At 40.9% G+C, this 40,965-nt stretch carries 38 protein-coding genes and 1 tRNA gene (1 of these 39 cut by a window edge); 16 read left to right on the forward strand and 23 right to left on the reverse strand.

What is annotated here, in order from left to right; translation table 11 throughout:
• The 12 genes from hrpA to HHA42_RS03340 all read left to right on the forward strand — a co-directional run.
• Positions 1 to 661, forward strand: partial view of an ATP-dependent RNA helicase HrpA gene (gene hrpA, locus HHA42_RS03285; protein ID WP_168525429.1) — the 3' end only. Its footprint begins 3,221 nt before the window's first position; only the last 661 of its 3,882 coding nucleotides appear in the window; the start codon falls outside the window, past its left edge; the stop codon is at positions 659 to 661.
• Between the two features lie 30 nt (positions 662 to 691).
• On the forward strand, positions 692 to 1,804 hold the full coding sequence (locus HHA42_RS03290; protein WP_168461715.1) for a beta-ketoacyl-ACP synthase III: 1,113 nt from the start codon (positions 692 to 694) through the stop codon (positions 1,802 to 1,804).
• 197 nt (positions 1,805 to 2,001) lie between these two features.
• Complete coding sequence (cysS, locus tag HHA42_RS03295; RefSeq protein WP_168417945.1) at positions 2,002 to 3,423, forward strand: cysteine--tRNA ligase; 1,422 nt, start codon at positions 2,002 to 2,004, stop codon at positions 3,421 to 3,423.
• 65 nt (positions 3,424 to 3,488) lie between these two features.
• A tRNA-Gly gene (locus HHA42_RS03300) sits at positions 3,489 to 3,564 on the forward strand.
• A gap of 356 nt (positions 3,565 to 3,920) precedes the next feature.
• Positions 3,921 to 4,898, forward strand: a complete 978-nt coding sequence (locus HHA42_RS03305; protein ID WP_168417944.1) for a KpsF/GutQ family sugar-phosphate isomerase — start codon at positions 3,921 to 3,923, stop codon at positions 4,896 to 4,898.
• 3 nt (positions 4,899 to 4,901) lie between these two features.
• Positions 4,902 to 5,441 carry an HAD-IIIA family hydrolase gene (locus tag HHA42_RS03310; RefSeq protein ID WP_168417943.1) on the forward strand — a complete coding sequence of 180 codons (540 nt, stop codon included), beginning with the start codon at positions 4,902 to 4,904 and terminating at the stop codon, positions 5,439 to 5,441.
• A 39-nt stretch (positions 5,442 to 5,480) separates the two neighbouring features.
• The gene (gene lptC / locus HHA42_RS03315) at positions 5,481 to 6,023 is read left to right on the forward strand and encodes an LPS export ABC transporter periplasmic protein LptC (protein WP_168417942.1); all 543 of its coding nucleotides are present in this window, start codon (positions 5,481 to 5,483) and stop codon (positions 6,021 to 6,023) included.
• Complete coding sequence (gene lptA, locus HHA42_RS03320) at positions 6,013 to 6,579, forward strand: lipopolysaccharide transport periplasmic protein LptA (protein WP_104852159.1); 567 nt, start codon at positions 6,013 to 6,015, stop codon at positions 6,577 to 6,579. Before lptC ends, lptA begins: the two co-directional genes overlap by 11 nt.
• On the forward strand, positions 6,579 to 7,346 hold the full coding sequence (gene lptB, locus HHA42_RS03325) for an LPS export ABC transporter ATP-binding protein (RefSeq protein WP_168417940.1): 768 nt from the start codon (positions 6,579 to 6,581) through the stop codon (positions 7,344 to 7,346). The genes lptA and lptB overlap by 1 nt, the downstream gene beginning before the upstream one ends.
• 167 nt (positions 7,347 to 7,513) lie before the next feature.
• Positions 7,514 to 8,113 carry a YigZ family protein gene (locus HHA42_RS03330; protein ID WP_168461716.1) on the forward strand — a complete coding sequence of 200 codons (600 nt, stop codon included), beginning with the start codon at positions 7,514 to 7,516 and terminating at the stop codon, positions 8,111 to 8,113.
• Complete coding sequence (locus HHA42_RS03335) at positions 8,106 to 8,732, forward strand: acyltransferase (RefSeq protein WP_168461717.1); 627 nt, start codon at positions 8,106 to 8,108, stop codon at positions 8,730 to 8,732. The genes HHA42_RS03330 and HHA42_RS03335 overlap by 8 nt, the downstream gene beginning before the upstream one ends.
• A gap of 125 nt (positions 8,733 to 8,857) precedes the next feature.
• A complete protein-coding gene (locus HHA42_RS03340) occupies positions 8,858 to 9,700 on the forward strand; it encodes a universal stress protein (RefSeq protein WP_168461718.1) in 843 nt (280 codons plus the stop codon).
• 170 nt (positions 9,701 to 9,870) lie between these two features.
• Here HHA42_RS03340 and HHA42_RS03345 read toward each other — a convergent pair whose 3' ends face one another.
• From HHA42_RS03345 to HHA42_RS03375, 7 genes are all read right to left on the reverse strand, one after another.
• A complete protein-coding gene (locus HHA42_RS03345) occupies positions 9,871 to 10,536 on the reverse strand; it encodes an O-methyltransferase (RefSeq protein WP_168461720.1) in 666 nt (221 codons plus the stop codon).
• 163 nt (positions 10,537 to 10,699) lie between these two features.
• The gene (locus HHA42_RS03350; RefSeq protein ID WP_168525430.1) at positions 10,700 to 11,419 is read right to left on the reverse strand and encodes a D-Ala-D-Ala carboxypeptidase family metallohydrolase; all 720 of its coding nucleotides are present in this window, start codon (positions 11,417 to 11,419) and stop codon (positions 10,700 to 10,702) included.
• A gap of 141 nt (positions 11,420 to 11,560) precedes the next feature.
• A complete protein-coding gene (gene fdxA / locus HHA42_RS03355; RefSeq protein WP_004973093.1) occupies positions 11,561 to 11,884 on the reverse strand; it encodes a ferredoxin FdxA in 324 nt (107 codons plus the stop codon).
• A 219-nt stretch (positions 11,885 to 12,103) separates the two neighbouring features.
• Positions 12,104 to 14,743, reverse strand: a complete 2,640-nt coding sequence (gene mutS, locus HHA42_RS03360; protein WP_168417934.1) for a DNA mismatch repair protein MutS — start codon at positions 14,741 to 14,743, stop codon at positions 12,104 to 12,106.
• A gap of 303 nt (positions 14,744 to 15,046) precedes the next feature.
• Positions 15,047 to 15,304 carry a helix-turn-helix domain-containing protein gene (locus tag HHA42_RS03365; protein WP_168417933.1) on the reverse strand — a complete coding sequence of 86 codons (258 nt, stop codon included), beginning with the start codon at positions 15,302 to 15,304 and terminating at the stop codon, positions 15,047 to 15,049.
• A gap of 127 nt (positions 15,305 to 15,431) precedes the next feature.
• Entirely contained in the window at positions 15,432 to 15,890 is a 459-nt protein-coding gene (locus tag HHA42_RS03370; protein ID WP_168417932.1) for a DUF2946 family protein, read from the reverse strand.
• A gap of 203 nt (positions 15,891 to 16,093) precedes the next feature.
• Positions 16,094 to 16,501 carry a rhodanese-like domain-containing protein gene (locus tag HHA42_RS03375; protein WP_168417992.1) on the reverse strand — a complete coding sequence of 136 codons (408 nt, stop codon included), beginning with the start codon at positions 16,499 to 16,501 and terminating at the stop codon, positions 16,094 to 16,096.
• Between the two features lie 188 nt (positions 16,502 to 16,689).
• Here HHA42_RS03375 and HHA42_RS03380 point away from each other — a divergent pair, with 188 nt between their 5' ends.
• The 3 genes from HHA42_RS03380 to HHA42_RS03390 all read left to right on the forward strand — a co-directional run bounded on the left by HHA42_RS03380 (position 16,690) and on the right by HHA42_RS03390 (position 18,683).
• Positions 16,690 to 17,046: a rhodanese-like domain-containing protein gene (locus tag HHA42_RS03380; RefSeq protein ID WP_168417931.1), complete on the forward strand. Its 357-nt coding sequence runs from the start codon at positions 16,690 to 16,692 to the stop codon at positions 17,044 to 17,046.
• A gap of 166 nt (positions 17,047 to 17,212) precedes the next feature.
• Positions 17,213 to 17,389, forward strand: coding sequence for a hypothetical protein (locus tag HHA42_RS03385; RefSeq protein ID WP_168417930.1), 177 nt, complete (start codon positions 17,213 to 17,215; stop codon positions 17,387 to 17,389).
• Between the two features lie 226 nt (positions 17,390 to 17,615).
• On the forward strand, positions 17,616 to 18,683 hold the full coding sequence (locus HHA42_RS03390) for a maleylacetate reductase (RefSeq protein ID WP_168525431.1): 1,068 nt from the start codon (positions 17,616 to 17,618) through the stop codon (positions 18,681 to 18,683).
• Positions 18,684 to 18,764: 81 nt separating this feature from the next.
• Here the strand turns inward: HHA42_RS03390 and HHA42_RS03395 are convergent, their stop codons facing one another.
• The 16 genes from HHA42_RS03395 to HHA42_RS03470 all read right to left on the reverse strand — a co-directional run bounded on the left by HHA42_RS03395 (position 18,765) and on the right by HHA42_RS03470 (position 38,663).
• Positions 18,765 to 20,759: an alpha/beta hydrolase gene (locus HHA42_RS03395; RefSeq protein WP_168525432.1), complete on the reverse strand. Its 1,995-nt coding sequence runs from the start codon at positions 20,757 to 20,759 to the stop codon at positions 18,765 to 18,767.
• A gap of 127 nt (positions 20,760 to 20,886) precedes the next feature.
• Positions 20,887 to 21,789 (reverse strand): ABUW_2363 family tetratricopeptide repeat lipoprotein, encoded by a 903-nt coding sequence (locus HHA42_RS03400; protein WP_168525433.1) that lies wholly within the window; start codon positions 21,787 to 21,789, stop codon positions 20,887 to 20,889.
• A 153-nt stretch (positions 21,790 to 21,942) separates the two neighbouring features.
• Positions 21,943 to 22,740 (reverse strand): serine O-acetyltransferase, encoded by a 798-nt coding sequence (gene cysE, locus HHA42_RS03405; RefSeq protein ID WP_168417494.1) that lies wholly within the window; start codon positions 22,738 to 22,740, stop codon positions 21,943 to 21,945.
• Positions 22,733 to 23,581 (reverse strand): RNA methyltransferase, encoded by an 849-nt coding sequence (locus HHA42_RS03410; protein ID WP_168461383.1) that lies wholly within the window; start codon positions 23,579 to 23,581, stop codon positions 22,733 to 22,735. Before HHA42_RS03410 ends, cysE begins: the two co-directional genes overlap by 8 nt.
• 24 nt (positions 23,582 to 23,605) lie before the next feature.
• The gene (gene dnaE, locus HHA42_RS03415; protein WP_168461384.1) at positions 23,606 to 27,169 is read right to left on the reverse strand and encodes a DNA polymerase III subunit alpha; all 3,564 of its coding nucleotides are present in this window, start codon (positions 27,167 to 27,169) and stop codon (positions 23,606 to 23,608) included.
• Positions 27,170 to 27,357: 188 nt separating this feature from the next.
• On the reverse strand, positions 27,358 to 28,053 hold the full coding sequence (locus HHA42_RS03420; RefSeq protein WP_168417491.1) for a methionine ABC transporter permease: 696 nt from the start codon (positions 28,051 to 28,053) through the stop codon (positions 27,358 to 27,360).
• Positions 28,050 to 29,075 carry a methionine ABC transporter ATP-binding protein gene (locus tag HHA42_RS03425; RefSeq protein WP_168525434.1) on the reverse strand — a complete coding sequence of 342 codons (1,026 nt, stop codon included), beginning with the start codon at positions 29,073 to 29,075 and terminating at the stop codon, positions 28,050 to 28,052. The genes HHA42_RS03420 and HHA42_RS03425 overlap by 4 nt, the downstream gene beginning before the upstream one ends.
• 74 nt (positions 29,076 to 29,149) lie before the next feature.
• The gene (locus tag HHA42_RS03430) at positions 29,150 to 30,022 is read right to left on the reverse strand and encodes a MetQ/NlpA family ABC transporter substrate-binding protein (protein ID WP_168525435.1); all 873 of its coding nucleotides are present in this window, start codon (positions 30,020 to 30,022) and stop codon (positions 29,150 to 29,152) included.
• 514 nt (positions 30,023 to 30,536) lie between these two features.
• Entirely contained in the window at positions 30,537 to 31,820 is a 1,284-nt protein-coding gene (gene purD / locus HHA42_RS03435) for a phosphoribosylamine--glycine ligase (RefSeq protein ID WP_168461388.1), read from the reverse strand.
• A 117-nt stretch (positions 31,821 to 31,937) separates the two neighbouring features.
• A complete protein-coding gene (purH, locus tag HHA42_RS03440) occupies positions 31,938 to 33,512 on the reverse strand; it encodes a bifunctional phosphoribosylaminoimidazolecarboxamide formyltransferase/IMP cyclohydrolase (RefSeq protein WP_168461389.1) in 1,575 nt (524 codons plus the stop codon).
• Between the two features lie 93 nt (positions 33,513 to 33,605).
• On the reverse strand, positions 33,606 to 33,875 hold the full coding sequence (gene fis / locus HHA42_RS03445; RefSeq protein WP_001086304.1) for a DNA-binding transcriptional regulator Fis: 270 nt from the start codon (positions 33,873 to 33,875) through the stop codon (positions 33,606 to 33,608).
• 388 nt (positions 33,876 to 34,263) lie between these two features.
• Positions 34,264 to 35,115: a DUF3426 domain-containing protein gene (locus tag HHA42_RS03450; RefSeq protein WP_168525436.1), complete on the reverse strand. Its 852-nt coding sequence runs from the start codon at positions 35,113 to 35,115 to the stop codon at positions 34,264 to 34,266.
• A gap of 16 nt (positions 35,116 to 35,131) precedes the next feature.
• A complete protein-coding gene (prmA, locus tag HHA42_RS03455) occupies positions 35,132 to 36,034 on the reverse strand; it encodes a 50S ribosomal protein L11 methyltransferase (protein ID WP_168417485.1) in 903 nt (300 codons plus the stop codon).
• Positions 36,035 to 36,258: 224 nt separating this feature from the next.
• Positions 36,259 to 37,140 (reverse strand): bile acid:sodium symporter family protein, encoded by an 882-nt coding sequence (locus tag HHA42_RS03460; protein WP_168417484.1) that lies wholly within the window; start codon positions 37,138 to 37,140, stop codon positions 36,259 to 36,261.
• 72 nt (positions 37,141 to 37,212) lie between these two features.
• Positions 37,213 to 38,124: a bile acid:sodium symporter family protein gene (locus HHA42_RS03465; protein WP_168417483.1), complete on the reverse strand. Its 912-nt coding sequence runs from the start codon at positions 38,122 to 38,124 to the stop codon at positions 37,213 to 37,215.
• Between the two features lie 182 nt (positions 38,125 to 38,306).
• Positions 38,307 to 38,663, reverse strand: coding sequence for a hypothetical protein (locus HHA42_RS03470; RefSeq protein WP_154320682.1), 357 nt, complete (start codon positions 38,661 to 38,663; stop codon positions 38,307 to 38,309).
• Between the two features lie 244 nt (positions 38,664 to 38,907).
• Here HHA42_RS03470 and mnmG point away from each other — a divergent pair, with 244 nt between their 5' ends.
• Positions 38,908 to 40,788: a tRNA uridine-5-carboxymethylaminomethyl(34) synthesis enzyme MnmG gene (gene mnmG, locus HHA42_RS03475; protein ID WP_168417481.1), complete on the forward strand. Its 1,881-nt coding sequence runs from the start codon at positions 38,908 to 38,910 to the stop codon at positions 40,786 to 40,788.
• Positions 40,789 to 40,965: the final 177 nt, after the last annotated feature.

Below are 40,965 nucleotides of genomic sequence, written 5' to 3' on the forward strand. Positions count from 1 at the left end.
GGTGATTCGTTTACTGCATGTGCAATTGGGCGATTTATCGCGCCAACTGAAAAAACAAATTGCTAAACCATTGGCTTTGGCCTACTCACCTTTGGGAGATAAAGCACAACTTGAACAAATGTTGATCTATGCGACCTTGCAAAGCACTATTTGTGACTTGCCAGTCAATTTGGAAGAGTTTCAAAACTTACAGCTTGAGGTAAAAAAGACTTTTCTTAGTCATGGTCAAACCACGCTTCGTATCTTTAATGAAATTTATATTGCTTGGCAAGATATTCGCCGTCAGTTATTGATGCTTGATGAAGCAGTTTTTGCTAAAAATATGGATGATATTGAAGATCAGCTGGATTTAATGCATCTGGCAGACTTTGTGTATAGCAAGCCTGTAGAGGTGTGGAGCGAATATCCGCGCTATTTAAAAGCGTTGTTATTACGTTTAGACCGCTTACCCAACAACTTGCAAAGAGATAATGCTGCCATCGCCCAAATTGACCCTTGGATGGACAAATTGTTCAAACACAAACAAGATGCCCGCCTGAAGGAATTGTACTTTATGGTAGAAGAATTACGCATATCGTTGTTCTCTCAACCCATGAAAACCAAAATGCCAATTTCTGCAACTCGGCTGCAAAAAGTATGGGAAAAGCTCGGAATCAGTTAAGATATAGATAATTTCTAGAAGGAGTTTTACATGGGCATTCGCATTACAGGTACTGGTCTTTATCACCCAGAAGATGTTATTACCAACGAAGAGTTGGTCGAAAGTTTAAATGCTTATGTGGAACAGTATAATCAGCAGAATGCTGACAAAATTGCAGCAGGTGAGCTAGAAGAACGTCGTGGCTCAAGTGCAGACTTTATTGAAAAAGCCTCAGGTGTAAAACGCCGTTATGTAGCAGAAAAGACAGGTATTTTAGACATCAACCGTTTACGTCCTAATTTGCGTGAACGTGGTGATGATGAAATTTCGTTACAAGCTGAATGGGGTGTAATTGCCGCAAAACAAGCGATGCAAAATGCAGGTGTAACTGCAGAAGATATTGATGTGGTCATTTTATCTTGCTCAAACTTGCAGCGTGCTTATCCTGCCGTGGCGATTGAAATTCAAACTGCGCTTGGTATTCAAGGCTATGCCTATGACATGAACGTAGCATGTTCTGCTGCAACTTTCGGTATTAAGCAAGCGCATGATGCGATTAAAGCAGGCGCGCGTCGCGTACTGTTGGTGAATGTCGAAATTACATCAGGGCATAACGATTACCGCTCACGTGACTGCCACTTTATTTTTGGTGATGTGGCAACCGCTTCAATTTTAGAAGAGACAGATACAAAAGCAGGTTTTGAAATTTTAGATATGAACCTGTTCACCCAGTTCTCTAACAATATTCGCAATAACTTCGGTTTCTTAAACCTAAGTGAAAATGCAGATATTGATGATAAACGCTTCCATCAGGATGGCCGTAAAGTCTTTAAAGAAGTCTGTCCGTTAGTGGCTAAAATGATTACTGCGCAATTGGAAAAAAATCAGATTGCACCAACCGATGTGAAGCGTTTCTGGTTGCATCAAGCCAATGCCAGCATGAACGAACTGATTTTAAAATTGGTGGTGGGTAAAGAAGCGGCACAACCTGGTCTAGTACCTATTATTTTAGATGAGTTTGCCAATACCTCTTCAGCGGGGGTAATTATTGCTTTACACCGTACTGCACATGAAGTCGATAATGGTGAATATGGTGTACTGTGTTCATTTGGTGCGGGTTACTCTGTCGGTGCGATTTTGGTACAAAAACGCGACGCGGCATAAGGTTTACTCACTTTATAAGATCAATCCAAGTTTAAGATCAGTATTGAACGTTCCTTCTCCTTCGGGAGAAGGTCTGGTCGAGAGTGTACTCATCACTCGCAATATCCTCATACAGAATAAAAACATCGAAAAACTTTATGAAAAATAATGCTTAGGTTAAGATGGTGCATCTTTTAATAGACCTATTTTGAAAACCTATGCAACCATTTGTTCTATATAACTCAGAGCAACGTAAAAAAGTTGAATTTGTTCCGCGTAAAGAAGGACATATCGACATGTATGTCTGTGGTATGACGGTTTATGATTACTGTCATATTGGACATGCGCGGGTTATGGTTGCATTTGACTACATCATTCGCTTTTTACGTAGTCAGGGTTGGAAGGTGAAATATGTACGCAACATCACCGACATTGACGACAAAATTATTAAACGTGCCAATGAAAATGGCGAGAGTATTCAGGCTTTAACGGATCGTTTTATTCAAGCCATGAATGAAGACGCAGCAAACTTAGGCTGTGCTGAGCCAGATGCAGCACCACGTGCCACTGAATTTATTGACCAAATGCAAAACATGATTGGCAATTTAGTAAATAAAGGCACGGCTTATCCTGCAAGCAATGGCGATGTTTATTTTCAGGTCGAAAAATTTGACAAATATGGCCGTCTTTCAGGCCGTAAGCTGGAAGACATGCAAGCGGGTGCATCTGAACGTGTAGATGTTGAAGTCGATAAAAAGCATCCATTTGACTTTGTTCTTTGGAAACATGCCAAAGAAAATGAACCATCTTGGGCTTCTCCATGGGGCAATGGACGTCCTGGTTGGCATATTGAATGTTCTGCAATGTCGACTTGCTGCTTAGGCAACCATTTCGATATTCATGGCGGTGGTTCAGACTTAATGTTCCCACACCATGAAAATGAAATTGCCCAGTCTGAAGCATCGACAGGTGAGCAGTATGTGAATTACTGGATGCACGTCGGTTTTATTAATGTCGATGGCGAAAAAATGTCAAAGTCATTGGGTAACTTCTTCACTATCCGCGATGTGATGGAAAAGTTCCATCCTGAAGTGATCCGTTACTTTATTGTGTCTTCACATTATCGTAGCCCTGTAAACTTCTCCGATGTTGCCTTGAAAGAAGCGAAAACTGCTTTATCACGTTTCTATCACTCATTTAAAGCTTATCAACAAGCTTATGGTGCGAAAACTGTTGAGCCGTTAGATGAGGCTTTGGTAGAGCGCTTTAATGCTGCAATGCGTGATGACTTTAACACTGCAGAAGCGATAGCAGTTCTGTTTGAAGTCAATAAAGAGCTGAACCGTGCGGTAAAAGAGCAGCAGGCAGAACAGGCGGCTGTGTATTATTCAACCTTGCGTCATTTGACCAATATTTTAGGTTTGTTACAGCATGATGTAGATGAATTCCTGAAGTCTGATATTGGTCAGGATGCTTTAGGTTTGTCTGAACAAGCCATTGCAGAATTGATTCAGCAGCGTCAGGATGCCAAAAAAGCCAAAGACTTTGCCCGTGCCGATGAAATTCGCCAGTCTTTACTTGATCAAGGCGTAGTATTGGAAGATACCCGTCAGGGTACAGTATGGCGTCGTGCTGATTAATTGAGCACTTGGAAGCATAGAGAGTTGACAGTTGTATGAAATTCTCTATAATTCACTTCCATATTGCGGGAATAGCTCAGTTGGTAGAGCACAACCTTGCCAAGGTTGGGGTCGCGAGTTCGAGTCTCGTTTCCCGCTCCAAAATTTTAAAAACGCCTATCGAAAGATAGGCGTTTTTTTATGGAAGTTTTTTTGCAGTATTCATTTAGACACAGCAAAAAGTTCAGGCGTCGTTTACATAGATATTCATTAAATAACCTAAGCAGGAACTTTATTTCTAACTCAGGGCTTGTCAAAAAAGAACAAGTCAAATAGGTGTAGATATTGAAGAGCTTTAAGGAATATCTACAAAACGATAAAAACAAAAAACACACTCAGAATCAAAGCTTAGAATTGCATAGATATGCTAAAATTGCGAAAATCTAAGCGGCTCTAATAAACCTGTTTTATTAGGCTGTGTACCACACTTTATTTAAGTCCAACATTGAATAGAAAACATGCCAAATACCATTGATTTTCAATCTGTAGCCTTAGACACATTAAAAATAGAAGAGCAAGCATTGCAGGTCTTGGCTACGCAAATTGACCATCGCTTTAGCCGTGCTTGCGAAATTATGCTGCATTGCAAAGGTCGGGTGATTGTCACGGGTATGGGGAAGTCTGGGCATATCGGCCGTAAGATGGCAGCAACATTTGCATCTACAGGTACGCCGTCTTTCTTCATGCATCCGGGTGAAGCAGGGCATGGTGACTTGGGTATGCTGGTACGTGGAGATGTTTTAATTGCCATTTCCAACTCAGGCAAAAGTGATGAAATCATGATGTTAATGCCACTCATCAAGCATCTAGAAGTGCCGCTAATCACGATTAGTGGTGATGATCGTGGGCCAATGCCACAAAATGCCGATGTGGCACTGACTTTGGGTAATATTCAGGAAGCCTGTCCGCTTGGTTTGGCACCAACCTCCAGTACTACAGCAACCTTGGCTTTGGGTGATGCTTTGGCGGTCGCCTTGCTTGAAGCACGTGGTTTTACTGCCGATGATTTTGCTCGTTCGCATCCTGCGGGAGCATTAGGTAAACGTCTGTTATTGCATGTGAAGCATTTGATGCACACGGGTACCGAGCTACCAAAAGTTGCACCAGATACACCAATGAACAAGGTGTTATACGAAATTTCAAACAAACGTCTAGGTTTAACCACAATTGTGGATGAGAATGATGTCTTATTAGGCATTTTCACCGATGGTGACTTACGTCGTTTAATTGATAAGCAACAGGGCTTTGATGTGAATTTACAAGTCGGGCAAGTGATGACACAGCACCCTGCAACTATTTCACAAGAAGCGCGTGCAGTTGAAGCTTTAGAACAATTACGTGACCGTAAAATTAATCAGTTTGTGGTGGTGGATGATGCCAATAAGGTCATTGGTGTGATCAGTATGCATGACTTGATTCAAGCAGGGGTGAACTAAACAATGGCATCTTATATTTTATTAGAGCAAGCACGTCATATTGAAGCTTTGGTTTTAGATGTCGATGGAATTTTAAGTGATGGTTTTGTTACCCTGACCAACAGTGGTGATGAAATTAAATCATTCGATATTCGTGATGGTTTAGGCATGAAATTGGTGCAGCAGGCTGGCGTCAAGGTCATTATCATTACAGGGCGTAAAAGCAATATTGTCGAAAAACGCATGTCTGATTTAGGCGTAGACTTGGTCTATCAAGGGCGTGAAGACAAAGGTACAGCGTTACAGGAAGCGTGTGCACAACTGGGTTTATCACCTCAAGATTGTATGTACATGGGTGATGACTGGCCTGATCTGTCGGCATTCTCCATTGCAGGTATGAAAGTGACTGTACCTAATGGACATATTGAGGTGCGTCGCCGTGCAGATTTAGTAACACAAGCCATGGGTGGTCGTGGTGCGGTACGTGAAATCTGCGATATGATTTTAACTGCCAAAGGCGTATACCAAGAGTTACTTGAAAAATATCTCACAATCCCTCATTAATACGTCATGCATTCAAAGATTTGAGTTACAGCCCCACTTATGGATACTAAAGTTTTATACGTTACTGCGATTGCAATTGCAGCTGTAAGTGGTGGTTATTACTATTACAGCGGTAAAGGCAAAAAACTGGAAACTGACGCTGCACGTTCGATGACTTATTCAGCCGAGCAAATTCATCTGACCCAGACCGATGAGCAGGGCAATTTATATGTACGCGCTCAAATTGACCGTTTAGAGCAAGATATGCAGCAAAAGACCTCTAAGCTGGAAAATTTAAATGCTTCGATGTACAAGGCGGGCGAGGTAGATGCCACGTTCTATGCCAAGCAAGCGCAAGGTTTTAATGACAATGAAAAAGTGGTGTTGTCCGATCAGGTTTTAGCAACAAAGTTACTTAATCAAGGCAAGCTTACGCTTGAAACAGCAGAATTAAACGTGCTTCCCAAAACACGTGAAATCAATACTGATAAGCAGGTGGTGGTACAGTCACCACAAGCAGATTTTATCAGTCAGGGTTTAAAAGCCAATTTAAATGACGGCCAATACGAATTTTTTAATATTCGAGGAAAGTATGAACCATAAAACTAAGCTTACCGCGTCTAAAACGTTGATAAAACAAGCAGTACTTGTAGGCTTGGCGGTGCTTTCATCGGCAGGTAGTTGGGCAATTCCTTCTGACCGTAATCAGCCAATTAGCTTGGTGGCAGACCGTGCAACCTTTAGTGAGCGTTCGGGTGTAACGACTTATACTGGCAATGTGATTATTGAACAGGGCACCATGAAGCTACAGGCTGACTCTATTGTTGCTAATTTGAACAGTAAAAAAGAAATTAGTGTAATTACGGCTACAGGTAGACCTGCACAATTTCAGCAAAAAACCGATCCTGCCAAAGGGCTAGCGAAAGGCCAAGCGCAGAAGATTGTTTACAATGCAGAAACAGGCATTATTACCTTATCGGGTGGTGCGCTTTTAGAACAAGATGGTGCCAGTATTCGTGGTAATACCTTGCGCTATAGCATGAACAAAGGTGATGTTGAGGCAATTGGTACACCAAATAAAACAGGTTCAGATGCGGGTCGTGTCAAAATTGTGATTCCACCATCAAGCTCAAAATCATTCCCGGGAGCGCGTGATTAATGGATCAAAGCAGCGCAACACAAGACAGCACACAGCGCGGTCAGCAAACGCTATGTATTAAGCATTTGGCAAAAAACTACAATAAGCGCTGGGTGGTAAAAGACGTTTCATTTGAAATGAAAAGTGGTGAAATTGTAGGTTTGCTAGGGCCAAATGGTGCAGGAAAAACTACCAGTTTCTATATGGTTGTGGGCTTGGTGCGTATGGATAAAGGCGAAATCCATTTAGATCAACTGGATTTGTCTGATCTTGCGATGCATGAACGTGCACGTAAGGGCATTGGTTATTTACCACAGGAAGCTTCGATTTTCAGAAAATTGACCATTGCTGAAAATATTATGGCTATTTTGGAAACACGAAAAGACTTAAATAAACAGCAACGTCAGCAGCGTTTGGCTGAGTTGTTGGCAGATTTTAAAATCACCCATATTAAAGATTCATTAGGGATGAGTGTGTCAGGTGGTGAACGTCGTCGTGCTGAAATTGCACGTGCTTTGGCCGCAGACCCTAAGTTTATGTTGCTAGATGAACCGTTTGCAGGGGTCGATCCCATTTCAGTCGGTGATATTAAAGATATTATCCGTACCTTGAAAGACCGCGACATTGGTGTATTAATCACTGACCATAACGTGCGTGACACTTTAGCTATTTGTGAACGTGCTTATATTGTTAGTGAAGGCTCAGTGATTGCTGAAGGAACTCCACAAGAAATTCTGGAAAATGAAACCGTACGTGAAGTGTATTTGGGTGAAGACTTTTTTGTCTAAAAATTTGAATGGTTTTCTTTGCGTTAAAAGATGACTTTTAATCCAGATGAATACACTACTACTCAACCTTCTATCGAAATTCGCTAGAAGGTTTTTTCATGTCGGTTGTGCTCTAAACACGTTATAATCTTCAGGTTTTATTTATCTGGTTATTTGTCTGGATTGTTATGCCTTTTACCATTGCTGCGCCAATCACTTTTGAAGAAGAAATTAAAAAAAGTCGATTTCAAGCCATCGCAGTGCCTGTAGACAATGAGCAAGCGGTAAAAACTTTTCTAGAACAGCAACGTGATCCATCGACCACACATCAATGCTGGGCATGGAAAATAGGGCATCAATTACGTTTTAATGATGATGGCGAGCCTTCGGGTACGGCTGGTCGCCCAATTTTAGCCACGATTGAGGGCAATGAGCTGACCAATGTTTTGGTATTGGTCAATCGTTGGTATGGTGGTATTAAATTGGGTACAGGCGGTTTAGTGCGTGCCTATGGTGGCTGCGCAGGGCAATGTTTGGCCTTAGCAGAAAAAATAGAACTGATTGAGAAAAAAATGGTGCAATTTGCCTGTCAGTTTAATGAATGGGCAATTTTACAGTACGAGTTGAACAGTCAGCAGATAGAGTATCAGGAAGACTATACTGCAAATGGTGTAGTGGTGCAGGCCTTGCTGCAAGTACATCAAATTGATCCATTAAGATTTAAATTACAAGATATAAGCCGTGGGCGTGAACAACTTAAAATAATTGAAGAAGATCAACATGACTGAATCTAGCAATGCAGATCCGCTCTTGAAATATCGTGAACAGCATAAGCACCGTTTAAATTATATGCCGTGGCTATATTGGTCATTAAAGCCTAAACATCGTATTTGGGCAGAAGCTTGGCAGCAGGAATATCAAGACTATTTAATGGCAATGGAAACAGTTGAAATAGGTCAAAACTGTTTTATCTCACCTTTAGCACACATTTTTGCAGAGCCTGGTCGTCATATAAAAATTGGCGATAACACATTTATTGCAGCAGATTGCACTTTGCATGGCCCTTTAGAGATTGGCAATGAAGTTGCGATAAACCATCACTGTATTTTAGATGGCGGTCGTGCAGGCATTAAATTACATGACCAAGTGCGTATTGCAGCCTATTGTCATTTATATGCTTTTGATCATGGTATGGCATTAGATCAGCCGATCTATCAACAAGCAGTAAGTTCACAAGGCATTGAAATTGGAAGAGATGTTTGGCTCGGTGCGCATGTTGGGGTTAAAGATGGTGTAAAGATTGCAGCACATGCCGTTGTGGGTATGAATAGCATGGTCACCAAAGACATTCAGGAACGTGAAATTGTAGCAGGAAATCCAGCAAAACGGATTCGTTATCGTGACTAGCTTTTATTCAGTCAGGCTAAATCTTTAAACTTGATTACATTTTTTCATGTCCCTGCAACACGAGTTGTGCTAAGTTAAAAATAACAATTAAAAATAGCCTGCAAAAGGCAGTAAGTGAGGCAACAATGAAACGTGTAATTGCTTGTATTGATTCTTCGCCCTGTATTAATGCGCTTGCAGAAGCTGCTGCGTGGATTGCAACACAAACTCAACGTGAATTGGTGTTATTGCAAGTGTTGGACTATTACCCCGCTAGCTATCATTTGGGGGAAATCAGCGGTGTGATTGGCTTTGAAAGTAATGCCATGCTATTAAAAGAACTATCAGAACTTGAACAAAAACAAAGTGAATTAGCCTTAGACTACAGCAACAATCTGTTGCAGCATATTTCCAATATGATTCAGGAAAAGTTTGGTATCGTACCGACTCATTTACAGGAAAAAGGCGACTTTTTAGAACAAAGTTTCAGTTTGTTGAATGAAGAAGATATTGTGGTCATTGGCCGAGTAGGAGAGAAATCGGCTGAGCGCAATAAAGCTTTGGGTAGCAATGTTGAAAACTTTATCCGTGGGGCAAATTGTACAGTGATGACTGTGGGTGAAAATTTTAAAGCGCCGACACGTTTTATTTTTGCCTATGAATATTCACCAACCTGTATCAAAATGATGAAGCGCATTGCACAAAGTGATTTGCTTAAATTATTGCAATGCCATTTGCTCTATGTGGGCGATCATCCAGAAGTGTTAAATGAACCTGCGGATTTCTTAACCTCAGCCGGTTTGGATGTGGTGGTGGAATACCGTTATGGTGATGTTGCAGAGAATATTTTAGATTATCAGCGTGAGCATGGTATTCAGCTGATTGTGTTGGGTGCATTTAGTCACAGCAAAATTCATCAATTCTTCTTGGGCAGTATTACCACCAGTATTTTCCGTAATTCGACTGTACCGTTATTGGTTGCAAAGTAAAAACGTATTAAAAGACAGGGTAAGCAATTGTTTAGCTGAGCTGATCTAACTGTTGAGCAACTGTCCATGGTTATCCGCATAAATTGTGGATAACTGTATGGACAGTACATGTAACATTATAATATATAATGTAAAATCGATCCAGGTTGTTTTTTAACCTTACGTTGGGTTTACTTTACAATCGCTAAAGCAAAGCCATCGTGACCTTTGCTGCCTACAGTTTGTAATGCGGTACAAGATAAAATTCGAGGATGGTTTTGCATTGCAGTAAACATATTACGAATACCCTCAATGCTCGGCTTGTGATTTTCAGGATTTAAAATTTCACCCGCGCGAATCACGTTGTCTAAAAAGATAATTGTACCTGAATGGGAAAGATTAAGACTGAGTTCTAAATATTCAGGATAGCTTTGTTTATCTGCATCAATAAAAATAAAATCAAAGGCTGCTGTATCGGCAGGGAGTGCTTTTAAAATATCGGCAGCTCGTCCGACTTTCAATTCAACCTGTTGTTTCAACTGGGCACGATCAATATTTTCTTGACCTAAAGCAGCGTGAGTATCCCGTCCTTCAATTGTTAGAATATAACCATCTTCAGGTAGGGCGCGCGCGAGCCACATAGTGCTGTAAGCTGCAAAAGTACCCAACTCCAATACCCGTTTGCATTGGTTCATCTGAATGAGCATTTGTAGCAACATCCCCTGATTTGCGGCAACGGCAAGATGGTCTGGAAAACCTTTGGCATCGGTATTTTCCAAAGTTTGCGTCAAAATTGGGTCTTCGGGGATTAAATGTGATTCGATATAGTGATCGATATCCGTCCACATTTGTTGCATAGTCAGCTCACCTTTGTTGCGATGTGTGCATTGTAAACTTTTCTGCTTAGAGTGCAATTTATTACGCTGGGTTACTGTTGAATGCGACTGCTTTTAGATGCGATAGATGTAAAAAAGAGGCCAGTGTTGACCTCTTTTAAACATTCATTTGAAACAACAAAAGTTAGAAATTACATATAGATGAATGACGGCTTAAATCAGGCCCCCAAGTACGATAGCCTTGAGTATCAATATGAATTTGACCAGAAGCATATAAGCCCAAACCCATATTTAAACTTTGCCCATATTGATGCCAGAACTGACACAGTCGGTATTTGGTACTTTCAATGTAGGCATAATCTTCGGCATTTGGGAATTGTGGACCAATTCTAAAATCAATCGCAGAGTTGAATAAATGGCGAGAAGAATTTGCTCCGCCTGCACACTGATTCAGTGGTAAATCACGATACACTGAGGTGACTTCAAAGTCGGTTAAAACTTTAGAGGCAACTAAATACTTAAATACGCGTAGGGTTGGTACTTGGTTTTTCCACAATTCACGACTTGGAATCATAAACTGTGAACGTCCACAACGCTGCCAATCTCGCGCAGTACGCATTAATTCAAAACTAGGGATAATATTGCCCACACCATTTTGTTCTAAGAAGCGTTCGTACTCACGGACTTGGCGTAAATTGTCACTTACGGCGACCCAAGCATTGTAGGCGTAGGGCACAATTTTCGGTGCTGCCTGTCGTTCGTAGGTAATTTTTTCTTGAGGAATGAAAATTCGTTTTCCATCGGGCGTGGTAATCGTTGTTGTTCTGTCTGGGGTTGAGCTACAAGCCACCAAAAGCATGGGAACAATGCTGAACGAAAACAGCGCCTTGAAAAATTGCTTCATTAGGCAAATCAGATATTTATTTAAAGTGTCCGTATTCTAATCGAAAATACGGGTTAAAATTTGAAAATATTGCAATCAAATGTGTGTTTTAGGTATAAAAAAAGATCAGCACAGGCTGATCTTTTTAAAAACAGGACAAACTTACTTTTCTAAGTATTGTAATTTGTCTGGCTTGCCATTCCATTCTTCACGGTCAGCAGGTTGATCGCCAATTTGTGTAATGTTTGGCCAAGTTTGTGAAAGCTCTGCATTTAGCTCAATAAAGACTTCTTGACCTTCTGGTAATTCATCTTCAGAGAAAATTGCATTTGCAGGACATTCAGGTTCACACAATGCACAGTCAATACATTCGTCTGGATTAATGACAAGGAAGTTTGGACCTTCGTAGAAGCAGTCAACAGGACAAACTTCAACACAATCTTGGTATTTACATTTAATACAGTTTTCAGTGACAACAAATGTCATGGCGACAGCTACCTAAAAATATGGTTCTAATTCAGAATAGTCTATTTTAGGCAAAAAACACTGTAACTAACAATTGCTTTTACTGATATTTGATATAGATAGTGCTACTAAATTTGATAAAAAGTGGGTAAAACCATCAAAAAAACTTATAAATGAAAAAGACTCTCAATTGAGAGTCTTTAGTTTGTTAATTTTTTCTAAAAATCTTAGCGGTTTAAATTAGCTATTCAGTTGCTCTTTTAAAGCATATAACTGATCTAATGCTTGACGTGGAGTCAAATTATCTACATCTATACTGCGCAATAAGTCTAGCGCAGGTGATGGTTTTTCCACTTCAATCACACGTTCAATAATTTCAGCTTCTGCCAAGCTGGTAGCAGGGGTGAATAAATCATCCTGAACGGCCAAATTAACATTTTTAAGCTGCTGCTTTTCTAAAATTCTTAAGCGGTTTTGTGCTTCTTTAATCACATTAGTAGGAATACCTGCCAGTTTTGCGACCTGTAAACCATGACTTTGACTGGCTGGACCATGTTGAACTTTGTGTAACAGAATTAAGTTTCCATTCATTTCTTTTGCAGTAACGTGGTAGTTATCTACCCCTGACTCTTTGCTTAATTCGGTCAGCTCAAAATAATGTGTGGCAAATAAACATAAACATTTGATGCGTTTGCTTAAATCTAAAACACATGCCCATGCCAAAGACAAACCATCGTAAGTACTAGTGCCTCGACCAACTTCATCCATGAGCACCAAAGATTGCGAGGTGGCATGATGTAAAATTTGTGATGTTTCAGTCATTTCTACCATAAAGGTCGATTTACCCGTAGATAGATCATCCGCAGAGCCGATTCGGGTAAATACACGGTCAATTGGCCCTAATATAGCGGCTTGTGCAGGTACATAACTGCCACAATAACCAAGTAGGGCAATCAGTGCCGTTTGACGCATATAGGTTGATTTACCGCCCATATTCGGGCCAGTAATAATTGCCAAGCGATGATTGTAGTCCAGCATGGTGTCATTTGGAGTAAATGCTGTTTTACTCAAGGCTTCAACCACAGGATGACGCCCAGCAGTGATTTTAATACCTGTTTCAGGACTATATTCAGGACGTGCCCAATTGCGTAAGCGGGCTTGATGGGCAAAGTTAGCTAATAAATCAATTTGTGCAATCGCACTGCTCATCATCTGTAATTGAGCAATGTCTTGGCGTAATTCATCCAGTAGCATTTCAAACAGCATTTTTTCACGTGCCAAAGCACGAGATTCACTAGAAAGTACTTTATCTTCAAAGCTTTTCAGCTCAGGGGTAATATAGCGCTCTGCATTTTTTAAAGTCTGACGACGAATATAATGCTCAGGTGCTTGCTCAGCTTGGGCTCGGGTCAGTTCAATGTAATAACCACTGACACGGTTGTAGCCAATTTTTAAAGTAGGTATGCCACTTTGTTCACGCTCTTTAATTTCTAAATCAATAAGGAATTGTCCTGCGTGATCTCGAATTTTACGCAGTTCATCCAGTTCATTGTCAAAACCTTCTGCAATGACATTACCATCACGCAATAAAACAGGTGGATTTTCCACAATGGCCTGCATAAGACGTTGATGCAGCCCATGAAAATCGCCCAATTCTTCATTCAGGTTTTGAATGAGTTGCGATTGCTGTGCAGAAACAATCGGCTGTAATGCATGGCGTAAATATGGAATTTGCGCACAAGCTTGGCGTAGTTGAACCAAGTCACGTGGGCGAGCGCTACCCAGTGCGACACGGCTCAGTACCCGTTCAATATCACTTATTTCTTTAAGTACCAAACGTACTGGAGATTCATGATAGCCCTGTAACAAGGCTTGGATGGCATCTAAACGTGCATCAAGCAGTGCAGTATCACGCAAAGGTTGCATTAGGGTACGACTAAGCAAGCGGCCACCCATGGAAGTTTGGCAGTCATTGATGAGTTGAAATAAAGATGTTCCATGTTCAAACAATGGTTCAACCAATTCAAGATTGCGACGGGTCACAGGGTCTAGTGCGATAAAATCACTGCTTTGCTCTAACTGAATACTGCGAATATGCGGTAAGGCCGTTTTTTGTGTTTCTTTGGCATAGTGAATCAGAGCAGCCGCAGCGGCTTTGGCTAAAGGTAGGTGATCAAGACCAAAACCTGACAGGGTAGAAACGCTGAATTGATCACAGAGAGTTTTTTGTGCATTGTTCAGGTTAAAATCGACATTTGGGCGTTTAGTCACAGGGCAGTCGAGCTGTTTTTTAACCTGTTCAATAATATTTGGATCGACAATATCTTCATCGACCACAATTTCACTTGGCATTAAACGTGAGAGTTCAATTGCGAGTTGTTCAGGTCGATAATCCATTTGCTGAACTTTAAAAATACCTGCACTCAAGTCCAGTAATGCAATGCCAATCTGGTTTTGCTGTAAGCATAAAGCGACCAAATTGGAAGATTGGTGGGTGTTAAGCAAGGCATCATCGGTAAGTGTACCTGGGGTGATAATTCTTACCACACCACGCTCTACAGGGCCTTTACCTGTCACTTCGCCAATTTGCTCACAGATGACCACAGTTTCGCCTTTTTTGACCAAGCGAGCCAGATAACCTTCTGCGGCATGGTACGGCACACCTGCCATTGGAATAGGCTTGCCGCTGGTTTTACCACGATGGGTGAGTGTAATACCTAAAAGCTTGGCGGCTTTGTGTGCATCATCAAAAAATAATTCGTAAAAATCACCCATGCGATAGAACATTAAAGAATGTGGATGTTCCATCTTCACCCGTAGGTATTGCTGCATCATTGGGGTGTGGGAAGATAGATCAGCCATGATTTCTTTCATGTTCATGCAGTTGGAATCCTTTAGTCTGAGGCGTGATTTGAGTGTAAATAGGTGAGCGTCTATTTTACGTCATCTTAGTTAAATTAGTGAATAAGTAGAGAATATGCAGCGTAATCTTGTAAATACATTAAACACTGTATATTTAAGGTTTTGAAAAAAGTGATTTGTGATCTTCAGAATATTTGTGGTGAATATTAAACAAAAAGATGAAGTGATTGACCATTTAAATTGATTTTATAGTTAAAGAAGCTCCCTCAAGAGCTTCTTTATATTGTTTTTAAAAGGCTTTAAAAAATCAAAACAGATGTTTTAAGCCAAACTTTCTAACACAAATTGCGGTGATTTAATAAATAATCGAATCAAAGCTTGGGCAGAACTAGAAGGTTGACGAACACCACGTTCCCAACTTTCCAAAGTTCTGGCAGAGATACATAATTTTGCCGCAAGTTCTGCTTGTGAAATATTCATTTTTTGTCGAACTTTAACAATTTGTTGGGCTAAATCTAAGCATACCACTTGATCTACATCATGATTTACATAGTTATGACTGTGTTGAAGCAGATGCATGGTTATCTCCTCCTTAGGGTCGAATAAACGAGTCAATTCATTCAAATAAATAATCGGTTTGGATATATTTATCATAGGGATTTGCAGCTAAGTGTATCGCTGCGCCATCACCAAATATCACAAGAGTTTATAAGACAGAAGGGGGTGCACGGCTTTGTGGGAGAAAAAAGAAAGGCTCACTCTGAAACAGCGTTGAAGTAAACGCTGTTTTAAAAGCTAAAACTCGAATTTGTGTGCGAATTAACACATATCTGAGCTTGGTATCCAATAATGGCAGTGCAAAGCTGTATACCAAACAGTATTCACACTCATGATTGGCATGCGAATCTTGTTCAGAAGAATCCTGATGCTGAGCTGAATGTGTAATTGTCTGATTTGAATTGGAGTTAGACGCAGTGATGTTTGATGAGTGATGCGTATGATCTGCAGATAGTGGATTTGCAGATTTGGCCTGATCAGAAAATAATGCTTGGACAACAGTTTTACACACAGAGGAAAAATGTTGTTTCTCTGGCAATAATGGCTGTAAAAATACAGCGACTTGCAACAAGATTGCAGATAGGCCTAGCAATCTTCCCCACATCATTAACACTGCATTGATCTTTTATTCAAAGTTTGCATGTAACACTATCACAAAAACCAAAATCTTTGATTTTGTAATAGAAATATTGCATGAAATTAAAGGTGAAAATTAAATGTAAAATAGCTGTTTATACAGACATATAACCATAAAGATTACACATACACGCCTGATGCTATATTAACTAGATTACATTTCCTGAAACTAAATTAGCCAGAAATGGAAATCGTGGGTAAACCCGCATCTAGCCAAGCCTGCATGCCACCTTGGACTGAAAAGATTTTTTCAAAACCCATTCTTTGCAAAGATTGAGTTGCCAAAGCAGAGCGACCGCCTGTTCCACAGACCAAATAAATATCTTTTTCTGCAAGATCAGCAAGTGCTCGTTCAACTTCACAGTAGTGGTTCACAACAGGATGTTGTGCGATTTTCATTTCTAGCATACCACGAGGAAAGTTGACAGCACGGTCAATTGCACAGGCTTGGTGTTCTTCAGGTTCACGTACATCAATCAAAATAATATCAGGATGTTTCAAGTATTTTTCATGCAATTCTAGGACACTAATTTCTGTAATTTCACTTTTAGCTTCAGAAATAAGTTGATCGGGTGTTTTCATCATGACACTCACATTTATTTTGATATTATATAATATAAACTTATATATTAAATGGGTTTTGATTATTGTTAGAAAATGTGTCTAGATGCTTCATATCTAAAAATAGTCAAATTTTGACCAGCTTTGCTGTGCTAAGGTTTAAATTATTTGTTGGAATATTCAAGTTTTTGTTGGTTGTGGAGTGAGCAATGTGGAATTTAATAATGTATTTGCCGTGGGGCAAAGTATCTGAAATTAGTGCACAGGATTTATTACAACAACGGCAAGATGTGCAAATTGTAGATGTACGTACTCGAAAAGAGTTCTGTGATAGTCATATTGAGGGTGCGTTGCATTTACCGTTAACGCAAATGACTGAAGCCAATATCCAAGCGTTGGCTTTAGACCTTGCAAAGCCTGTGGTGACAATTTGTTTGTCTGCGCATAGAAGTATTCCTGCAACTCGAAAATTGAACAAAATGGGCTATCAGACATCGCAGTTACAGGGTGGTATGAAAGCATGGTGGAAACAGCAAATGCCTTGCGTATCATCCCAAGTTAAATAAACAATGCGAGTTGAGATAATGCTTTATTCTGTGCAATATCGCCATTTTCGATCTACCTCTAAGATTGTATGGCTTTGTTAATCTTTGCTTAAAAAATAATATATTATTCAAATATAGGGTATATACTAGACTCAACACTTTTGTTCGATTGTTCAGGGGACGTAAAATGCCTGCAAGATTTTTTGGAATTTTTCTAGGTTTAATTGCTGCGGTACTGGTCATTGGCGGATTATTTATTAATATGATCAGCGAAGAAACGGTTGTAGAATACTGGATTCTATTGTTACTTCCGTGCTTTGGTGTGCCAATTTTATCTGCAGTGTGCCTAAAAGAGATCGACTAAGTACAAAATTTGCAGTTTTAATTTTGAAAAGAAAGCCAAAGCCCATTTTAAAATGGGCTTTTGTATTTTTAGACTGCTATTACTTATTCGATGCGACCTAATCCAAATCTAAAATATACACGATTGATGGTTTTCTTTTTTGCAAAGCAGCGTTGCAGAATTGGGCTATTCAAGCCTCTCTTTTTCACTTTAAACTCAAAGTGTCACAAAATTTAAGATCAATAAGATGCAAGCATTTCATTATCAGGCTTTGCCTGTAGATGTTCATTTTGCTTCGGCGCAAATGAATAACATTCAGGACATTTTACATCCTTACGGTTATCAACGTATTTTAATTATTACGACTGCAGGACAACAAGCAGCAGGTGAGCGTTTATTTAGACAAATCCAAGACAGTGCTGTGGCGGTATATCCACACGCTGTGATGCATGTGCCAAAAGAAGTGGCACAGCAAGCCATACACGATGCGAAGCATTTAAAAGCCGACTGCTGTTTGGCATTAGGTGGCGGTTCAGCCATTGGTTTGGCCAAAGCGATTGCATTGGAAACTCATCTACCGATTATTGCAATCCCTACGACCTACGCTGGCAGTGAAATGACAACAGTATATGGTATTACTGAAAATCAGCTAAAAACCACAGGAAAAGCTGAACAGGTACTGCCTAAAGTGGTGATTTATGATCCAGAATTGACCCTGAATTTGCCTACAGAAATTTCGGCATGCTCAGGTATGAATGCAATGGCACACGCGGTTGAGGCCTTGTATGCACAAGATAAAAATCCAATTATCAGTTTAATGGCGGAAGAAGCGATTACTCAACTGGCACAGGCTTTACCTGAAATTGTAGAAACGCCACACAATATTCAGGCACGTGAACAAGCCTTGTATGGTGCGTGGTTAGCAGGGGTGTGTTTGGGTTCGGTAGGTATGGCAATCCACCATAAAATTTGTCATAGCCTTGGTGGGCGTTATCAATTACCACATGCACAAACCCATGCCATTATGCTGGCATATTCAGTGCACTATAACCGCCATGCAGATGTTGAAGCCATGAATCGATTGGCAGTTGCTTTAAATGTGTCAGATCGAGATCAATTGGGCTTAGCAATTTATCAGCTCAATCAGAAGTTAAATATTCCAATGGCACTGAAAGATTTGGGCTTGCCTGCAACAGCACCCGCAGAAGTCGTAGGTATTATTTGTGATAGTCCATATTACAACCCACGTGAATATGACTATGCCGAATTAGAAGCATTATTGACCAAAGCGTACTGGGGGCAAGCACCTGCCTAAGTATTTTGAATGTTTAAGTCAACAAAAAACCGAAGATGAAATATTCACTTCGGTTTTTTGTTGCGTAGATTAAATTGGATTTTAAGGTTTATACAAACCTAACTCTTGCAAATGCAAACGTAGAATACGTCTGAGTTCCAGTACAGCTTCAGGCGTTTCTTGAATAGAATGACTGCCTTTGATAATTTTTTCAGAAACAGCACCTGTAAGATGTGCGCTGTTGTAGTGCACAACATCATCATTCATGAGTAGGGGTTCTTTGCTTTCAGTATTGTTGCCAATAATGCTGTGATATTTAAAACCTTTTACGGGCAGAATATTTTCAGTCAGTTCAGTAAATTTAGAATGTTTACTTAAATCACTTGGGCCATTTTGAATGACTCCATGCCCAATTTCTTTAGCAAGATTTTTTAGGTCAACATCATGCTGTTGTAAGGTATCTGAAAATGCATTTAAAAATGCACCTGGCAAACGAATAACTTTACGGGCAGCAAGGGTAAACCAACGGTCGGCAAACTCTGTACCACGGTGTGGAGCCGCTAAAAAAATTGCCCGATTAAAATTTGTGATGGGTTTAAGTCGCAAACGGGCTTGCAATAACGGGTCAGATTTAAAGCGCTCTAGACGTCTGTTCTTCAGCATTTGCATTGCTGGTTGGGTAAGGTCAGTATCACTCACCAGTAATCGAGCTAAAATGCCACCCATACTGTGTCCAATCACTACGGCATCTTTTTTGGCTGCAGCAGAAGAGTTGACCTGTTTAAAGCCTTGTTGCAATAAAGCATAAATTTGGAAACGACTTTCTAAAATAGGCATATTGGTTGAATAAAAAACTTGCCACACTTGAAAATTTTCCCGCAATACAGGATCACCCATAATATCGTTGGTTAAACGCACCCACGCTTCAGGGCTACTGGCAAGACCATGTATCAGTACGATCACTTTTTTGTTAGGGTTATAAGGCTCCAGCAAATACAGATGCGGCATACTCAGGCGTTCTTCACGGTCAATCAGTGAAAGATAAGCCGATTTACCCAAGTTATTCTGTGCTAACCACAAGCCATAAGGCGCAGAAAAGTTTGCCGCCAATGGATAGTTCTTTTGAGCAATATTTGCGGCTTCGTATTTATAAGGATCGTAAGCTTTTAGTTTAAATTGTGAACTATATAAAATATCTTCAATTGAACGAGCGCTAAGTGGTTCTGCGGTCAGGGTTGCTGCTAAATATCGTGCTTGGTGAATATTTGGATTTTTTCCAGCAGGATAGTAGTGCTTCAGTGGGTCAATAATATATTTACTTTGGCTGATGTCATCATTTGGGTTTTCAGGTAATACCACCAAAAACTCAGAACCAAAACCATCACGGCGGGTAATGGAGCGTAAACCCGAAAAGTTTAAGTTATAGGTCGACATCAATTGCTGAATTTTTTGTTGTTTCAACTGTGGATAGTGATCAAAATCAATTTCATAAATGCTATTGCCGACACGAATTTGATGCTGTAATTCGTTGTGTTTATGTCGTAGTGCATAGCTACTGACCAGTTTGGCAATCGCCTGATTATAAAAATCTCGAATTTGGACTTGGCGGTTGTCAAAAATACGGTCTTGTGGAGCACGTTTGGTCTGAAACATGTAGGCATAACTGTAACGAATGCTTTGATCCAGCATATTTAATTGCTGATCTAAACATTGTTCATAATTGGCCTGATTAATTTTCTGTTGTTCTTCCGATCTTTTACTATTCAGAATACCAATTTTGCAGGACGAGGAGTTTTCCAGTGCAATGGCTTTGGCTAAATATAATTCACTTGCCGTAGACAGTAATTGTTCATCTTGGATCTGTGGAATTTGCTTCAGTGCGCTGACACATTCTGCAGGTTGTTCGGCACAAATAGTGGCTTCACGTCCTGTCATCGATAGCACATTCAAACTGGCTTCACTGATTTTTTTGCGTGACAAAATGCTATCGCGTTCATTGGCGATACTGACTTTTAAAGCTTGATTTTTGACACTCACTACCTGACAACCAGACAGCAGTGTTGTACTGAGCAGTGCAGCAATCACAATTTTATTCATGGAAAGTCTGGCTTAATTTTTAAGATTTTTTTCCATCATACGTTTTTTTAGGCGTAATTCAATTGCTTAGCCATAAAAATAGACCGTCGAAACGGCCTATTTTAAGGTATTTTTGTATCGGTGCAGATTAAGTGCGTGGTGCAATCACTTGCCAAACATTCCAGCGACCTTGTTTTTCAATTTCAGCAATTAAACGGTCTGCAACTTCAGCTTCTTGCGGGTATTTGATTTTGTAGTTTTTCAGCGTTTGTACCGCATTTTTCTTTTGTTCTAGCGCAATATAATTATTGGCTGCAGACAAATAAGCTTCCTGCACACCCGCTTTCATCGCTTTGTCTAAATATGAAATTGCTTCACGATGACCACCACCTTCAGACAGGCCAAAACCAAACCAGAAGTTGGCTTCTGCATCTTCCTGATTAATTTTTAAAATACGCTGTGCATAGCTGAGTGAACGGGTAGTGTAGATAGAACCTAAGTCAAGGTTACGTGCCATGACGCTGGCTTTAAATGCACGCATTAAAATATCAAAAGAGGCATTTTCATTGGCTGCCAAAGTGTCTAGTTGTGCGGTTACTTCTTTAAGTTTGGCTTCAAAACCACGGCGTTCCTGACGCTCACTAAAACGTGGCGGATAGTGACGTGCCTTACCTTCAACCAGTTGTAAGAAATCATCAATTTCAGTGATGTCTATTTCATTTTCGCCCGCCAAGGCCGCAAACTTTAAGCTGCGTTGATTGTTATTCACCGTAGGTACAATCAATTTGTTCTGATCTAAAGTGATGCTTTGGCTTGGATTGTTCGGGTCAGTCACCACCATTTTGGTGACAGGCTGTGCTGCTGCTTTTTGTAGGTTAATTTCAAACGGAGGTGGGGCATCGTAATTAAAAGGGTTTAAGGCATAAAATGGTGCGCTTAATTCAGGTTCTGTAAAAACGATAGGTGGTTTCACTTTTTGTTTTGGTGTTGCTACACAAGCGCTGACGAGCGTCGCGGCAAGGATGCTGAGTGCCAAAGGCTTAAGGGTCATGGTGTTCTTCCGTTCAATTTATTTTAAAAGTGAGTGGTGATTGTGTTAGATGAAAATATTGCATGTTGGTCAGTCTAAGAAATCTGTTCCGAACATGCAATACAAATGAGGGGGCTTGGTTACACAGTGATACGAAGTTTTTAAAGCAAAAGATTATTTGCTTTGAGTTTCACATTCACGTCTAACATCTTCAATTATTTTTAATTCTTCAGCGCTATACGGTTGTTCATCTTGTTGCTGACTTTTAAAGGTTGGATCAAGCAAAGATAAACGCTGACATAACAAATTCATACGTTTTTCATTCTGTTGTAAACGGTCAAGTAACACACGCATACCGTCAAGCACGGGGTCAGATTGATCTTCAGTCGCGGCATAAGGTTGGAAACCAATGCTGGCTGCATAATCACGACGACGTGCTTCCTGATCATCTGCAGGTTTGTTTTTGATAATAAAACGTGCAGGGTTGCCTACAGCGGTTGCACCTTCAGGTACTTCTTTGGTCACCACAGCATTAGAACCAACTTTTGCATTTTTATGTACGGTGAATGGGCCTAAGATTTTTGCACCCGCACCCACAATCACACCATCTTCTAAAGTTGGGTGGCGCTTGCCTTTATTCCAAGTGGTGCCGCCTAAGGTGACACCATGGTACAAAGTGACGTCATCACCAATTTCGGCGGTTTCACCAATCACCACACCCATGCCATGGTCAATAAAAAAGCGACGCCCAATTTTTGCACCTGGGTGAATTTCAATGCCTGTTGCAAAGCGGCTGAATGAAGAAAGCAGACGAGCCGAACCTTTACAGTCTTTGTTCCATAACTCATGTGCCACACGGTGCATGAGCAATGCATGAATGCCTGGGTAGGTGGTTAAGACTTCAAGTGTATTTCGAGCAGCAGGATCGCGCGCGAAGACAGCTTGAATGTCTTCTTTGAGCTGTTTAAGCATTAGTTTGATCCTCGTCCTGTGTTGATGTAGATTTTTTCCATGAACCGTTATTCATTGCTTGTACGCGGCTAAAAATACCGCGAAGTAAATGGTATTCCATACGATCTAATTGTATACGTCCGAAAAGCCGACGCAAGCGTAAAGGCAATAATCGTGGATTTTTTGGATCCATAAATTCAATTTCTGCCAGCATTTTTTCTAAATGTGGATAGAACTGCTGCATTTGTTCGTGATTCACCAAAGGCTCATCCCATTGCATGGCTTCAGAATCTGTTACTTGCATCGTTGCAGTAGGATCGGCAACTTTGCCCACAATATCCATGGCTGCCATACGCATTTCGTAGCAAATGACCTGAATGGCTTGAGCGACATTTAGCACGCCATATTCCTCATTGACAGGAATAGTGACATGATAATTGGCCAAAGCCAGTTCTTCATTAGTTAAACCACGGTCTTCACGGCCAAAAATAATCGCGACATTTTGCCCATGCTGTGCCACAGCATTTAACGATTTTTCTGCGGCAGGTCGTGCATCTAGCAATGGCCAAGGAATTGTACGGCTACGTGCGCTGGTACCAAAAACCAGATGACAATTTGCAATGGCATCTTCAAGTGTTTCCACCACTTCAATCTGCTCAATTAGGTCGGTTGCACCTGCGGCTAAAGCGTCAATATCTGGATGTGGATAGGTTTTAGGCGAAACCAAAACTAATTTACATAGCCCCATGGTTTTCATGGCACGTAAGGCGCTGCCAATATTGGCAGGCAAGGTGGTGTTTACCATGACAATTCGCACGTGGGAGAGATGTGCGGCAACAGCGGCATTGTCAACTTGACTCATAACAAATCCAAATGGGTTAAATTTTTAAGAATATTGATCAGCTTCTGCATTATATAAATCTAGTGCATCGTCCATGCTCATGTCCGCAGGCGGCGGTGCAATATTTGCAGGTTTAGCAACTTCTGCGACTCGGGCTGCCTTCGATTTCACCTGATATTCAATATGCAGGTTTTCCTTGCCAAAATAATCACGTAGTTTGACTAAGGCTTCATCTAAAGGGGCAACTTTCCACTGAATACCCAAATGCAATTCAGCTTGAGCATAGGCATAATCTAGATGCAAAATGACTGGAATATGGGTGCATAAATCTACATTACAATAAGGCAGCAACATTGTTTGTAAGTCTTGACTCAGGGTCTTGCTTAAATGTTCTGTATGTAAATGAATCTGAATACTGTTGGCACGTTTTTGACGAATTTCATTTAAGCTAAAGGCTTTGGTTAACCGACCCATAGGGCGGTCAAAACCTTCGCGTTCGTAAATTTCGCCTTCAATCACCACCACTTTTTCAGTTTGTACGATGTCTTTAAAACGTTGGAAACGCTCATGGTTGGCAGAGACTTCTATACGTGCGGTACCGTCATCTAAAGTGACCACCATCCGATTTGGGAAGTTAGCAACATCCACCACTAGACCTGCAAAGACGGTGGTCACACCACGTCGGGTTGGGGTTAGTTCATTAATCTTACTAGGTATAAAGGCTTTGAGTTCATTGCGATAAACATCTATCGGGTGGCCTGTCAGGTATAAACCTAAAGTGTCTTTTTCACCCTTGAGCCGTACTTCATCTGACCATGGCTTCACAGGTTTGGCAGGTTTACGCTGTACTTCTTCAACCTCACCAAACAGGTCCATAATGCCTGTTTCACGGTTAGAGCGGGCTTGTTCTGCTGCTTGTACTGCCTCTGGCAATTGTGCCATTAAACTAGAACGTTCGATGCCTAAACAGTCTAAAGCTCCCGCACGAATTAAAGCTTCTAAAGTCCGTTTATTGATTTTTTTCAAATCAATACGATGGCAGAAATCGAATAAGTCGCGATATGGTCCTTCTTTTTGGCGTGAATCAATCACAGATTGCATGGCCTGTTCACCCACGCCTTTAATCGCACCAAGTCCATAGACAATGGTACGTTCATCGCTTGCGTGGAAATGATACAAAGACATATTCACTGAAGGCGGTAACACTTCTAAGCCATTGTGGCGGCAATCATCAATCAAAAACACCACGTTATCGGTGTTTTGCATTTCCGATGACATGACCGCTGCCAAGAATTCAGCAGGGTAGTGTGCTTTGAGCCATGCAGTCTGATATGCCACCAAGGCATAGGCAGCTGCGTGTGATTTGTTAAAACCATAGCCAGCGAATTTTTCCATATAGTCGAAAATATGGTTGGCTGTGGCGGCATCAATGTCTTTTTTCTCAGCACCTTCAATAAAGATTTGGCGCTGTTTCACCATTTCTTCAGGTTTTTTCTTACCCATGGCACGACGTAGTAAGTCTGCACCACCGAGTGTATAGCCTGCACAATATTGTGCTGCCTGCATGACCTGTTCCTGATAGACCATAATACCGTAGGTCGGCTCAAGAACACCTTCTAGCAAAGGATGTAGATATTCAAACTCGCCACCATGCATACGGTGAATAAAGTCTGGAATTAGATCCATTGGGCCTGGACGATACAATGACACGAAAGCAATAATTTCTTCAAATTTACTTGGGCGTGCTTCTTTCAGCATCTTTTTCATGCCCACGGATTCAAACTGGAATACTGCAGTCGTATTGGCATTGGCAAAGACTAAATAGGCGTCTTTATCATCCAGTGGAATATGAGCAATATCTAGCGGTGTATCGGCTTTGATGCGTTTATTAATATTTTGTACCGCATCTTCAATAACAGTCAGGTTACGTAAGCCCAAGAAGTCGAACTTGACCAAACCTGCCGATTCGACATCGTCTTTATCGTATTGCGCAACACGTGCGGTACCATCGGCATCACACATGACTGCAGAAAAGTCGGTGATTTTAGTGGGTGCAATGACCACGCCACCCGCGTGTTTACCTGTATTTCGGGTTATGCCTTCAAGCTTTAGGGCCATTTCCCAAATTTCAGAGGCATCATCATAGTCTGGGTTAGACGGGTTGGTGACTACATCTTTAAGTTGGGGTTCGGCTTCAATTGATTCTTCTAGGCTGAGTCCTAAGGGTTTGGTTGGAATCAGTTTGGAAATACGGTCTGCCAAGCCATAAGACTTACCCAAAACTCGTGCGACATCTCGAATTGCACCTTTGGCTGCCATGGTACCGAAAGTGGCAATTTGCGATACTGCATCACGTCCATAGGTGCGAGCTACGTAGTCAATGACTTTATCGCGTCCTGCAATACAGAAATCGACGTCAAAGTCGGGCATAGATACGCGTTCTGGGTTTAAGAAACGTTCAAATAATAGTTCATAGCGCAGTGGGTCTAAGTCGGTAATTTTTAAGCTGTAGGCAACCAGTGAACCTGCGCCCGAACCACGGCCTGGGCCAACAGGTACGCCGTTGTTTTTAGACCACTGAATAAAGTCCATGACAATCAGGAAGTAACCTGGGAAACCCATGGAATTAATAATATTAATTTCGTATTCAATTCGCTCATCATAAGGTTTGCGAATTTCTGCCCAATCTTCGTCACGCTGTGCAACAGGATAAAGCACATTTAGACGTTCTTCCAAACCTTGCTTGGACAAGTGTGCAAAGTAGGTGTCAATGGTGTGTCCTTCTGGAATTGGATAATCTGGAAGGAAGTATTTACCCAATTGCAGTGTGACATTACAGCGTTTGGCAATGTGATAGCTGTTTTCAATGGCACTTGGAATGTCAGAAAACAGCGCCGTCATTTCTTCGGCGGTTTTAAAATATTGCTCAGGACTGTAAGTTTTTGGACGACGGTTGTCCCCTAAGACATAACCATCGGCAATGCAGACGCGCGCTTCATGCGCTTCATAATCTTCACGGCGAATAAAATGCACATCGTTATGTGCTACCACGCCAATATTATATTTTTTAGCTAATTTAACTGCTTCGGCAATAAAGGTGTCTTCATCAGGGCGATCTGTACGGGTCAGGGCTAAATAAACCCGATTGCCAAATTTTTCAATCCATTCTTCAAGCAAGGGTTCTGCTTTTTGCGGATTGGAGGTGATCAGCATTTTGCCGACATCACTTTGAATACCCAGCAATACAATCAGATCATCGGCTTGTTCTAATATCCATGTTTTATTCACACAGGGGATATTGAGCTGCTGGCCTTCAATATAGCCACGAGAAACCAGTTCAGTCAGGTTGCGCCAACCGTGATTGGTCATCGATAATAAGGTCACGCGATGATCGGCATCATTTAAACGCAGCACTGAACCTAAAATTGGTTTGATGCCTTGTCCCAAACATTTGCCATAAAACTTTACGGCAGCATGTAAGTTGGATAAATCGGTCAATGCCAAGGCAGGCATTTCTTCATTGACTGCAGCTTTAATCAAGTCAGGTACGCGTACAATCGACTCGGTAATCGAAAATTCTGTATGTATACCTAAATGAACAAAGCGCATGAATCAGTCCCTTAAAAAATCACGGGTTAGTTTAGCATGCTCTGCTCAAGACAAAACATGCCGCAGTGTTTTTCTGTGCTGAAGTGATCTTCAACAACTAACACAATTTTAATTTTATGCACTAACTTTTGCCGTTTCATTGAGTGGGGTGAACAGGCTAAGTTATACGCAATTGAGTGATGATTGTTTTATCTCAGCTTAGATAACCAGTCACCTAAACTTTGCACCAACTGCACTAAAATTAATAACACCACCACCGTTAGCATGACAACACTACTGTCAAAACGCTGATAACCGTAGGAGATGGCAAGGTCACCAATACCGCCTGCACCGACAGCACCCGCCATGGCAGTTGCGCCAATCAAGCTAATGGTGGCTGTGGTCAAGTTTAAAATGAGTGAGCTGCGTGCTTCGGGTAAAATAAATTTGAAGATGATTTGTAATGGTGTTGCACCCATCGCCTGTGCAGATTCGACAATTCCTTCATTGACTTCAAGTAATGAAGTTTCCACCAAACGACCAATATAGGGGCCGACATAAATCGTCAGCGGTACAATCGCTGCCCAAGTTCCAATAGAGGTACCAACCAAGAGCTTGGTTAAGGGAATGACCGCAATCAACAAAATAATAAATGGCAGAGAGCGTAGTGCGTTTACAATGGGGTTGAGCCCGTGATAAATCACACGGTTTGGCAAAATACCTGTTGGACGAGTGACCAAAAGGGTAATGCCCTGAATAAAGCCCCAAATACAACCAAACAACATGGCAAAGAACACCATGTGAAAAGTTTCTTGCAAAGCTGTGACAAACTGGTCAATGGATAAGGAGCTTTTCCAAAATGGAGCGGTCAGCGAAGTCAGCCACTGTACAATTAAATCTCTCATGCTTGTACTCCTGACTGCTCAACCTGTACACCGCTACTTTCCAAGAAGGCAATGGCATTCTGAATTTCTGCAGCATCGCCCAATAATTGAATAAACATTTGCCCAATTACTGCGCCATCTATTTCAGTCATGTTGGCAAATAGGATATTCAGGCTAATATCAAACTGTTTAATGACGGCCTGAATCACGGTTTCCTGAGCAGATTTTCCTAAAAACTTCAGGCAATAAATACTGTGCTGATTTTGGTTTTCAAGGTTATGCAGAATATTAACTGGCAATTGTTGCTGTAAAACCGTTTGAATAAAACTTTTGGTGGTTGGATGTTGCGGCTGACTAAAAATTTCCAGTGTTGAACCTGTTTCAATCACTTTGCCTTGTTCCATCACCGCCACATAATCACAAACAGATTCAATCACATCCATTTCATGGGTCACCATTACAATGGTAATGCCTTGTTCCTGATTAATTTTTTTAAGTAGTTCCAACACCGATTTAGTGGTTTGCGGATCAAGTGCAGAAGTGGCTTCATCGCAAAGCAATATTTTAGGATGATTGGCTAGGGCACGGGCAATGCCAACACGTTGTTTTTGCCCGCCTGAAAGCTCATCGGGAAAAGCGTCTTTTTTATGTTTTAAATCAATAAACTCAAGCAATTCATTTAAACGTTTTTCACGTTCGGCTTTGCTCCAGCCGAGAAGTTTCATCGGCATTTCAATATTGGCGGCCACAGTTTTAGTCTGCAATAAATTGAAGTGCTGAAAAATCATCCCAATATGGGCACGTTCTTGACGTAATTCACGTGCATTCAGCGCAGTAAAATCTTTTTGATGAATGATGACTTGCCCTGCGTTCGGACGTTCCAACAAATTAATCAAGCGGATTAAAGTGCTTTTACCTGCACCACTATAACCAATAATGCCAAAAATACTGCCTGCCGGAATCTGTAAATTAATCTGATCCAATGCACGTAAAGTTTGACCTTTGAGCTGATAGTGCTTTGAAATATTTTTAAATTCAATCATATCGTCAAAAACTGTCCATAAATGAAAAAACAGGCAAAGTTCGCTTTGCCTGTTTTGTTTAGCGCATTATATTACTATTTTGCTGTTTCAGTGAAATAGCTGACCGGCTTGTTCACATCCACTTTGGTGCCGCCAAAGTTTTGATCAATATATTGTTGCACTGCTGCGGTATGGTAAAGCGCACCAACTTTTTGTAGCACAGGGTCATTTTGACGCTCTGCAGCAGTCGCTATAATGTTGACATTCATTTTTGTGCTTTGGTCAATTGGCTCATAATAAATAGAGTCTTTTAATACGTTTAAGCCACCTTCCATTGCAAGGGTATTGCCCAAAACAATTGCATCAACTTCGTCTTTTACACGTACAGCAGTTGCCATTTGAATAGGTTTGATTTTAATTTGCTTGGTGTTTTCAATAATGTCCGCAGGTGTACCTTGCACATAGTCAAAACCATCTTTCAGCTTAACCAAGCCTGCAGATTGAAGTAAAAGCAAAGCACGTGACTCATTGGCACCGTCATTTGGAATGGCAATGGTTGCACCGTTTTGGAATGCTTCCACTTTTTTGACTTTGCTTGAGTAAATGCCCATTGGCTCTAAATAAGTAGTGGCAACAGGTGCAATCTGATCTTTGTTGTTGGCATTAAACGCAACCATATAGGCATAAGATTGGAATGCGTTTAGATCAATTTCTTTATTGGCAACCGCTGTGTTCATAGACACGTAGTCTGTGAAGTTTTTCACTTCAAGTTGAATACCTGCAGCTTTAGTTTCAGGCAAGTCTGCAATAAAACGCCAGATATCTGCGTCTGAACCAGTAGAAGCCATAGTAACGGTTTGCAATGCTGATGCATCTTTTTGTGCTGCGTCAGTTGCAGGCGCTTCTTGTTTGTCACAGCCCGCCAAGCCGACTGAAAGACCAAGTACAAGACCAAGGAACTTTTTCATGAATATATCCTGAGCAAGCTTGAGCGAATGCCTAAAACTTGCCATTGTGGAGGTGGTTAAATTGCATCTAATCAGTTGTATGCAATTTATACCAAACCTCTAAATCTGTATGAAATGTCTGTGTATTGAAAATCGATTCGTCCAATCTGCCGCATTCATCAAATACGAGGCGATAAGGAAGCTTTGCGGCTTTTCAAAAATTTGCAACATGATAACAATAAAAAATAATTCTATATAGGGGAGAGTCTGTAATGCATATCACTGTTTTTACAAAAGAAAGCAATTTAGTCAAAATAAGTTCTTATTAATAAATATATTCTGTAAAGATGGTGGATTTGAACAAGTGTTTAAATAATTTAGATTCTTTAGCATTTATTCTGCAATATAAAGATTAAAAATTGCAGTGGGATGTAGGTTAGAGCAGTCCATTCAGATTCAGGTCAAAATGTTGACCATAAAAAAGCCCGTTCTGTGACGAGCTTTTTTATGGACTTAAATTTTTAAACTAAAAATATTAAGCATTTTCACGCGCAATGGCACGATAACCAATATCTTTACGATATTGCACGCCATCAAAGGTCACTTTTTCACACAGTTCAAGCGCTTTGGCTTGAGCTTCACCAATGCTGTTACCCAATGCTGTCACACACAGTACACGACCACCATTGGTCACAATCTCGCCATTGGCATTGCTTGCTGTACCTGCATGGAACACTTTCGCATCGGCCATTTGTGTATCTAAACCAGAAATGACATCACCTTTGCCTGAAGTTTCTGGGTAGCCTGCAGTTGCTAACACAATACCAACAGTTTTGCGTTCATCCCAGTTTGCTTCTGCAGGCAAGTTACCTGCGATACCTGCCTCGACTAAATCTACTAAAGATGATTTTAAGCGCATCATAATAGGTTGTGTTTCTGGGTCACCAAAACGGCAGTTGAATTCAATCACACGTGGCTGACCCGTTGCATCAATCATCAAGCCTGCATACAAGAAACCTGTATAGTCATGGCCATCTGCTTTCATGCCGTCTACAGTTGGACGCATGATTTCTTGCATGACTTTTTCAAATACGTCTGCAGTCACTACAGGCGCAGGAGAGTAGGCACCCATACCGCCAGTATTTGGCCCTTGGTCACCTTCAAAAATACGTTTATGGTCTTGCGATGTTGCCATTGGCAAGATGTTGTTGCCATCAATCATACAAATGAAAGACGCTTCTTCCCCATCCAAGAACTGTTCAATCACAACACGTGAACCTGCATCACCAAACTTGTTGCCTGCCAACATATCGTCAATGGCATCAAAAGCTTCTTGATTAGTCATCGCAACGATCACGCCTTTACCTGCAGCAAGACCATCCGCCTTGATGACAATTGGCGCACCATTTTGTTCTACATAAGCTTTGGCAGCATCTACTTCAGTGAATACGTCATAGAATGCAGTTGGAATGTTATGACGTTTTAGGAAGTGTTTAGCAAAGGCTTTTGAACCTTCAAGCTGTGCCGCAAACTGGGTTGGACCCCAAATTTTTAAGCCTGCTTCACGGCAAGCGTCTACTACACCATTCACCAATGGCGCTTCAGGGCCAACAATAATTAAATCGACTGCATTATTTTTGGCAAATTCGATAATGGCAGGGTTATTTTGAATGTCTAACGCCACATTTTCGCATTTGTTTTCAGTTGCAGTTCCTGCGTTGCCTGGTGCAACAAAGACTTTAGCAACTTTTTCATCTTGTGCGATTTTCCATGCCAATGCATGTTCACGACCGCCACTACCTAAAACTAAAATGTTCATTTATTAAAATCCTTAAAAATTAATCCCCCTTGTATAAGGGGAACTCCCATCGTTCTACAATAATATAGAAAACCCTCCTTTATAAATAAAGGAGGGCTAGGGAGGATCGTCTAAAAATTAGTGACGGAAATGACGCATACCTGTGAATACCATTGCGATACCAGCTTCATCTGCTGCTGCAATAGTTTCTTCGTCACGCATTGAACCACCTGGTTGAATGATGCATTTGATACCCGCTTTAGCAGCGTTATCAATACCATCACGGAATGGGAAGAACGCATCAGATGCCATAACAGCACCTTCAACCACTAAACCTGCATGTTCAGCTTTGATCGCAGCAATACGTGCAGAGTTTACACGGCTCATTTGACCTGCACCTACACCAATCGTTTGACGGTTTTTCGCATAAACAATTGCATTTGATTTCACGTATTTTGCAACTTTCCAAGCAAAGATCATGTCATCAATTTCTTGTTCAGTTGGCGCACGTTTGGTCACGACTTTTAAGTCATCTTTAGTGATCATGCCCAAGTCTTGGTCTTGAACCAATAAACCGCCGTTAACACGTTTGTAATCCATTTGCGGTGCACGAGCATCAATTGCAGGAAGCTCACCACAAACAAGTACACGTACGTTTTTCTTCGCGCCAGTCACTTCAAGTACGCCATCTGCAATACTTGGCGCAATGATCACTTCAACGAATTGACGGTCTACAATCGCTTGTGCAGTTGCAACATCTAACTCACGGTTAAATGCAATGATGCCACCAAATGCAGATTCTGGATCCGTTGCATAAGCAAGATCATAAGCAGCTTGAATACCCTCTAAAGACACAGCAACACCACATGGGTTTGCGTGTTTTACGATTACACAAGCAGGTTTTGCAAATGATTTCACACATTCAAGTGCAGCGTCAGTATCTGCAATGTTGTTATACGATAATTCTTTGCCTTGTAACTGTTTCGCAGTTGAAACAGAAGCTTCAGTTGCAGCAGGGTCTACATAGAATGCAGCAGACTGATGAGGGTTTTCGCCGTAACGCAAATCTTGCGCTTTGTTTAATTGCGTGTTGAACGTACGTGCAAACTGATCTGCAGTACCTTCTTCTTTACCTACACGTGCGCCTAAGTAAGATGCGATCATGCCATCATATTGTGCAGTGTGTTCAAACGCTTTAACAGCTAAATCAAAACGAGTTTCGTAAGATAAAGCACCGCTGTTTTTCATTTCTGTAATGACAGTCGCATAGTCAGATGCATTAACCACAATACCCACAGAAGCATGGTTTTTCGCTGCAGCACGAACCATGGTTGGACCACCAATGTCAATGTTCTCAATTGCATCAGCAAGTGAACAGTTTGGTTTAGCAACCGTTGCTGCAAATGGGTAAAGGTTAACAACAACAAGGTCGATGGCATCAATATTGTGTTCTGCCATAACCGCTTCGTCTAGACCACGACGAGCCAAAATACCACCATGAATTTTTGGGTGTAACGTTTTTACACGACCATCCATCATTTCTGGGAAACCAGTATGCTCTGACACCTCTACAACAGCGATGTTGTTGTCTTTAAGCAACTTATAAGTACCGCCAGTAGATAAAATTTCTACCCCAAGTGCAGCAAGGTCTTGTGCAAATTCAACAATACCTGTTTTGTCAGAAACAGAGATTAAAGCGCGTTTAATAGTCATGATCTTCGTCACAGTTTTCAATTACAGATTAAAACAAAGTAGCAAAATGCAGGTAAAAAAAAATGCCTGCGGAGGCCGCAAGCATTTTATCACTTATTCACTCATTAAACCGTGAGCTTTTAACTTTTTACGTAAAGTACCACGGTTTAGTCCAAGAATTTCAGCAGCACGTGTTTGGTTACCGCGAGTGTATTCAAGAACAACAGATAAAAGAGGTTTCTCCATTTCTGCTAACACCATGTCATACACCTGAGAAGGTTGTTCACCTTGCAATTGTGCAAAATAATGGCGAACTGCGCGATCTACGTGAATACGTAAAGCAACATCAGATTGTGCAGTAAAAATAGGAGATTTGCTATTCATGCGAATTAATCCGAAAATCAGATATCACTTGGATAAAGTGATATATCAATGTGGTCTATAAATAAATGAACTCCGTTTTAGATCCTAAAACGGTAAGCTCTAAAACTGGAACATTTAGCTTGCCACAACTCGAGCGCTTGGTCGAAATTTAAGCGTAACAATACATTAATAATTGTTACAGACCAAAATCAAAACAAAAAAATCTACACAGTACGCAATATAAAAAATAAAGCGCATTAGGCAGAACTATATTTGTTGTGAATTTTGCGAGGAGTTTGCAGCACAAAGCTTTCGTGGCGCGTATGATACCATTGTATGAGAAAAAGTGAGCAAGAAAACTGCAATTTTTTTAATTTTTTTCGCAATTTTTTCTACTTTTTTTTGTCGATTAAGGCTTGATAATTTCTAAACTATAGGTATCGAAGCTGTTTCGTGCCACTGGAACCAAAATGTCAAACTTAAAAGGACTATTTTTAGGAATACGTTGAATACTCGAAAGACTTTCGACCAAATACTCCTGTGGAGAATAAATATAAGTCGATAAAGTTCTCTGGTTTTCTTTTAGGGTGACTTTAATATTAGGCAATGCCAAGCTTTTATCGTGATAATTAATCAGCTCGCCTGTAAATTGCGTATTCAGTCGGTCAATACGTTTTACACGAACACGGTTGATAGAAATTAAACTGTAGCGTTCTTCTAGGCTTTGACATTTAAATACCTGACATACCTGTGTGAATACAGAATTCAGCGCAGGACTACTGTTCAGGAATTTCGGGTTAAACCATAAAATCTGGAAGACTAGCAAACCAATTAGCAATGTGTTGATAATGCCCCACAGCAAATAGTAGCCATTACTGTGCTTTTTTTCCTGTTCAATGTCTTGAATAGACAAATTCATGGCAGGAATAGTGCCAATTGGCTCTGTGCTGAAATAGTTTAGATTATTTAAATAGGTTTTCAGATCAATATTGGAGTGTTCCACCTTACGCTGGAAAATGTCCAAAATGTTCTGTTCTTGCGGAATTTGTTCAGTTACAGGAATTAAACTACGGTTTTGTATGCGTTGTAGATTAGAGCGTGAACTAACTTCTTGTTTATGCGCCTGCACCAAATGTGAAAGCGCATTAAAGTTGTTAGAACATTTTGGACAGCAAACCATGCCTTGCGCAACGGTCAGTTGCGCAACAGAAACTTTATAGACAGTTTGGCATTCAGGGCACTTGGTTTGCTTGTCGCTCATAATTCAAAAAATGTAGTTAGTTAGGGTGGCGTTTCCCAGAAATTCTGCACCAGTTTTCTTCGCGTTTTTCGACCTGTACTATATCAAAAAATTCAGAATAAACACTAGAAACTTCAGCAACTTGCTCTTCAATTACACCTGCAAGTGCGAACTCTCCCTCAGATTTAATTAAAGTTGCAAACTCTGGCGCAAGCATCATTAACGGCCCAGCTAAAATATTGGCAACCAATACGTCAGCTTTTTCCTGAGCAATAGTCTGATTAAACTCTTCAGGCAAGCCCACGTACAAGTTTTCAAGTACGCCATTCAGTTCAGCATTTTGTTTGGTTGCCAAAACTGCTTGTGGGTCAATATCGGTTGCATAGACTTTTTTCGCACCAAGCAATAAAGCAGCGACCCCTAAAATGCCTGAGCCGCAACCATAATCAATCACGACTTTATCTTTTACGTCTGTTTTGCCTAACCACTGTAGGCATAGGAAGGTACTGGCATGGTTGCCTGTACCAAAGGCTAAACCTGGATCCAGTTTAATATTTACTGCATCTGCTTCAGGTGGCTCAAGCCATTCAGGCACAATCCAGAATTTATCAGCAATTTGGATAGGTTCATAATAATCCATCCAAGAGCGTTCCCAGACTTGGTCTTCCAAAAACTCACTGCGTAAAGGAGCATCTGGCATTTGAGTGCGAATAAATGTTTCCAGAGCGGTAACATCAATTTCTTCACCTTCATCTTGTGCATAGATGCCTGTCACAATCACTTTATTCCAAAGCGGTGTTTCACCTGGAAGTGGTTCAAGCAAGTCCTGATTTTCTGCATCATCTAATGTGACACTTACCGCACCCAAAGAACTGAGTAGCGTTTCAGTAAAATCAACTTGTGCTTGATCAACAGTAATATGTATTTGTAACCACTTCACGGATATAACCTAAAATTCTATGCGAAAGCACTATTGTAACTGAACTCAGGCAATTGCCGCTATTTTTTATTCAGCTAGCCTGCTGTTGTTTGGGAAACGAGCGGGAATAGTTCGCTGAGTTAGTTTCTTTTTTTTGACCATGAATATGCAAAAATCATAGCCAAAAAATAAAACCCCAAACACAATACGGGTTTGGGGTTGTAATAAATAGTCTCTAGTCTGGGTTAAGATGCCGATGTTTCTGCTGCGGGTGTCGGGACAAACTTATTGAGCAAAGTGCCCAAAATGGCCGCAAAGATATACATAAAGATCGAATAGACCGCAGCAGGCATTGCAATCGTGGAGCTTGCCATCACGGTAAGTGCAATCGTCATGGCAAGGGTACTGTTGTGAATGCCAATTTCAAATGCACAGGCGCGAGCTTGCTGACTATTTACCCCAAAGAAACGTGGTACAAAATAACCAATCAATAAGCTGCAGGCACAGAATAGGGCAGTTGCAAGTCCGACATCGGCTAGATATAGCATAATATTATGGCGCTCTTTGGCAATTGCTCCAATGATAATCACAATCAGAAAAACCACGGCAAAAATACGCACAGGCTTATTGAGTCGATCTGCAATCTGTGGACTGAAATGTCTGACTAGCATACCAATCGTGACTGGCACAATAATAATGAGAAAGACTTGTAATACTTTGGCAAACTGTAAACCGACTTGCTGTCCATCTTGCATAAAGTGCTGAATTGCAAAATTGACGATGAGTGGCAAGGTAAATGCGGCAATAACGGAATTGACTGCGGTGAGTGTGATATTTAAGGCAATATCACCTTTATATAAATAACTAAATAGGTTTGCCGTTGGGCCACCTGGCGATGCAGCAAGTAGCATTAAACCTACAGCGAGCAGCGGTGGTAAATTGAGCAGTTTACAAATGACAAAGGCAATGGCTGTTAAGAGTGCCAATTGACAAAATAAAGCCACCAATACTGCTTTAGGGTGTTTGCTGACCCGTTTAAAATCATTCGGAGTGAGTTCTAAACCCAGTCCAGCCATGACAACAGCTAGAGCGAGTGGTAAAAATATTGTGATTAATCCTGAATCCATAAACACTCCTTGTTAAACTAAGACATCTCTAGTTTTTGTTTGATTTAAAATATTAGTGCGATATTGCTCTTGCTAGACTGCATTTTTCTTGTGGCTAAAGTTTTGTCCTTGCTCTAAAGCTAGGCTGTGTTTGGCAGACTGTCTTGCCATCATATTGCCTAACATAAAGCTGAACATATACATAAAAATTGTGTAAATCGCAGAAGGAATGGCAATTTCTGTGCTTTGTAAAACCGATAGGGCAATGGTGAGTGAAACGGCGGTGTTATGAATACCTATTTCAAAACAGCAAGAGCGAGCCTGCTGGTCTGGAACACCCGACAGATAAGGAACCAGATACCCAATTAATAAGCTTAAAAAACAAAATAATGCGGTGGCAATACCAATTGCGCTGAAATAGTCAAAGACGTTGGCGCGTTCACGAAACAACGCATAAAAAAATAGGGCAAAAATAAAATAAATGGACATTAAACGCATAGGTTTGCCCAAGTGTGTCGCAATTTGTGGCATGGCATTACGCACGGCCATGCCTACACAAACAGGTACAATAATCAATAAAAACACTTGCGCCATTTTTTCAATTGGTAGGCCAATTTGTTGTTGGTCAGTCATGAAATATAGAAAAGACAGATTTACAATAAAAGGCAGTGTAAATGTGGCCATCACCGAGTTCATGGCTGTTAGGGTAATATTTAAGGCGACATCACCTTTATAAACGTAGCTAAATAGATTCGCTGTTGGACCGCCAGGGGATGCGGCCAATAACATGAGACCAATGGCCAATAATGGCGGGAGCTCTAGAAATAAACAAATTAAAAAAGCCAGAACAGGCAAAATCACCAATTGCGAAAATAAAGTTAAAAAGATGACTTTAGGAAATTGATTGACACGAATAAAGTCCTTAGGCGTGAGTTGTAAGCCTAAACCCATCATCATGACTGCTAGGGTGAGCGGTAGAAAAAAGGTAAAAAAGCTGGAGTCCATTGCACATCCTTTTATCTTTTATCGTGACATTATTCTTGTGATCCTTTTTGCAGTTTAATTGTTTTTTAGTGTTGTGCAATAAACAAAGCAGTCACTTATTTTTAAGTGACTGCTTTTGGGGGTAAAAGCTACTGATCTTGTTATTAGATAGCAAATTTTAGACTACGTTGTTTTATGCTGAATTACATCGCTTGTGGGCGTGGCGGAGTAAAGCCGAGCGCACATTTTCCTTTCAGTTCTGTACCATTGAGCGTAATGCTAGTGGTCTGTGCATCTGCCATACAGGCACGGTATAACTCAGGTTCGTTGCCTTGTAATTGTACTGCTTTAGATGAACTAAAGAATTGTGGTTCGCACGTACCATTCCAAATAATGCCACGATGCGCAAAACTTACAGCGGTACCTTGAGTTTTTCCTTTACAGACTTGCTGAAATTTTTGCGCATTGTAGATGGTTTCTACCTTGTCATTTGCCTGCACTGCAAATGGACTAATAAATAAACCACAAAGCATAGATGACAGTAAAATTTTCTTATTCATGATGTTTCCCTTTGTTTCTAATACCTGTGCTTAATAGGATAAAAAATAGGCAAATTAAAACAACGGTGATCTGGTTAATTGATGGGTTTAAATGTTTTTATATACAGTAAAAATGCAAATTTAGATTACAAAGTATTAATTCTATAGTGCATCACCGCCAATAAAATCGACTGAATCTGTCAACTTATGCCTGAAGTTTTGCTATAATATTCCGTCTTTATTTTTATATCTCTCATTGACCATTATGCACTATCCTAAAGTTTACGATGTCATTGTTATTGGCGGCGGTCATGCAGGCACTGAAGCGGCGCTTGCAGCAGCACGTATGGGTCGTCAAACCTTACTCTTAACTCATAACATTGAGACTTTAGGGCAGATGAGCTGTAACCCTGCCATTGGTGGTATTGGTAAATCTCATCTTGTGCGTGAGATTGATGCTTTGGGCGGCGCAATGGCTTTGGCTGCCGATAAAAGCGGTATTCAGTTCCGTATTTTAAACTCGCGTAAAGGTGCTGCGGTTCGTGCAACACGTGCGCAAGCAGACCGTGTGCGTTTTAAAGCAGCCATTCGTAGCACTTTGGAGAACCAAGCCAATTTAGATATTTTTCAGCAAGCTGCAGATGACCTGATTGTTGAAGGCGATACCGTAAAAGGTGTTGTGACCCAAATGGGCATTCGCTTTGATGCAAAAACGGTGGTATTGACTACAGGTACCTTCTTAGGTGGCGTTATTCATATTGGTTTGGAAAAATCAAGCGGCGGTCGTGCAGGCGATCCGCCATCAATTGCTTTGGCAGCACGTTTACGCGAATTAAATTTGCCAGTGGGACGCTTAAAAACAGGTACGCCACCTCGTATTGACGCACGTTCAGTCGATTTTTCTGTGATGATTCCACAGCCAGGTGATTTTCCATCACCAACCATGTCATTCATGGGCGATGTGTCGATGCATCCAGAGCAAGTGAATTGCTATATTACCCATACCAATGAGCGCACTCACGAAATCATTCGTGGTGGCTTAGATCGTTCACCAATGTACACAGGCGTGATTGAAGGCGTTGGCCCACGTTATTGCCCATCTATTGAAGATAAAATCCATCGTTTTTCAGACAAAGACTCGCATCAGGTGTTTTTGGAGCCAGAAGGCTTAGACACACATGAGTTGTATCCAAATGGTATTTCAACCTCTTTGCCGTTTGATGTGCAGTTTGAATTGGTACGTTCAATTCGTGGTATGGAAAATGCGCACATTTTGCGTCCAGGCTATGCGATTGAATATGACTACTTCAACCCGCAAGCATTGAAATTTACTTTAGAAACCAAAGCCATTAATAACCTGTATTTTGCGGGACAAATTAACGGTACAACCGGTTATGAAGAAGCAGGTGCGCAAGGTGTATTGGCAGGTTTGAATGCGGCACGTCGTGCTTGGGATCAGGAACAATGGACGCCAAAACGTGACGAAGCCTATATCGGGGTATTGGTAGATGACCTGATCACATTAGGCACTAAAGAACCGTACCGCATGTTTACGTCACGTGCGGAATATCGTTTGATGTTGCGTGAGGACAATGCAGATCAGCGTTTAACCCCAATTGGTCGTGAACTTGGTTTGGTGGATGATACCCGTTGGGCGGCTTATTGTGAAAAAATGGAAGCTGTAGAGCGTGAAACAGGACGTTTACAGCATTTGTGGGCTGCACCGAACAACCCAATGGGTAAAAAATTTGTAGAAATGACTGGTGCAGATTTATCTAAAGAATGTTCTGCAATTGATCTGCTTAAACGTCCTAATATCAGTTTTGCGCAAATTGCAGAATTGACTGGTTCAGAAGTGTCTGCACAAGTTGGTGATCAAATTGAAATTGCAGTGAAATATGCAGGTTATATTGACCGTCAGCATGAAGATGTGGCTCAGTTAAAACGTCTGGAAGAAACCAAAATTCCAGCCGATTTTGATTATGATGCTGTGTCAGGCTTGTCACGTGAAATTACCTTAAAGTTGAAGCATGTCTTGCCTGAAACATTAGCGCAAGCCAGTCGTATTCCAGGTGTGACACCTGCAGCAGTACAATTGGTGATGATCACCATTCGTAAAAATGCACAGGGACGTAAATCTGCTTAAGATTTGATATGCCTGTTAAGAAAGCTCGCAGATTGCGGGCTTTTTTTATGCGCTAAAATTTTAAAAAGATGCTAAGTAAAGTAGAAATTAAGTTTAAGAAAACCTGAGTTCGATGAAATCCACTTAACCTTTTAGCATATTTTGGAAAGTTGGCTTATTGGGGTTCAAACAATAAGC

Source organism: Acinetobacter sp. A3, assembly GCF_012371415.1.
In the GTDB taxonomy this organism is placed as follows: Bacteria; Pseudomonadota; Gammaproteobacteria; order Pseudomonadales; family Moraxellaceae; genus Acinetobacter.

Coding starts and splice junctions, on each gene's coding strand:
- HHA42_RS03450 (WP_168525436.1), bottom strand. CDS start 35,115: ATGAGCGACAAGCAAACCAAGTGCCCTGAATGCCAAACTGTCTATAAA.
- HHA42_RS03375 (WP_168417992.1), bottom strand. CDS start 16,501: ATGAAAACACCCGATCAACTTATTTCTGAAGCTAAAAGTGAAATTACA.
- mnmG (WP_168417481.1), top strand. CDS start 38,908: ATGCACTATCCTAAAGTTTACGATGTCATTGTTATTGGCGGCGGTCAT.
- HHA42_RS03395 (WP_168525432.1), bottom strand. CDS start 20,759: ATGAATAAAATTGTGATTGCTGCACTGCTCAGTACAACACTGCTGTCT.
- dnaE (WP_168461384.1), bottom strand. CDS start 27,169: ATGCGCTTTGTTCATTTAGGTATACATACAGAATTTTCGATTACCGAG.
- HHA42_RS03340 (WP_168461718.1), top strand. CDS start 8,858: ATGAAACGTGTAATTGCTTGTATTGATTCTTCGCCCTGTATTAATGCG.
- HHA42_RS03470 (WP_154320682.1), bottom strand. CDS start 38,663: ATGAATAAGAAAATTTTACTGTCATCTATGCTTTGTGGTTTATTTATT.
- fis (WP_001086304.1), bottom strand. CDS start 33,875: ATGAATAGCAAATCTCCTATTTTTACTGCACAATCTGATGTTGCTTTA.
- HHA42_RS03305 (WP_168417944.1), top strand. CDS start 3,921: ATGCCAAATACCATTGATTTTCAATCTGTAGCCTTAGACACATTAAAA.
- HHA42_RS03370 (WP_168417932.1), bottom strand. CDS start 15,890: ATGATGTGGGGAAGATTGCTAGGCCTATCTGCAATCTTGTTGCAAGTC.
- HHA42_RS03420 (WP_168417491.1), bottom strand. CDS start 28,053: ATGAGAGATTTAATTGTACAGTGGCTGACTTCGCTGACCGCTCCATTT.
- HHA42_RS03465 (WP_168417483.1), bottom strand. CDS start 38,124: ATGGACTCCAGCTTTTTTACCTTTTTTCTACCGCTCACCCTAGCAGTC.
- HHA42_RS03425 (WP_168525434.1), bottom strand. CDS start 29,075: ATGATTGAATTTAAAAATATTTCAAAGCACTATCAGCTCAAAGGTCAA.
- HHA42_RS03350 (WP_168525430.1), bottom strand. CDS start 11,419: ATGAAGCAATTTTTCAAGGCGCTGTTTTCGTTCAGCATTGTTCCCATG.
- HHA42_RS03365 (WP_168417933.1), bottom strand. CDS start 15,304: ATGCATCTGCTTCAACACAGTCATAACTATGTAAATCATGATGTAGAT.
- HHA42_RS03330 (WP_168461716.1), top strand. CDS start 7,514: ATGCCTTTTACCATTGCTGCGCCAATCACTTTTGAAGAAGAAATTAAA.
- HHA42_RS03390 (WP_168525431.1), top strand. CDS start 17,616: ATGCAAGCATTTCATTATCAGGCTTTGCCTGTAGATGTTCATTTTGCT.
- HHA42_RS03385 (WP_168417930.1), top strand. CDS start 17,213: ATGCCTGCAAGATTTTTTGGAATTTTTCTAGGTTTAATTGCTGCGGTA.
- HHA42_RS03410 (WP_168461383.1), bottom strand. CDS start 23,581: ATGAGTCAAGTTGACAATGCCGCTGTTGCCGCACATCTCTCCCACGTG.
- HHA42_RS03430 (WP_168525435.1), bottom strand. CDS start 30,022: ATGAAAAAGTTCCTTGGTCTTGTACTTGGTCTTTCAGTCGGCTTGGCG.
- purD (WP_168461388.1), bottom strand. CDS start 31,820: ATGAACATTTTAGTTTTAGGTAGTGGCGGTCGTGAACATGCATTGGCA.
- HHA42_RS03460 (WP_168417484.1), bottom strand. CDS start 37,140: ATGGATTCAGGATTAATCACAATATTTTTACCACTCGCTCTAGCTGTT.
- mutS (WP_168417934.1), bottom strand. CDS start 14,743: ATGAACATGAAAGAAATCATGGCTGATCTATCTTCCCACACCCCAATG.
- cysE (WP_168417494.1), bottom strand. CDS start 22,740: ATGCTTAAACAGCTCAAAGAAGACATTCAAGCTGTCTTCGCGCGCGAT.
- purH (WP_168461389.1), bottom strand. CDS start 33,512: ATGACTATTAAACGCGCTTTAATCTCTGTTTCTGACAAAACAGGTATT.
- lptC (WP_168417942.1), top strand. CDS start 5,481: ATGGATACTAAAGTTTTATACGTTACTGCGATTGCAATTGCAGCTGTA.
- HHA42_RS03310 (WP_168417943.1), top strand. CDS start 4,902: ATGGCATCTTATATTTTATTAGAGCAAGCACGTCATATTGAAGCTTTG.
- lptA (WP_104852159.1), top strand. CDS start 6,013: ATGAACCATAAAACTAAGCTTACCGCGTCTAAAACGTTGATAAAACAA.
- HHA42_RS03290 (WP_168461715.1), top strand. CDS start 692: ATGGGCATTCGCATTACAGGTACTGGTCTTTATCACCCAGAAGATGTT.
- lptB (WP_168417940.1), top strand. CDS start 6,579: ATGGATCAAAGCAGCGCAACACAAGACAGCACACAGCGCGGTCAGCAA.
- HHA42_RS03345 (WP_168461720.1), bottom strand. CDS start 10,536: ATGCAACAAATGTGGACGGATATCGATCACTATATCGAATCACATTTA.
- cysS (WP_168417945.1), top strand. CDS start 2,002: ATGCAACCATTTGTTCTATATAACTCAGAGCAACGTAAAAAAGTTGAA.
- HHA42_RS03335 (WP_168461717.1), top strand. CDS start 8,106: ATGACTGAATCTAGCAATGCAGATCCGCTCTTGAAATATCGTGAACAG.
- HHA42_RS03400 (WP_168525433.1), bottom strand. CDS start 21,789: ATGACCCTTAAGCCTTTGGCACTCAGCATCCTTGCCGCGACGCTCGTC.
- fdxA (WP_004973093.1), bottom strand. CDS start 11,884: ATGACATTTGTTGTCACTGAAAACTGTATTAAATGTAAATACCAAGAT.
- HHA42_RS03380 (WP_168417931.1), top strand. CDS start 16,690: ATGTGGAATTTAATAATGTATTTGCCGTGGGGCAAAGTATCTGAAATT.